General features: G+C 58.0%; 51 protein-coding genes and 2 pseudogenes (2 of these 53 running past the window's edge). 34 read left to right on the top strand and 19 right to left on the bottom strand.

What is annotated here, in order from left to right; all coding sequences use genetic code 11:
• From dusA to HU730_RS04865, 4 genes and pseudogenes are all read right to left on the bottom strand, one after another.
• Positions 1-871: the 5' portion of a tRNA dihydrouridine(20/20a) synthase DusA gene (gene dusA / locus HU730_RS04880; protein WP_186526620.1), read on the bottom strand. The gene continues 116 nt to the left of window position 1, outside the view; 871 of the gene's 987 nt are visible here — the first part of the coding sequence; the start codon lies at positions 869-871; the stop codon falls past the left edge of the window.
• An 88-nt stretch (positions 872-959) separates the two neighbouring features.
• Positions 960-1,226: pseudogene (locus tag HU730_RS04875) on the bottom strand (type II toxin-antitoxin system RelE/ParE family toxin); the annotation flags it as partial.
• Entirely contained in the window at positions 1,216-1,458 is a 243-nt protein-coding gene (locus HU730_RS04870) for a CopG family transcriptional regulator (protein WP_186526621.1), read from the bottom strand. The gene HU730_RS04870 and the pseudogene HU730_RS04875, both read right to left, overlap by 11 nt.
• A gap of 180 nt (positions 1,459-1,638) precedes the next feature.
• Positions 1,639-3,480, bottom strand: coding sequence for a hypothetical protein (locus tag HU730_RS04865; RefSeq protein WP_186526622.1), 1,842 nt, complete (start codon positions 3,478-3,480; stop codon positions 1,639-1,641).
• A 192-nt stretch (positions 3,481-3,672) separates the two neighbouring features.
• Here HU730_RS04865 and HU730_RS04860 point away from each other — a divergent pair, with 192 nt between their 5' ends.
• Together HU730_RS04860 and HU730_RS04855 are read left to right on the top strand one after the other, a co-directional pair.
• Positions 3,673-4,038 (top strand): DUF6124 family protein, encoded by a 366-nt coding sequence (locus HU730_RS04860; RefSeq protein WP_186526623.1) that lies wholly within the window; start codon positions 3,673-3,675, stop codon positions 4,036-4,038.
• A 146-nt stretch (positions 4,039-4,184) separates the two neighbouring features.
• Positions 4,185-4,406 carry a hypothetical protein gene (locus HU730_RS04855; RefSeq protein WP_186526624.1) on the top strand — a complete coding sequence of 74 codons (222 nt, stop codon included), beginning with the start codon at positions 4,185-4,187 and terminating at the stop codon, positions 4,404-4,406.
• 657 nt (positions 4,407-5,063) lie between these two features.
• Here HU730_RS04855 and HU730_RS04850 read toward each other — a convergent pair.
• Positions 5,064-6,251 carry an MFS transporter gene (locus HU730_RS04850; protein ID WP_186526625.1) on the bottom strand — a complete coding sequence of 396 codons (1,188 nt, stop codon included), beginning with the start codon at positions 6,249-6,251 and terminating at the stop codon, positions 5,064-5,066.
• A gap of 481 nt (positions 6,252-6,732) precedes the next feature.
• On the opposite strand from HU730_RS04850, the gene mqo reads away from it, so the two are divergent.
• Entirely contained in the window at positions 6,733-8,379 is a 1,647-nt protein-coding gene (gene mqo, locus HU730_RS04845; RefSeq protein ID WP_054898632.1) for a malate dehydrogenase (quinone), read from the top strand.
• A gap of 64 nt (positions 8,380-8,443) precedes the next feature.
• Here mqo and HU730_RS04840 read toward each other — a convergent pair whose 3' ends face one another.
• The gene (locus tag HU730_RS04840) at positions 8,444-9,148 is read right to left on the bottom strand and encodes an NADPH-dependent F420 reductase (RefSeq protein WP_254914269.1); all 705 of its coding nucleotides are present in this window, start codon (positions 9,146-9,148) and stop codon (positions 8,444-8,446) included.
• A 66-nt stretch (positions 9,149-9,214) separates the two neighbouring features.
• Between HU730_RS04840 and HU730_RS04835 the strand changes: the two genes are divergently transcribed.
• On the top strand, positions 9,215-10,111 hold the full coding sequence (locus HU730_RS04835) for a LysR family transcriptional regulator (protein WP_034126668.1): 897 nt from the start codon (positions 9,215-9,217) through the stop codon (positions 10,109-10,111).
• A 192-nt stretch (positions 10,112-10,303) separates the two neighbouring features.
• Positions 10,304-10,633: a YXWGXW repeat-containing protein gene (locus HU730_RS04830; protein WP_034127032.1), complete on the top strand. Its 330-nt coding sequence runs from the start codon at positions 10,304-10,306 to the stop codon at positions 10,631-10,633.
• A gap of 128 nt (positions 10,634-10,761) precedes the next feature.
• On the opposite strand, the gene HU730_RS04825 is transcribed toward HU730_RS04830, so the two are convergent.
• The 4 genes from HU730_RS04825 to HU730_RS04810 all read right to left on the bottom strand — a co-directional run bounded on the left by HU730_RS04825 (position 10,762) and on the right by HU730_RS04810 (position 13,930).
• On the bottom strand, positions 10,762-11,157 hold the full coding sequence (locus tag HU730_RS04825) for a type II toxin-antitoxin system VapC family toxin (RefSeq protein ID WP_054898630.1): 396 nt from the start codon (positions 11,155-11,157) through the stop codon (positions 10,762-10,764).
• Entirely contained in the window at positions 11,154-11,411 is a 258-nt protein-coding gene (locus tag HU730_RS04820; protein ID WP_186526626.1) for an AbrB/MazE/SpoVT family DNA-binding domain-containing protein, read from the bottom strand. The genes HU730_RS04825 and HU730_RS04820 overlap by 4 nt, the downstream gene beginning before the upstream one ends.
• A 172-nt stretch (positions 11,412-11,583) precedes the next feature.
• Entirely contained in the window at positions 11,584-12,957 is a 1,374-nt protein-coding gene (ppnN, locus tag HU730_RS04815) for a nucleotide 5'-monophosphate nucleosidase PpnN (protein ID WP_032892811.1), read from the bottom strand.
• Between the two features lie 148 nt (positions 12,958-13,105).
• A complete protein-coding gene (locus HU730_RS04810) occupies positions 13,106-13,930 on the bottom strand; it encodes an aspartyl/asparaginyl beta-hydroxylase domain-containing protein (protein ID WP_032900476.1) in 825 nt (274 codons plus the stop codon).
• 276 nt (positions 13,931-14,206) lie between these two features.
• Here HU730_RS04810 and fabV point away from each other — a divergent pair, with 276 nt between their 5' ends.
• Entirely contained in the window at positions 14,207-15,400 is a 1,194-nt protein-coding gene (gene fabV / locus HU730_RS04805) for an enoyl-ACP reductase FabV (RefSeq protein ID WP_032902674.1), read from the top strand.
• Between the two features lie 305 nt (positions 15,401-15,705).
• Positions 15,706-16,329: an HAD family phosphatase gene (locus tag HU730_RS04800; RefSeq protein ID WP_186526627.1), complete on the top strand. Its 624-nt coding sequence runs from the start codon at positions 15,706-15,708 to the stop codon at positions 16,327-16,329.
• Here the strand turns inward: HU730_RS04800 and HU730_RS04795 are convergent.
• Complete coding sequence (locus tag HU730_RS04795) at positions 16,326-17,231, bottom strand: LysR family transcriptional regulator (protein WP_186526628.1); 906 nt, start codon at positions 17,229-17,231, stop codon at positions 16,326-16,328. The genes HU730_RS04800 and HU730_RS04795 overlap by 4 nt on opposite strands.
• A 102-nt stretch (positions 17,232-17,333) precedes the next feature.
• Here HU730_RS04795 and HU730_RS04790 point away from each other — a divergent pair, with 102 nt between their 5' ends.
• Together HU730_RS04790 and HU730_RS26580 are read left to right on the top strand one after the other, a co-directional pair.
• Entirely contained in the window at positions 17,334-18,503 is a 1,170-nt protein-coding gene (locus HU730_RS04790) for an acetylornithine transaminase (RefSeq protein WP_186526629.1), read from the top strand.
• Positions 18,504-18,643: 140 nt separating this feature from the next.
• Positions 18,644-18,815: pseudogene (locus HU730_RS26580) on the top strand (aspartate aminotransferase family protein); the annotation flags it as partial.
• Between the two features lie 136 nt (positions 18,816-18,951).
• Here the strand turns inward: HU730_RS26580 and punR are convergent.
• Positions 18,952-19,866 (bottom strand): DNA-binding transcriptional activator PunR, encoded by a 915-nt coding sequence (gene punR / locus HU730_RS04785; protein WP_096144382.1) that lies wholly within the window; start codon positions 19,864-19,866, stop codon positions 18,952-18,954.
• Between the two features lie 122 nt (positions 19,867-19,988).
• On the opposite strand from punR, the gene punC reads away from it, so the two are divergent.
• Positions 19,989-21,173 (top strand): purine nucleoside transporter PunC, encoded by a 1,185-nt coding sequence (gene punC / locus HU730_RS04780; protein ID WP_034126674.1) that lies wholly within the window; start codon positions 19,989-19,991, stop codon positions 21,171-21,173.
• Positions 21,174-21,311: 138 nt separating this feature from the next.
• Here the strand turns inward: punC and HU730_RS04775 are convergent, their stop codons facing one another.
• Positions 21,312-22,145: a nucleoside-binding protein gene (locus HU730_RS04775; RefSeq protein ID WP_106117836.1), complete on the bottom strand. Its 834-nt coding sequence runs from the start codon at positions 22,143-22,145 to the stop codon at positions 21,312-21,314.
• A gap of 157 nt (positions 22,146-22,302) precedes the next feature.
• On the opposite strand from HU730_RS04775, the gene HU730_RS04770 reads away from it, so the two are divergent.
• Positions 22,303-23,805, top strand: coding sequence for a nucleobase:cation symporter-2 family protein (locus tag HU730_RS04770; protein WP_032892803.1), 1,503 nt, complete (start codon positions 22,303-22,305; stop codon positions 23,803-23,805).
• 114 nt (positions 23,806-23,919) lie between these two features.
• On the opposite strand, the gene HU730_RS04765 is transcribed toward HU730_RS04770, so the two are convergent.
• A complete protein-coding gene (locus HU730_RS04765) occupies positions 23,920-24,852 on the bottom strand; it encodes a proline iminopeptidase-family hydrolase (RefSeq protein WP_034126676.1) in 933 nt (310 codons plus the stop codon).
• 94 nt (positions 24,853-24,946) lie between these two features.
• Positions 24,947-25,711 (bottom strand): LuxR family transcriptional regulator, encoded by a 765-nt coding sequence (locus HU730_RS04760; RefSeq protein WP_054919787.1) that lies wholly within the window; start codon positions 25,709-25,711, stop codon positions 24,947-24,949.
• Positions 25,712-25,894: 183 nt separating this feature from the next.
• Here HU730_RS04760 and HU730_RS04755 point away from each other — a divergent pair, with 183 nt between their 5' ends.
• Genes HU730_RS04755 through HU730_RS04730 form a run of 6 tightly spaced genes read left to right on the top strand, consistent with a single transcriptional unit; the run spans position 25,895 to position 32,055 of the window.
• Positions 25,895-26,782: a proline iminopeptidase-family hydrolase gene (locus HU730_RS04755; protein ID WP_034126678.1), complete on the top strand. Its 888-nt coding sequence runs from the start codon at positions 25,895-25,897 to the stop codon at positions 26,780-26,782.
• Positions 26,783-26,785: 3 nt separating this feature from the next.
• A complete protein-coding gene (locus tag HU730_RS04750; RefSeq protein ID WP_034126679.1) occupies positions 26,786-27,733 on the top strand; it encodes an ABC transporter permease in 948 nt (315 codons plus the stop codon).
• Positions 27,730-28,587 (top strand): ABC transporter permease, encoded by an 858-nt coding sequence (locus HU730_RS04745; protein WP_186526630.1) that lies wholly within the window; start codon positions 27,730-27,732, stop codon positions 28,585-28,587. The genes HU730_RS04750 and HU730_RS04745 overlap by 4 nt, the downstream gene beginning before the upstream one ends.
• Positions 28,584-29,540 carry an ABC transporter ATP-binding protein gene (locus tag HU730_RS04740; RefSeq protein ID WP_096144385.1) on the top strand — a complete coding sequence of 319 codons (957 nt, stop codon included), beginning with the start codon at positions 28,584-28,586 and terminating at the stop codon, positions 29,538-29,540. The genes HU730_RS04745 and HU730_RS04740 overlap by 4 nt, the downstream gene beginning before the upstream one ends.
• The gene (locus HU730_RS04735; protein ID WP_060764557.1) at positions 29,537-30,508 is read left to right on the top strand and encodes an ABC transporter ATP-binding protein; all 972 of its coding nucleotides are present in this window, start codon (positions 29,537-29,539) and stop codon (positions 30,506-30,508) included. The genes HU730_RS04740 and HU730_RS04735 overlap by 4 nt, the downstream gene beginning before the upstream one ends.
• Positions 30,509-30,540: 32 nt before the next feature.
• A complete protein-coding gene (locus tag HU730_RS04730) occupies positions 30,541-32,055 on the top strand; it encodes an ABC transporter substrate-binding protein (protein WP_054898619.1) in 1,515 nt (504 codons plus the stop codon).
• Between the two features lie 134 nt (positions 32,056-32,189).
• On the opposite strand, the gene HU730_RS04725 is transcribed toward HU730_RS04730, so the two are convergent.
• The 4 genes from HU730_RS04725 to HU730_RS04710 form a co-directional block, all read right to left on the bottom strand.
• Positions 32,190-32,930 (bottom strand): YciK family oxidoreductase, encoded by a 741-nt coding sequence (locus HU730_RS04725; RefSeq protein ID WP_014717613.1) that lies wholly within the window; start codon positions 32,928-32,930, stop codon positions 32,190-32,192.
• A 177-nt stretch (positions 32,931-33,107) separates the two neighbouring features.
• Positions 33,108-33,779, bottom strand: coding sequence for an N-acetylmuramic acid 6-phosphate phosphatase MupP (mupP, locus tag HU730_RS04720; RefSeq protein ID WP_034135125.1), 672 nt, complete (start codon positions 33,777-33,779; stop codon positions 33,108-33,110).
• A 4-nt stretch (positions 33,780-33,783) separates the two neighbouring features.
• The gene (gene ubiG, locus HU730_RS04715) at positions 33,784-34,482 is read right to left on the bottom strand and encodes a bifunctional 2-polyprenyl-6-hydroxyphenol methylase/3-demethylubiquinol 3-O-methyltransferase UbiG (protein ID WP_003189760.1); all 699 of its coding nucleotides are present in this window, start codon (positions 34,480-34,482) and stop codon (positions 33,784-33,786) included.
• A gap of 64 nt (positions 34,483-34,546) precedes the next feature.
• A complete protein-coding gene (locus HU730_RS04710; protein ID WP_034126684.1) occupies positions 34,547-35,878 on the bottom strand; it encodes a TRZ/ATZ family hydrolase in 1,332 nt (443 codons plus the stop codon).
• A gap of 109 nt (positions 35,879-35,987) precedes the next feature.
• Here HU730_RS04710 and mtnA point away from each other — a divergent pair, with 109 nt between their 5' ends.
• The 17 genes from mtnA to HU730_RS04625 all read left to right on the top strand — a co-directional run.
• Positions 35,988-37,058 carry an S-methyl-5-thioribose-1-phosphate isomerase gene (gene mtnA / locus HU730_RS04705; RefSeq protein WP_186526631.1) on the top strand — a complete coding sequence of 357 codons (1,071 nt, stop codon included), beginning with the start codon at positions 35,988-35,990 and terminating at the stop codon, positions 37,056-37,058.
• A gap of 424 nt (positions 37,059-37,482) precedes the next feature.
• On the top strand, positions 37,483-40,137 hold the full coding sequence (gyrA, locus tag HU730_RS04700; protein WP_186526632.1) for a DNA gyrase subunit A: 2,655 nt from the start codon (positions 37,483-37,485) through the stop codon (positions 40,135-40,137).
• 242 nt (positions 40,138-40,379) lie between these two features.
• Positions 40,380-41,465, top strand: a complete 1,086-nt coding sequence (gene serC / locus HU730_RS04695) for a 3-phosphoserine/phosphohydroxythreonine transaminase (RefSeq protein ID WP_034126687.1) — start codon at positions 40,380-40,382, stop codon at positions 41,463-41,465.
• Positions 41,465-42,559: a prephenate dehydratase gene (gene pheA / locus HU730_RS04690; RefSeq protein ID WP_032902668.1), complete on the top strand. Its 1,095-nt coding sequence runs from the start codon at positions 41,465-41,467 to the stop codon at positions 42,557-42,559. Before serC ends, pheA begins: the two co-directional genes overlap by 1 nt.
• Before the next feature lie 9 nt (positions 42,560-42,568).
• Positions 42,569-43,681, top strand: coding sequence for a histidinol-phosphate transaminase (gene hisC / locus HU730_RS04685; RefSeq protein ID WP_186526633.1), 1,113 nt, complete (start codon positions 42,569-42,571; stop codon positions 43,679-43,681).
• 28 nt (positions 43,682-43,709) lie between these two features.
• Entirely contained in the window at positions 43,710-45,920 is a 2,211-nt protein-coding gene (locus tag HU730_RS04680) for a bifunctional prephenate dehydrogenase/3-phosphoshikimate 1-carboxyvinyltransferase (protein WP_249342337.1), read from the top strand.
• The gene (gene cmk / locus HU730_RS04675) at positions 45,917-46,606 is read left to right on the top strand and encodes a (d)CMP kinase (RefSeq protein WP_003189772.1); all 690 of its coding nucleotides are present in this window, start codon (positions 45,917-45,919) and stop codon (positions 46,604-46,606) included. Before HU730_RS04680 ends, cmk begins: the two co-directional genes overlap by 4 nt.
• 120 nt (positions 46,607-46,726) lie before the next feature.
• Positions 46,727-48,412: a 30S ribosomal protein S1 gene (gene rpsA / locus HU730_RS04670; protein ID WP_003189774.1), complete on the top strand. Its 1,686-nt coding sequence runs from the start codon at positions 46,727-46,729 to the stop codon at positions 48,410-48,412.
• A gap of 160 nt (positions 48,413-48,572) precedes the next feature.
• Positions 48,573-48,857 carry a lipoprotein gene (locus tag HU730_RS04665; RefSeq protein WP_034126690.1) on the top strand — a complete coding sequence of 95 codons (285 nt, stop codon included), beginning with the start codon at positions 48,573-48,575 and terminating at the stop codon, positions 48,855-48,857.
• Positions 48,858-48,987: 130 nt separating this feature from the next.
• Positions 48,988-49,284 (top strand): integration host factor subunit beta, encoded by a 297-nt coding sequence (ihfB, locus tag HU730_RS04660; protein ID WP_003189779.1) that lies wholly within the window; start codon positions 48,988-48,990, stop codon positions 49,282-49,284.
• 24 nt (positions 49,285-49,308) lie between these two features.
• Positions 49,309-49,539: a lipopolysaccharide assembly protein LapA domain-containing protein gene (locus HU730_RS04655; RefSeq protein ID WP_034126691.1), complete on the top strand. Its 231-nt coding sequence runs from the start codon at positions 49,309-49,311 to the stop codon at positions 49,537-49,539.
• Between the two features lie 337 nt (positions 49,540-49,876).
• On the top strand, positions 49,877-51,259 hold the full coding sequence (locus tag HU730_RS04650; RefSeq protein WP_080757700.1) for a Wzz/FepE/Etk N-terminal domain-containing protein: 1,383 nt from the start codon (positions 49,877-49,879) through the stop codon (positions 51,257-51,259).
• 502 nt (positions 51,260-51,761) lie between these two features.
• Positions 51,762-52,898, top strand: a complete 1,137-nt coding sequence (gene wecB / locus HU730_RS04645; protein ID WP_186526635.1) for a UDP-N-acetylglucosamine 2-epimerase (non-hydrolyzing) — start codon at positions 51,762-51,764, stop codon at positions 52,896-52,898.
• A gap of 2 nt (positions 52,899-52,900) precedes the next feature.
• Complete coding sequence (gene wecC, locus HU730_RS04640; protein WP_034126693.1) at positions 52,901-54,166, top strand: UDP-N-acetyl-D-mannosamine dehydrogenase; 1,266 nt, start codon at positions 52,901-52,903, stop codon at positions 54,164-54,166.
• Positions 54,163-55,611 (top strand): mannose-1-phosphate guanylyltransferase/mannose-6-phosphate isomerase, encoded by a 1,449-nt coding sequence (locus tag HU730_RS04635; protein WP_034126694.1) that lies wholly within the window; start codon positions 54,163-54,165, stop codon positions 55,609-55,611. Before wecC ends, HU730_RS04635 begins: the two co-directional genes overlap by 4 nt.
• A 26-nt stretch (positions 55,612-55,637) precedes the next feature.
• Complete coding sequence (gmd, locus tag HU730_RS04630; protein ID WP_034126695.1) at positions 55,638-56,675, top strand: GDP-mannose 4,6-dehydratase; 1,038 nt, start codon at positions 55,638-55,640, stop codon at positions 56,673-56,675.
• A protein-coding gene (locus HU730_RS04625; RefSeq protein WP_034126696.1) for a GDP-mannose 4,6-dehydratase crosses the window boundary here: on the top strand, positions 56,659-57,386 show its 5' portion. 187 nt of this gene lie beyond the right edge of the window; only the first 728 of its 915 coding nucleotides appear in the window; the start codon lies at positions 56,659-56,661; the stop codon falls past the right edge of the window. The genes gmd and HU730_RS04625 overlap by 17 nt, the downstream gene beginning before the upstream one ends.

The raw sequence follows: 57,386 nt of genomic DNA, 5'->3' as shown, positions 1-57,386 counted from the left end.
CCAACCCCAACACATGCCGAGTAATGTGATGCATCGTCCCACCACTGGCCAAATGCTCAGCAATATAAGGCCGCAACTGCGCCAACGCCTCCGCCCGGCTAATCACCGGCGCCTCACTGCCAAACAACCGCTGGTCCACCTCCGCCAACAGATACGGATTGTGATAAGCCTCCCGCCCCAGCATCACCCCATCAAACGTCTGCAAATGCTCCTGGCACTGCTCCAGCGTCTTGATCCCACCATTGAGATTAATCTCCAACTCCGGAAAATCCCGCTTCAACTGCGCCGCCACGTCATAACGCAACGGCGGAATGTCCCGGTTCTCCTTGGGCGACAACCCCTCCAGAATCGCAATCCGCGCATGCACGGTAAAACTGGTGCAACCGGCGTTCTTCACCGTCCCGACGAAGTCACACAACTCGGCATAACTGTCCCGACCATTGATGCCGATACGGTGCTTCACCGTCACCGGAATCGACACCGCATCGCGCATGGCCTTCACACAGTCCGCCACAAGGGCAGGGTGCGCCATCAGGATCGCGCCGATCATATTGTTCTGCACCCGGTCGCTGGGGCAGCCGACGTTCAGGTTCACTTCGTCGTAACCCGCGGCCTCGGCCATACGGGCGCAGGCGGCCAGATCGGCCGGGACACTGCCGCCCAACTGGAGCGCCAGCGGGTGCTCGGCTTCGTTGTGGCGCAGGAAGCGGTCGTGATCGCCATGGAGGATAGCGCCGGTGGTGACCATCTCGGTGTAGAGCAGGGCGTGTTTGGAGAGCAGGCGCAGGAAGTACCGGCAGTGGCGGTCAGTCCAGTCCATCATGGGGGCGACGGAGAAGCGGCGGGAGAGTGGGGCGGTTTGTAGGGACATGGGGGATCTGAGTCAGCGAGGCGAATGGGGCGCAGTTTATCAGGAACGGCTCTTGGGTGCCGGAGAGGCAAGTTTTGCGCGCATTACCACGTTGCCGCGTGTGGAATACGCCAAGGATCTGCAGTCGATCACCCCGCACTCTATACGGGATCAGATAGGACCAGTTGGGAACTGCCCATTCGCGGGTATGTTTCACCCGACCTTCTCGCCCCATGGAAGGAAACTGAGCCAGCCTGTCGACACTGGAGAAAATGGCATCCGAGAAGTCGTCGGCGGCTTTTGGATTTTCGAGAGCGATATAGTTCGCTTCGTCTTCCAGATTTTTGAGTTTTTTTGCAAGCCACTCAACCCGCATTCCTGCTCCAGCGCCTAGCGCGCATGGCCGCCACTTGGTCATCATTGGCGAATTTGCCTTCGTCGGCGTCTTTTACCGCCAGCTTGATCTGAGCGGTCAGCGTTTTTTCGTGCTCGATGTAGTCTCGAAGAACATCCATTGCCAGGTAGCTCGCTATCTGGCCGTTGGTTTTGGCCAGGTTGGCGAGAGAGTTGGAGAGGTCTTCCGGCAGGTTTAGGGATATCCCTGTCATGGCGGCCTCGATGGTGGACGGTTGTGGGGCATCTTACACCGTGGAGCGTCGGGTTGAAGCAGCGGGCCGTCGCGAGGTGTGTCTGGCAGCGAGTCGTTTGCTTTTCCTTTGCCAACTCAAAACCTTATATCGTGGCGAATAAATAAATCTGCCCCTTTTGTGTTCATCCCGCCTGCGTGGCTATTGGCTCCTCCGTAATTTTGCGACTCTATTGACTTTTGATAGGATGGAGATATTTTTTTTGGATGGGCTATTTTTTAAAGTTTTTGAGCTTATTTGTTCAATGACTTTTTCTATGGCAGGTATTTTTTTTAGTATTTCGTCTTTTGCTAGGCCTCCTAGTTTTAAAATTGTTGATAGAAATGGTATTGCACAACCTGCGGTGTCAATGCCTAAGTCTAAGGCATGTTTTATCTTGTTTTTTCTTGAGAAAAAAGCTTCCAATTCTGAGTTGTATTGATTGATTCTGAGTGCTCTATTTTCAGTGTTTAGGTGCGCTAGCTCTGAAAATAGAGAGTTCATCCCTTTTCGAATTCCAGCGTGGGATATTTCTTTTTCGTACTCTTCGATAGAGATGTAGTCGTTAGTTTGGAATATTGATATTAAATCGAGTGTTGGGTTTCCTTGGGACTTGAGTATTGTAATATCATTAAAGTCTTTCAAAGTTTCGTAAGTGCTATTCTTGTATAGGTTTAGCGTGTTTCCCATAAGAAGGGAATAAGGGTGGTCTGTGTAGCTGTTGTCTTCGAGGTAAAAGGGGAAGTAGGTGGCATCAAGCGCATGTGCTACATGAATTTTGTCACTGTGCACAAGGAATTCAAACTCTAATTTCTCCTTCAAACTACTAGGGAGTTGATGAGTTATGGTTTTGTTTACGCCATATCGTGCTATGCCCATTGGGCCTGCTTCATTTAACTCTGAAAAGCTAGCTCGTAAAGCATATTTGGGCCAAAGTAAATAGTCAGCAATTAGTTTTGGATTTTGCCCTGTCGCTGTGGAAAGCTCTGTTATGAGAGGGTGTAAATCACCTAGGGCGGGGTCGCTTAATATGTACGAGTTGTTGATGGAGACAATATCAATCGCACATAAAGCAGCTAATGCCCGTCTACTTATAACGGCATTCCGCTTTTCCTGATAGGCTTCGTTTAAAAAGCCGTAGTCCAGTCGATGTTCAGGTTGGATGTTTAGGATTTTTATTCTGTCTTGAGAGACTAAAAATAAAATTTCATTTTTTGTGATTTTTTGATCTCTTAAAAACGCACTCATATTTTCTTTTAATGGAAGTACGCAGTACACAATGTCATAGAGTAATATTAAGCTTCTCAGGTTGCAGTTTTTGAAAAGTGTATAGTTCACTAGGCATGAGGTTTTTTTGCTGTCAGTGAAATATAAGTCATCTTTTGTGAAGGAGCCGCTGTAGATGTTTTCAATGTTTTCAAACCACAGTTTTTCATCCCTTTCCAGAAATTCGCAGTTTATTCCCGCAGCTGCCGATGAGGGGCCGATAATGAAAACCTCGTCTGCATAACCCCGCTTTGATTCATTGGTTCCACCAGTTTTTATTTCATACTGCATTACGGTTTTTAAAAGATTAAGTTTGTTTTTGAATTGTGTTATCTGTTCTTCTTGTGGGTTGCCCATTAATGTGATTGTTATTTTGTTTTTAGGGAAGTCTGTCTCGAAGGAACTGATTTTTAGTTTTGGGAATGTGCATAGGAGATGGTTATGGAATTGATCTGTTGTGAACGGTAATCCTTCAAAATTTGACGGGATTGTTTTGTCATCAATCGGGGCGAGCTTTTTTTCAAAGTATTCTGGAGTTTCCCAAATTAGTTTTACTGGGGTGGTGATAAAACGAATCTTGTTCTCGAAATTTTCCTCAATTTCTTCTTTGTTTTCAATGTGTTGATGGATTTCTATTAGGAAGCTATTTGTTTTTATCTTGTATATGGAAGTTGTGAGCGTGGGGTGCATTGTTCTTAGGTTGAGATCTATTCTTCTGCACCATCCTTCATAGTCCATATGCATATTTTCCTTTAATTGACATCATTGAGATGAAAGCAAGCTTCTCTGAATAGTCCTACATGCTATCGGCATTGCGTTGCTTCATCCACCCCGCTAATCTCCTCAAGTCGCTGCTAACCCAGCGGCCGGAGGTGGAAGTCCGTATTGCTAAGGCGTTTTTAACTCCCGAAAATCTTTTGAGCTTCGCCCATGCACAACAACACGCGCAGTTCTTCACTTGATCAAAGCGTGTCGCCCGTCGACCCCAAGCTTCAAGCCGCAGCCCTGCGCGCAATCAATCATCACTTGCCCCCATCCGACGACGCTGCGCCCGTTGAACGCCCAAGCAACAACCTATTCCTCGTAAACCCGACCATCGACCCCGAAACCCTCCTGGCCAATGCCGCCGAAAACCTCGCATCCGCCAACGAAATGGCCGCCACTTTGGCGTTCGACCTCGACGATTCCCAGCGCGCCATCGCCCTAGGCATTCAGCAGTTAATCGAGTTGAGCTCGCTGCTCGTTGGCCGAGCCCAGGAGCAAGTTGCGCCTGTGACCGCCTCGGTCAAAGCCTGACAACTAACCCTGCCGCCTTACCCAAGGCGGCAACCTGAACTCATGCTGTCCCACAGCAAAGTTTCATAATTCCCTGCACCGTTGAGGTCTACGATCCCCTACTGAGAGAGGACCCCAGCGCCTCCAGCCCATAGGGAGCTGAAACCATGATCTCGAACCTCGTCAAAGTTGTGATGATCACCGGCACGTTGATGTTGAGTGCTTGTTCATCTTCATCGAGCGTGACCAACAGCGACCCGTGCTTTTCAGGCGGTTGCCAGGCATTTGGCGACCATAGTCCCAACAAAGCCGCGAAGATGAATTTCGGTGGCAGTGGGCTGGGGAGTAGTTATGGGGAGTATGGTTCGGGGTTGTTGCATGATGATTGATGGGATGGTGGGGCGAGAGTGTTTTGCTTGCTTTGCCGCTTTGCAAAGTGAGCAGCCGTTGGGGTGGAACGCTAAGTAGCCGTTGCCTGAATACGGATAGGTGTGCGGTCTGATCCTGCATCCTCGTCGACTGTAAGGCCGCCTTCGCGAGCAAGCCCGCTCCCACAGTTGGAGCGTGGGGAGTCAGGTAGATAAGCGCCGGCTGGCAGGTCGTCGCGGGAGCAAGCTCCCTCGCCACAGGTGCAGCGTCGTGCCGAAGATGTGTAGATATTGATGCTGCAATGTCGGTGGATCAGTTAACTCATCTGTCACTGATACACCGCTATCGCAGGCAAGCCAGCTCCCACATTGGCCATGTATCGCTCGCAGAATCAGCGCCCGGCTCGGATCCCTGTGGGAGAGGGCTTGCTCGCGATGGCGATGGGTCAGTTAATTCATCTGTCACTGATACATCGCTATCGCAGGCAAGCCAGCTCCCACAGTGGCCATGTAGCGCCCACAAAATCAGCGCCCGGCCCAGATCCCTGTGGGAGCGGGCTTGCTCGCGAAGGCGGCGTGTCAGTCACTGAATCTATAACTGAACCACTGCTTTCCCAGGCAAGCCAGCTCCACACATTGGTATTGTGTTCGCTTAGCTGATCGCTATTAGGCGAGCCGTTAATGGCCGCCTTTCATCCGCCGGGCAATCAGGTAGAGGCCCAGCCCCACCAGCGCTGTAGCAGCACCGATGTAGCCGGTACTGGTCCAACCCAACCCTGCCGTAATCGCCATCCCCCCAAACCACGGTCCCAGCGCATTCGCCAGGTTAAATGCCGCATGGTTCGATGCTGCCGCCAAGCTCGGCGCTTCATGGGCAATGTCCATCAACCGAATCTGCAACGGTGCCGCCAACGCGACCATGGTGCCCACCAGCCCCATGCTCACCAGTACGCCCCACAGCGACGCCGCGGCGAAGGGGAAGAACAACAACACCGCCATCGACCACACCAATATCAAGCCCACCGCCCGGAACTGCATACGATCAAACAGCTTGCCACCGGCGATGTTGCCGATGATGCCGCCCACGCCAAAGGCCGCGAGGCCGAAGGGGATCCACTGCGGCGAGACCTTGGTCACTTCGAGCATGGTTGGCGCCAGGTAGCTGAATACGCAGAACATGCCGGCAAAGCCAATTGCGCCGATGGACAGGGCCATCCACACCTGGGGTTTGGTGAAGGCGCGCAGTTCTTTGCGCGGGTCGCTGCGTTGTTCGTCGTGGCGGTGGGGCACGAATTGCCAGACCAGGGCGATGGTGAGCAGGGCGATCACGCTGACCAGGGCGAAGGCCGAGCGCCAGCCCAGGTGTTGGCCGAGGAAGGTGGCAATGGGGTTGCCGAGCAGCATGGCCAGGGTCAGGCCCATCATTACGCGGGCCACGGCGCCGGCGCGTTTGTCGGTGGGTACCATGCTGGAGGCGACCACGGCGGCGATGCCGAAGTAGGCGCCGTGGGGCAGGCCGCTGATAAAGCGGAAGGCCACCAGCGAGCCGAAGGTCGGGGTGAAGGCGGTGGCGAAGTTGCCCAGGGCGTACAGGCCCATCAGCAACAGCAGCATGTGTTTGCGCAGCAGCTTGGCGCCGAGGATGGCCAGCAGTGGGGCGCCGACCATGACGCCCAGGGCGTAGGCGCTGATGGCGTGGCCCACCTGGGGTTCGCTCAGGCCCAGGTTCTGGGCGATGTCGGGCATCAGGCCCATGATGGCGAATTCGCCGGTGCCGATCGCGAAGGCGCCCACGGCCATGGCCGCTTCCATTTTGGCGGCGCTGCGCGCGGGCAGTACCTGCCCGGGTGTTTGCTGGATAGTCATGGGTAACTCTGTGTGAAAAGTGTGCACGAAGGACAGTCGTCGATGCTACGCAAGCCGCGACGAAGGTGTCTAGAACCGCCATTTTCGGCAGAGTTCCACGCCTGTGACCGCAGGTCGCGGCTGCCAGGCTTGACAGGGGCGCATTAAAAGCCGCGATTTAGGCCTGTCAATTGGCCAAACGGCGCATAAACGCTGTTTAGCGTGATATTCTGCGCGCCGTCTTGGGCTAGTCTTTCCCTGGTGCGTACACCCGTATACGTCCCAGCGGTTGGCTGTCGCCCAGGTAGCTGAAGCCAATAATGATAAGAAGTCAGCGCAGAAGGGACATAACAGTGAGGTCGATCCATCGGCCTTGTGTGCCCACCCTGCAGCCTTTATGTGACTGTGCAGACCCCGCGTACGTTGCCTGACGTAGCGTGAACGAGGGTTACTCATGATCAGGGGCGGTAGGGCGGATGGCGTTTTATCATAGGTGCTACTGATGTTTAAAAAAGTAAACACTGCCCTGCTGGGGCTGGCTTTGTCGATGGGGATCACGTCCGTTCACGCGGAAGAGGCAAAGAAAGTCGATGTGCTGCTGATCGGCGGCGGCATCATGAGTGCGACCCTGGGTGTCTGGCTCAATGAGCTGGAGCCGGGCTGGTCGATGGAGATGGTCGAGCGCCTCGATGGCGTGGCCGAAGAAAGCTCCAACGGCTGGAACAACGCCGGTACCGGTCACTCGGCCCTGGCTGAGCTGAACTACACCCCGGAAGACAAGAACGGCAACGTTGAGATCCCGAAAGCGGTCGAGATCAACGAAGCGTTCCAGATCTCCCGTCAGTTCTGGTCCTGGCAGGTTCAGCAGGGCGTGTTGAAGAACCCGCGTTCGTTCATCAACTCCACTCCGCACATGAGCTTTGTGTGGGGCGATGACAACATCAAGTTCCTGAAAAAACGCTACGAAGCCCTGAAGGCCAGCCCGCTGTTCGCCGGCATGCAGTACTCCGAAGACCCGGCGCAGATCGCCAAGTGGGTTCCGTTGATGATGGAAGGGCGTGACCCGAGCCAGAAAATCGCGGCCACCTGGAGCCCGATCGGCACCGACGTAAACTTCGGCGAGATCACCCGCCAGTTCGTCGCTCACCTGCAAACCACGCCGAAGTTTGACTTGAAGCTGTCGAGCGAAGTGCAGGACATCACTAAGAACGCCGACGGTTCGTGGCGCGTGAGCTACAAAAACCTCAAAGACGGCACCAAGACTGAAACCGACGCCAAGTTCGTGTTCATCGGCGCCGGCGGCGGTGCCCTGCACTTGCTGCAGAAGTCGGGCATTCCTGAAGGCAAGGAATACGCAGGCTTCCCAGTCGGTGGTTCGTTCCTGGTGACCGAGAACCCGACCATCGCCGAGCAGCACCTGGCCAAGGCCTACGGTAAGGCTTCGGTAGGTTCGCCACCGATGTCGGTTCCGCACCTGGACACCCGCGTGCTGGATGGCAAGCGTGTGATTCTGTTTGGCCCATTCGCCACCTTCTCGACCAAGTTCCTGAAAGAAGGCTCGTACCTGGACCTGCTGACCAGCACCACCACCCACAACATCTGGCCTATGACCAAAGTCGGTATTCGTGAATACCCACTGGTCGAGTACCTCGCCGGCCAACTGATGCTGTCCGATGACGACCGCTTCAAGGCGCTGCAAGAGTACTTCCCGAACGCCAAGCAATCGGACTGGCGCCTGTGGCAAGCCGGCCAGCGCGTGCAGATCATCAAGCGTGACGAAGAGCAAGGCGGCGTGCTGAAGCTCGGTACCGAAGTGGTCAGCTCTGCCGACAACACCATCGCCGGCCTGTTGGGTGCATCGCCAGGCGCGTCCACCGCGGCTCCGATCATGCTGACCGTGCTGCAAAAAGTGTTCAAGGACAAGGTAGCAAGCCCGGCCTGGCAGGAAAAACTGCACCAGATCGTGCCAAGCTACGGCACCAAGCTGAACGACAGCCCTGAAGCGGTTGCCAAGGAATGGGCCTACACTGCCGGTGTGCTGCAACTGACACCACCGCCAGCGATCCCGCAATTGGCCGCTCCACAGGCTACCGAGGCTGCCAAGCCTGCGGCTGAGCCAAGCAAGCCGGTTTCTGACCTGGCGCTGTAAGCCTCACCCACGAAAAAGCCCGCTGAACCGGTGACGGTCAGCGGGCTTTTTTGTGGGGAAATGTTCAGGAGAGCGGCGGGTGTCGCTCCACCGGGGGCAGCTCAACCGCACGCTCGGCCGCCGCCAGCGCAGCCTTCAAGCCAGCCTGGTCCAGGCGCACGCAGTACGCCGGTTTGGCCCGCTCGAATCGCCAGCTTTCATCCAGCTCACCAGCGTCGACGGCATCGAACCCCAACTCATCGAGCAGCTGGGTCACGACGGCCTTCGCGGTGGCGTCATCCGCCGCGACGGGCAGCGCCCGCCGATCAGGTGCACCGTGAGGGCGGGCATCTTGCGTCAGGTCGGGGGCGAAGATCGCGTTAAACACTTTCACCACGTGTGAATGTGTCAAATGGTCGGCCAGCAAGCGGCTGGTAGTCGTTTCAAAGCGGTCCAGCTCTGGGATATGCCCATCGCGGTCGGGGTAGTAATTGTTGGCATCCATCACCGTTTTACCCTCCAGCCATTGCGCGGGCACGCTGCGGTAGTGTTGAAAGGGAATCGCCACTAGCACCACATCGCCGAACCGTGCGGCATCGTCTGCGCTGCCAACTTGCACACCGAGTATGCCGCTTACCACGCTGCTCATGGTGTGCGGGCCGCGGGAATTGCTCAGCATCACCTCATGCCCGGCGGCCAAGGCCAGTTGTGCCACAGCACGCCCAATGAAACCTGCTCCAATTACGCCAATCTTCATGTGCTTGCTCCGATGGAAGTACGAAGTGGCTATGATGATTGGCAACCATTTGGTGATAAATCGCAGTTGTGGCGCGGCTGTTGTTACTAGGGGTAGGGAATGATGGATCGTTTATCAAGCATGAATGCCTTTGTGATGGCTGCTGAGCTCGGTTCCTACGTGCGTGCCGCTGAGCGCTTGAATATGTCACCGCAAATGGTTGCCAAGCATGTCACCGCCTTGGAACAACGCTTGGGCGCGCGCTTGCTTAACCGTACTACGCGAAGGCAAAGCCTTACGGAGTTGGGGAGCGCTTACTACGAACGTTGCAAGCACATCCTGACGGAGACTGAGGCGGCGGATTCCCTTGCGCAAATCATGAACGACACCCCGCGTGGCAAGCTGAAAATCACCGCCCCGGTGACGTTCGGCTCCTACAGCCTGATGCCGTTGATCACCGGATTCTTGCGTGACAACCCGGATGTGCAAATCGATCTGCACCTTACGGATCGTTTCGTCGACCTGGTGGAGGAGGGCTATGAGGCGGCCTTTCGTATCGGCCCCTTGGGGACCACCGGCCTGACCGCCCGGCCGCTGGCGCCGTATCGCCTGGTTGTCTGTGCGGCACCGGCCTATTTGCAGGCGCGGGGCACACCGATGACGCCGGCAGACCTTGAGCATCACGAATGCCTGGGCTATGCCTTCTGGTCACGCCCGGCAGATCGTGAATGGGTGTTTTACCAAGGTGCGGTCCCGCACAGGGTGCAGGTAAGCAGCCGTTTGCAGATCAACGAAAGCAGGGCGCTGATGTCGGCGGCGCTGGATGGTTTCGGTATCGTGCTCGGCCCTGAAGACTTCTTGCGCAGGGCACTGGCCGAGGGCCAGTTAGTGCGGGTGCTGCCGGACTTTGACGCGCCAAGTCGATCAATGCATTTGGTCTACACCGCGAATCGGCAGCGCACGGCTAAGTTGCGGCGGTTTGTCGACGCCGTATTACAACGTTTTGGCTCGGTTTAAACGCGCGAGCTCTCTCACCTGTTCATGCAGATGCAGCGCCAGCAGTGCCCGTTCGACTTGAGGCCGGTGGGTTCAGCAATCTGACAGACATTTCCTGTTAAAAATAATCAAAGCCCATGCAGGAGCCCGGCTGGAATAAAGGCGGATTACTTTCTGATGCAGGTGCAGGGCGTTCGCGCCCGAGGGTTTTGTATGTTGTTACGTTATGCAGCATTGGCCGCCATGGTGGTGGCGGCGTCCGGGTGTGTACAAGAGCGTGTAGTACATGAACGCAGGCCGGTGCAACGTGAGTATGTTGAGGTGGTGGCGCCGCAGCCGCCTCCGGTGCAGGTGATAGAAGTCGAACCGGCGGTACGCGAGGGTTATATCTGGTCACGCGGTTACTGGCGTTGGGAAGGCGGGCGCTATGTGGCGGTGCACGGCCATTGGGAGCCGGTGCGCCAGGGCTATCGTTATGTACACCCGCATTGGGTGCAGCGTAATGATGGCTACCACTGGCAGATCGGCGGCTGGATACGCTGACCTAACCTCCTTCTCTGTAGGAGTGAGCTTGCTCGCGAAAAACGTCAACGGTTACGCGGGCATTCAGGTTGCACGCGGTGCCTGTGATTTTTTCGCGAGCAAGCTCGCTCCTACACAAACAAAGCGGGCTAGCCGAGCCGTTTCATTCCCGCTGCCTTGGCCGCGTTCAGATCAAAGGTGGCGGTGTACTCGCAGCCCGCCGCATGGCCACAGCGTTCAACCAGGCAGTCGGCAAAGTCGGCTTTGCCTGCGCTGAACTTGCGCAATGCCTGCCAGATGATATCGGCGTGTTCGACGGTCAGTTCCCGCGTGTGCAACAAGGTTTCCAACACCATCACCACCTCGCTTTTGGCCGACTGGTAGCAGGACTGCAACACCCACACCAGCTCCGTAAGTGTCACCAGACTGACAAAGCCTGGCGAGGTGGCGGTGAGCGATTCGATGAGCTGGGACGCCTTGGCTGATTGAACCGGGTCGTCCTGGGTCACGTAACGCACCAGCACGTTGGTATCCAGGCCGATCATCCAGCTGTTGCTCCCTGGGCCGCGACGGCGCGGTTCATGTCTTCGATAGACACGGCATGGGCAGGCTTGCGGATCAAACCCTTGAGGTCCTTGACGGTTTTGCTCGCGGCAATCATGGAAAACTTGCCGTCTTCCATTTCGACGAATTCCACCCGGTCGCCTGTTTCCAGGCCCAGGGCTGTCCTGACCTGGACTGGGATGGTGATTTGCCCTTTTGAAGTGAGTGTGGCGGTGGCCATAGTGAAGATCTCCATCGTGATATTCCTTACCTTAAGGTAAGGAATGACGGAGGACAATATCCGTTGGTCCATAGGTCGCTCGCTGAGGTGAATGAGTCAGAATAGTAAAACCCTAGTCCGAACTCTCGTTCCTCACACGCGTTGCTATGTCCCAAACGAATACAAACTATGACCGACCGCCGCTGGCTTATTGCACCACGCGATAGCACGGCACATACGCCGCTCCGCCCGGCAGTTTCATGCGGTGCTGGGCCACGAACGCCTTCAATAATTCATCCAACGGTTTCATGATCGCCGGGTCGCCGTGGATCTCATACGGGCCGTTCTCCTCGATCAGGCGAATACCCTTGTCTTTGACGTTACCCGCCACGATCCCCGAGAACGCCCGGCGCAGGTTGGCCGCCAGTTCATGGGCCGGCAGCGCGTGGTTGAGTTGCAGGCTGGCCATGTTTTCGTGGGTGGGGTCGAACGGGCGCTGGAAGCCTTCGTCGATCTTCAGCAGCCAGTTGAAGTGGAACGCGTCGTTACGCTCGCGGCGGAATTGCTTCACCGCCTTGAGGCCGGTGGTCATCTGGCGGGCCACTTCAGCCGGGTCGTCGATGATGATCTGGTAATGCTTCTGCGCCGCTTCGCCCAAGGTGGCGCCGACGAACGCGTGCAATTGTTCCAGGTAAGGCGCGGCATGTTTCGGCCCGGTGAGCACCACCGGGAACGGCAGGTCGCGGTTGTCCGGGTGCATGAGGATGCCGAGCAGGTACAGGAACTCCTCGGCCGTGCCGGCGCCGCCGGGGAAGATGATGATGCCGTGGCCCACACGCACGAAGGCTTCCAGGCGCTTTTCGATGTCCGGCAAAATCACCAGCTCGTTGACGATGGGGTTCGGCGCTTCGGCAGCGATGATGCCTGGTTCGGTCAAGCCCAGGTAACGGCCATTGGTGATGCGCTGCTTGGCGTGGGAAATGGTTGCGCCCTTCATCGGGCCTTTCATCACGCCGGGGCCGCAACCGGTGCACACGTCGAGGCTGCGCAGGCCCAGTTCGTGCCCGACTTTCTTGGTGTATTTGTATTCTTCGGTGTTGATCGAATGGCCGCCCCAGCACACCACGATCTTCGGCTCGACACCCGGGCGCAGCGTACGGGCGTTACGCAGCAGGTGGAACACGTAATCGGTGATGCCTTGGGAGTTGCTCAGGTCGATACGCTGGCTATCCAGCTCGTTCTCGGTGTAGACGATGTCGCGCAGGGCGCTGAACAGCATTTCGCGGGTGCTGGCAATCATTTCGCCATCGACGAAGGCATCGGCGGGGGCGTTGAGCAGTTCCAGACGTACGCCGCGGTCCTGCTGGTGAATACGCACTTCAAAGTCTTTGTAGGCGTCGAGGATGGTCTTGGCGTTGTCGATATGCGCGCCGGTATTGAGAATCGCCAGGGCGCATTGGCGGAACAGGGTGTAGATGCTGCCGGTACCGGCTTCGCTCAGTTGCTGCACTTCACGTTGGGACAGGGTTTCGAGGCTGCCCTTGGGGCTGACGGAGGCGTTGATGACTTGACGTTGGGGCATTCTGATTCCTTGAAAGCATAGCCACCGCGCCCGCTAGGGGGCGATGGCTTGAGAATGGTGAGCGCCAATTAAGGTCGCACGAGACGGTTATTTACCTCAGGCGCAAGGCCCAGCGCAAATGCCGTCCAACACCATCATGCCGCAGAACTTACTGAATCAGCTTCCAGTTTTTGTAGAAAACCCGACGCAGGGTAAAGACCAGGCCGGCAAACCCTGCGATCACGGCGTTGAGCACCGAGGGCAGCAGGGTCGGGCGCACAATATCAATGAACAGGCAGTAGCGTTTGGCGTCGTTTTTGTTGAAGGAGGCGTGCATCAGCGTGTCATCGAAGATAAACAGCGGGTCGTCGTGCCAGTAGTGCTTGTGCTTGCCCACCTGGATGTACACACCTTCATGGTGCGGTGCCGGCGCCATGTTGTAGAGCACACGGAACATCATGCGCAGGGGGCCGAAGTGGAACGACGTCGAGCGGTTCTCGTTGAACACCGAGACGCCGATGGTTTTCACGAACGGCAGTTTCTTGCGCAGCTGCGGGATATCCAGGGTGGTTTCGATCGGGCGACCGTACCACTGGAAGAACAACATGCCGCGTTTCTTCTCGGCCATGCGCTCGTCCAGGTAGCTGATGATTTCATCCTTGCGGGCCATGGCGTCGTCGATCACCTGTTGCAGGTCTTCGCGCCAGGCCGGTGGCAGGTCGTTCATGGTGTAGACATGCCGGTTGCGGCTGCTGAGCAGGTCGAGCAGGGTGTTGAACGGTGCCAGCACCCAGGTATTACGACCGTTGCCGATAAAATACTTCTTGATGGTGTCGCGGTCGTACAGGCCGTTACGCAGGAAGTCATAAACGCCGCAGCACACCACCAACAGCAGAAACACCAGGCAACTGCGCGGGAAACAATAGATCAATAGCAGAACGCCGAGTACCCACGCCAGGGATACCAGCTTCTTGCCGACAGCATTTTTGCTCATGAAACGAGGCTCCAAAGCCGAAACATATTGAAACAATCTCGTCATCATAGGGGTTTATGGGGCGGGCAGGCGTTTTTAAATAGGGTGAAATTGTGAAGCTGCTGCACAATTTGTAACCGTTGCCGTGCAGGCTCCGACGTTTTGTGGATTGAATTTTGAGAACAGAAGATTTGCGACTATCGTGACGCTTCGGTTTTTCAGGCGTCATAGACCGGTACGATTGAAGTTGAATGGCCACTATTGGCCTTCGGCACCTTGGAAGAGGCAGAAATTTTTATGATCATCAAACCGCGGGTTCGTGGCTTTATCTGTGTGACCGCTCACCCTGTTGGCTGTGAAGCGAACGTCAAAGAGCAGATCGACTACGTAACCAAAAACGGCGTCATCGAGGGCGGCCCTAAAAAGGTACTGGTCCTCGGTGCCTCCACCGGCTACGGCCTGGCCGCGCGCATCAGTGCTGCGTTTGGCTGCGGCGCCGACACCCTGGGCGTGTTTTTTGAGAAAGAAGGCGAAGAAGGCAAGTTGAGCTCCGCCGGCTGGTACAACAGCGCGGCGTTCGAGAAGTTTGCCGTGGAAAAAGGTCTGTACGCCAAGAGCATCAACGGCGACGCGTTCTCCGACGAGATCAAGCGCCTGACCATCGAGACCATCAAGAAAGACCTGGGCAAGATCGACCTGGTGGTCTACAGCCTGGCCGCGCCACGCCGTACCGACCCGCAAGGCGTGGTGCACAACTCCACCCTCAAGCCAATCGGCAAGGCCGTGACCCTGCGCGGGATCAACACCGACAAGGGCGTGGTGGTCGACACCACGCTTGAGCCTGCGACCCAGGAAGAAATCGACGGTACCGTGAAGGTCATGGGCGGCGAAGACTGGCAGCTGTGGATCGACGCCCTGCGTGACGCCGATGTATTGGCCGAAGGCGCCAAGACCACCGCGTTCACCTACCTCGGTGAGAAGCTGACCCAGGACATCTACTGGAACGGCTCCATCGGCGAAGCCAAGAAAGACCTGGACAAGAAAGTGTTGACCCTGCGCGAAAACCTCGCTGCGCTCAAGGGCGACGCCCGTGTGTCGGTGCTCAAGGCCGTGGTCACCCAGGCCAGCTCGGCGATCCCGATCATGCCGCTGTACCTGTCGCTGCTGTTCAAGGTGATGAAAGAGCAGGGCACCCATGAAGGCTGCATCGAGCAGGTCTACGGCCTGTTCAAGGACAGCCTGTACGGCAGCGAGCCGAAACTCGACGCCGATGGCCGCCTGCGTGCCGACCTGGCCGAGCTGGAACCGAAGGTCCAGGATGCCGTGGCCGCGCTGTGGAACCAGGTGACCGACGACAACGTCAACGAGATCAGCGATTTTGCCGGTTACAAGGCCGAGTTCCTGCGCTTGTTTGGCTTTGAGGTCGACGGCGTGGATTACGACGCGGATGTGAACCCGACCGTCAAAATCAACGGCCTGATCCAGGCTTAAAACGCGGTCAATAAGGTGGGAACTGGCTTGCCCTGATGCCAGTCAGTTAACGCAAATCCCCTGTGGGAGCGGGCTTGCCCGCGAAGGCGGTGTGTCAGTCGCAGCATCTGAGGCTGTACGACCGCTTTCGCAGGCAAGCCAGCTCCCACATTTGATCTTCGTTGTTTTGAGCATTGCGTTCGCTCAATGAGGCCATGCCTCCTCCCACCTGTCTTTTCAGACACTTCTTACACCTCGGCGCGCGCCTCCCTCTTGTAGATCTGTCAGACTCCAGCAGCTATCAAGCCATGCTAACGGAGGATCTGATGACGATTCGTGCAGTAGTTTTTGATTTCGGCGGTGTCCTGTTCGACTGGAGCCCGCAGCACCTGTACCGCAAGCTGATTGCCAACGACGTCGAGCGCCAGTGGTTCCTCGACACCATCTGTACCCAGGACTGGAACACCGAGCAAGATGCCGGGCGCTCCCTGGCTGAAGCCACCCGCACCCTGGTTGCCCAATACCCCGAACACGAGACCCTGATCCAGGCTTATTACGAGCGCTGGCCCGAAATGCTGCGGGCTGAATTAACCGAGGGCGTGGCGATTCTCGAAGCGTTGCACCAGGTTGAGATGCCGCTGTTCGGGCTTACCAACTGGTCGGCTGAAACCTTCCCTTACGCCCGGGCCAACTATCCATTCCTGACGCGTTTTCGCGACATTCTGGTGTCCGGCGAGGTGAAGTTGATCAAGCCTGACCCGGCGATCTACCACGCCAGCCTCACCCAGGTGCGTGCGCACCTGCCGGATGTCCAGGCCAGTGAAGTGGTGTTTATCGACGACGTCGCCGGCAATATCGAGGCCGCTATCGCGTTGGGCTGGCAGGGCATTCACCACGTATCGGCCGAGCGCACCGCCGCGCGTTTGCGTGAGTTGGGCGTGGCGTTCTAGCGCGTCCATTTCTCCATCACAAAGTCGACGAACGCCCGCAGCTTGGGCAGGCGATAGCGGTCCTGGCGATACATCAGGTGCATGGGGCGGCTGGGCAGTTTATAGGTGGTCAGCAAGGCCACCAGCTTGCCGCTCTCCAGGTCCGGTTGCACCAGGGCATCGGCCAACATGCTGATGCCCATGCCGTTGATGGCGGCCTGGCGCAAGCCTTGGGAGCTGTTGATGGTCAATGAGCCAGACACCGGCACCTCCACTTCACCTTCATCGCCGGTCATGCGCCAGAGTTTATCGGTATCGCGCCAGTTGTCGTTCGCGGGGTAGGCGAATGCCAGGCAGTCATGCTGCTGCAGGTCATCCGGGGTTTGCGGTGTGCCGCGTCGCGCCAGGTAGGCAGGGGAGGCGCAAAGGGTAAGGGTATAGGCCTGCAGAGGCCGGGCGATCAGGCTGGAGTTTTCCAGTTCGCCGAGACGGATCGCCACGTCAAAACCGCTGTCGACCAGGTCCATGCGCTCATTGCTCATCACCACGTACAGGTCGATAAGTGGGTAGCGCTGGGAAAACTCACTCAAAGCCGGCACCAGGCGTTCGGTGCCGAACACGGGGGGCGCGGTGATGCGCAGGCTGCCTTTGGGGGTTTCGCTGTGGACCTGCTCGGCCAGCAGCTCGGAGTCGGCCACCAGCCCCAGCACTTCCAGGCAGCGCTGATAATACTGCCCGCCAAATTCGGTGAGGTTTTGTTTGCGCGTGGTGCGTTTGAGCAAGCTGACGCCAAGCCGTTGTTCCAGCGCTCGCAGATGGTTGCCCACCATGGTGGTCGAAATCCCGCATTCCTGCGCGGCGGCGGTCATGCTGCCGGCCTCGACGACTTTCACGTACACCGACATTGCCTGGAACAGATCCATTATCAAGCCCTGGTTTAAAGTTATTGCAGCAATTCTGCGTTTATCCAGCGAGGGTGGTTAACCATACTTGATCCACCCCAACGATGCACTGGAGCCGCCACCATGACCGCCGCCTGCCTGATGAGCACTTATCAACCCCTGGCCCTGAGCTTCACCCGCGGCCTGGGCACGCGCCTGTGGGACCAACAGGGCCGCGAATACCTGGACGCCGTGGCCGGCGTGGCGGTGACCAATGTTGGCCATTCCCACCCCAGGTTAGTGGCCGCCATCAGCGAACAGGCCGGCTTGCTGCTGCACACCTCCAACCTCTACAGCATCGACTGGCAACAACAATTGGCCCGGCGCCTGGCCCAACTGTCCGGGCTGGACCGCGTGTTCTTCAACAATTCCGGCGCGGAGGCCAACGAGACGGCGCTGAAGTTGGCGCGTTTGCATGGCTGGAAAAAAGGCATCGAACAGCCGTTGGTGGTCGTGATGGAGAACGCCTTCCACGGCCGCACGCTAGGCACCATGGCTGCCAGCGACGGGCCTTCGGTGCGCCTGGGGTTCCAGCGATTGCCCGGCGATTTCATCAAGATTGGGTTTGGCGACATGGCGGCTCTGGAGGCGGTCACCGCGCAGTTCGGTACACGCATCGCGGCGGTACTGCTTGAACCGATCCAGGGTGAAAGTGGCGTGTTGGTGGCGCCACCAGGCTACCTGAAAGCCATGCGCGATCACTGCACGCGCCACGGCTGGCTGATGATGCTCGACGAAATCCAGACCGGCATCGGGCGCACCGGCACCTGGTTTGCCTTCCAGCACGAAGGCATCGTGCCGGACGTGATGACCCTGGCCAAAGGCCTGGGCAATGGCGTGCCCATCGGCGCCTGCCTGGCCCGCGCTGCTGTCGCTGAGCTGTTCACCCCAGGCAGCCATGGCAGCACCTTTGGCGGCAACCCGCTGGCGTGTCGCGTCGGGTGTACGGTGCTGGAGATTATCCAGGAGCAAGGCTTGCTCGAGAACGCTGCGCGCCAGGGAGAACACTTACTGGCCCGGTTGCGGATGGAGTTGGAGGAACATCCGCAGGTGCGGGCGATTCGTGGCAAGGGCTTGATGATCGGCATTGAACTGGCCAGCCCTTACCGCGACCTGGCCCAACGGGCAGCGCAGGAGCATGGGCTGTTGATCAACGTCACGCGGGGCAAGGTCATTCGCCTGTTGCCACCACTGACGCTGGAGCGCAAGGAAGTGGAGATGATCGTGCGAGCCATCACCCGCCTACTGGACTGAAAGACGATGCTCGTTCCCACGCTATGCGTGGGAACGCCTCCTGTGACGCTCCGCGTCACGCGTTAAGAGCGGACGCGGAGCGTCCAGGGCAGCATTCCCACGCAGAGCGTGGGAACGATCAGCAGCGTGGGAGCGATCAGAAACACTTACTGGCGCGGTTGCGGATGGAGTTGGAGGAACATCCGCGCGCAGGAGCATGGGCTGTTGATCAACGTCACGCGGGGCAAGGTCATTCGCCTGTTGCCGCCACTGACGCTGGAGCGCAAGGAAGTGGAGATGATCGTGCGAGCCATCACCCGCCTACTGGACTGAAAGACGATGCTCGTTCCCACGCTCTGCGTGGGAACGCCTCCTGTGACGCTCTGCGTCACGCGTTAAGAGCGGACGCGGAGCGTCCAGGGCAGCATTCCCACGCAGAGCGTGGGAACGATCAGCAGCGTGGGAGTGATCAGAAAGAGGGGCCATTCAGCCATTCCTGGTTCATCGTTTCGGTGTCCCCCAAGTACTCCAACAACCACGCCATGGCCGGCGACAGTTTGTTCTGCGCCCACGCCACACACGACGGGCTGGCCGGAAATGGCCGGCTCAATTGCAGCGCCACCAATTCCCCGCGCTCGATCCATGGCAACACCTGATGGGCCGGCGCCATCCCTACACACAGGCCATCGCGCAGGCAATCCAGGGCCGACGCCCAGTTGGGCACCACCAGGCGGCGCTGGTTATCCAGGGTCCAGGTGTCGCGCTTGGGCAGGTTGCGGGAGGTGTCGGTCATGCACAGCGAGGCAAAGGGGCGCAGTTGGTCATCACTGAGCAAACCTTCCACCGCAGCCAGCGGGTGCCGGGCGCTGACCACGCACAGCCAGTTCAACAGGCCCATGTCGCGGAAGCTGAAGTGGCTGGCCACCGGCACCGCGCTGGTGGCGCCGATCACGATGTCGGTGCGTTCATCGGCCAACGCATCCCACACGCCGTTGTACACCTCGTATTCGAGCAGCAATTCCACTTCGGGAAACTGCCGATAGAAGTCGAGCACCAATTGCCGGCAGCGCTGGGGTTTGACGATGGAGTCCACGGCCACCTTCAATTGGCCGCTCCAACCATTGGCCACCTGTTGGCACAGGCGCCGGGTGCCGAGCATTTTTTTCATCACGCCGCGGGATTCGTCGATAAACAGGCGGCCGGCAGGGGTCAGTTCCACGTCGCGATGCCGGCGCACAAACAGCGGCACGGCCAACCATTCTTCGAGCTGACGCACGGTGTAGCTGATGGCCGACGGTACGCGGTGCAGTTCCTGGGCGGCGGCGCTGAAGCTGCCGTGACGGGCGACGGCGTCCACCACATCCAGGGAATATTCCGACCACATAGGTACTGCCTTCAAAATTATTGATAAGAGTATCCAATTATTATCGCTTCACACAGATATTGTCAGCTTCATAATGGGCGCCAGTCAGCAAATAGTTTGATGGCAGTATCTACAAGGCTTCGATGAAAAATTCTTTTGGTTTTACCTGGTATCTGGCGGGGCTGAGCATGCTCGGTTATCTCGCCATGGACATGTACTTGCCGGCGTTTGGCGCCATGGGCGAGCAGTTGAACATTGGTGCTGGCGCGGTGGGCGCCAGCTTGAGCATTTTTCTTGCCGGCTTTGCGCTGGGGCAGTTGCTGTGGGGGCCGCTCTCGGACCGCCTGGGGCGCAAGCCCATCCTGCTCGCCGGCCTGAGCCTGTTTGTGCTCGGTTGCCTGGGCATGTTCTGGGTTCAGAGCGCGCCGCAACTGCTGGCCCTGCGCTTTATGCAGGCGATTGGCGTGTGTGCCGCCGCCGTCAGTTGGCAGGCCTTGGTGATTGATCGCTACCCGGCCGACAAGGCTCACCGCGTCTTCGCCAGCATCATGCCGTTGATGTCGCTATCGCCGGCCCTGGCACCGCTGTTGGGCGCCATGGTGCTGAATCACTTTGGCTGGCAAGCGATCTTCGGCGTGTTGCTGGTGGTGTCGTTGTTGCTGTTGTTGCCGACCTTGTTCCTGCGCAATGTGCCCAAGCGTTCGGAGCACAAGGGCAGCCCGGTGCGCCTGGGGTATGGGCAATTGCTCACTTCTCGGGTGTTTACCGGCAATGTGATGATCTTCGCCGCCTGTTCGGCCAGCTTCTTCGCTTGGCTGACCGCCTCGCCGTTCATCCTCGGTGGCATGGGTTACAGCCCGAATGACATTGGCCTCAGCTACGTGCTGCCGACCCTGGCGTTTCTCGTTGGCGGCTACAGTTGCCGCAGCGCCTTGCAGCGCCTGCCGGGTAAAACCCTGCTGCCGTGGTTGCTGGTCGCCTATTGCTTGAGCATGGTGGCGTTGTACCTGGTGGCCACCTTGAGTGTGCCGACCCTGACCACCTTGTTGATCCCGTTCTGTCTGATGGCGCTGTGCAACGGCGCCAGCTACCCGATTGTGGTGGCGAATGCGCTGATGCCCTTTGCGGAAAATTCCGGCAAGGCGGCGGCCCTGCAAAATACCCTGCAATTGGGCTTGTGCTTCCTGGCCAGCCTGTTGGTGTCGTCGATGATCGAGCAGCCGCTGTTGATCACGGTGATTGTGATGCTGGCGACGGCACCACTGGCGGTGTTGGGCTATTGGCTGGCACGGCCGAAGGGCAACTCTTCCGAACTGGCCAACGCCTGAGCTGACAATACGATCAAACTGGTAGGAGCGAGCTTGCTCGCGAAAAACGTCAACGATAACGCGGGCTTTCTGAATGAACGCGGCGTCGGTGAGTTTTTCGCGAGCAAGCTCGCTCCAACAAAAAGCCTGCTTCTTCAGTCAGAACGTCACTTCCATGTTCAGCGTCGGTGTTGAGGTGCGGCTGCCACGTCCGCCGTCCACCCCGAACTTGTTATGCCAGTACTCATACCCCACCCCCAGATACAGGTTCGGCTTCACGCTTTTACCTGGTCGCACCGCCACCATCAGCGCTGTACGCATCAAGGCCTCCGCTGCCGTATCGCGGCCATGGTAGTCCTCGCCTTTTTCCCCGACGTAGTTAATGAACCCCTGGAATTTCGCCGCATGGTTGCCCACCTCGAACGGTCGCATCCAGGTCAGGTTGAGCATGTAGGTAGCGTCGAAGGTGTGGTTCGACTCTTGCGCGCCGGGAATGCCGGTGTGGTTCTTTTCCTTGTAGTACATCAGGCTCAGGTCCAGCACGCCGACAGTGTTGAACTTCAACGTAGGGCCAATCACCAAGGCGCGCTTCTTGGCGGATGCGAAGTTGTTGTTGCGGTTGGCGTCGAAGCCCAGGGTCAGCGTGTAATCCTTGATCAGCCCCGTGCCCGGCGGCAAGTCGAACACGCGTGAGGCATACAGCTGATGCCGGTACACGGCGTACACCTCGCTGCCACCGTGGTCGGTGCCTTTGCGCGGGTCGCTGCTGTCGGACAGGAATACGTCGAGGTTGAGGAAATTGCTGCCGTAACGGTAGCCGCTGGCGTGGGTAAAACTGTAGATGCGCTTGCTGAAGTCGTCGGGGTTGTTCGGGTTGGTGAAGTGCTGCCCGTAGCGGAACCCGACGCTGTTGTTCATCCATTCCACCGCAACAGCCTCCCCGCCGCCGAGAAGGGTCAATGCGAGGGTGGCGCCCTGTAGTGCCTTTTTCATTATTTTTGTCCTTTGGCGTTCTGGCTCGTGACGGCCGGATTGTTTTTGTAACGCCGTTGGAGGGTATCTTGTTCGATTGATTGTATACAACTCTATGGACATACAGTCTGAACATTGCATACAGTGAGCGCACAACAAAAACAGAGAACCCCTCACCATGACTATCCCGAAGGCGTCACCGCAGCGGCCCGAAGATGAAAATCTGGGCGTCGCCGCCAACATGGCTTACGGCCTGCAGCATGTGCTCACCATGTATGGCGGCATCGTCGCCGTGCCGTTGATCGTCGGCCAGGCAGCCGGGTTGTCGCCGGCGGATATCGGTCTGCTGATCGCTGCATCGCTGTTTGCCGGTGGCCTGGCCACGCTTTTGCAAACCCTGGGCCTGCCGTTCTTCGGCTGTCAGTTGCCGCTGGTGCAGGGCGTGTCGTTCGCGGGTGTGGCGACCATGGTGGCGATTGTCGGCAGCGACGGTGCCGGTGGTGTGCCAGCGATTCTCGGGGCGGTGATGGCCGCGTCCTTTATCGGTTTGTTGATTACCCCGGTGTTTTCAAGGATCACCAAGTTTTTTCCGCCGCTGGTGACGGGCATTGTGATTACCACCATCGGCCTGACCCTGATGCCTGTAGCGGCGCGCTGGGCCATGGGCGGCAACAGCCGGGCGGCAGATTTTGGCAGCATGTCCAACATCGGCCTGGCCGCGCTGACCCTGGTGCTGGTGCTGCTGCTGAGCAAGATCGGCAGCGCAACCATCTCTCGCTTGTCGATCCTGCTGGCCATGGTGATCGGCACCGTGATCGCGGTGCTGCTCGGCATGGCGGACTTCTCTGGCGTCATGCAGGGGCCGATGTTCGGTTTCCCCACACCCTTTCACTTCGGCATGCCCACCTTCCATGTGGCGGCGATCATTTCCATGTGCATCGTGGTGATGGTGACGCTGGTGGAAACGTCGGCGGACATCCTGGCGGTGGGTGAGATCATCGACACCAAGGTGGACTCCAAGCGCCTGGGCAACGGCCTGCGTGCCGACATGTTGTCGAGCATGTTTGCGCCGATCTTCGGTTCGTTTACCCAGAGCGCATTCGCCCAGAACGTCGGCCTGGTGGCGGTGACAGGGGTCAAGAGTCGGTTTGTGGTGGCCACTGGCGGGGTGTTCCTGGTGGTGCTCGGCCTGTTGCCGTTCATGGGGCGGGTGATCGCGGCCGTGCCCACCTCCGTGTTGGGCGGCGCCGGGATTGTATTGTTCGGCACGGTGGCGGCCAGCGGGATTCGCACGCTGTCGAAGGTGGATTACCGCAACAACATGAACCTGATCATTGTCGCCACGTCTATCGGCTTCGGCATGATCCCCATCGCCGCGCCGAGCTTCTACGATCAGTTTCCAAGCTGGTTCGCGACCATCTTCCACTCGGGCATCAGCTCGTCGGCAATCATGGCGATATTGCTGAACCTGGCGTTCAACCACTTCACCGCCGGCAACTCGGACCAGCAGTCAGTGTTTGTGGCGGGGACTGAGCGCAGCTTGTGCTTTCGCGACGTGGCTGCGTTGCGCGATGGGGATTACTACCGGGGTGGGAAGTTGTTTGATGCCGAGGGCAAGGAAATTCCCCTGGTAGCAGATACCTCAAAGAAAGCCGCAAAACCCGAAACCACTGAGGTTTAAACAGGTAGGAGCGAGCTTGCTCGCGAAAAACGTCAACGATGACGCGTGCTTCCTGAATAAACACGGCGTCTGATAGTTTTTCGCGAGCAAGCTCGCTCCTACAGAGGGCGGATTTCAGCCGGCCTTGAGGGCTTTGTGCGGCAACGAACACGCCTCATCCAGAAACTTCACCACCGTCCCCATGCACGCCTGGCGCTCTTCCACATGCGGCATATGGCTGGAGTCTTCAAACAGTGCCCAGCGCACGTCCGATATCTCATCCAGGAATGGCTTGACCACCAACGGTGTGGCTTCGTCATGTCGACCGGAAATCACCAGGGTTGGCACCTTGATGGCTGACAGGCGGCCGATCACATTCCAGTCCTTCAAGCTGCCAATCACGTGGAATTCGGTCGGGCCGCTCATGGCGTGGTACACCGTCGGGTCGGCATCCACCTGGGCGAAGGTGCGTGCCACTTCTTCGGGCCACGGGTTGACCCGGCACACATGCTGGTCATAGAAAATCCGTGAGGCCGCCAGGTATTGCGGGTCTTGGTAGGTGCCGGCCTGCTCGTGCTTTAGCAGGGTTTCATGCACGCCTTCAGGCAACAGCTTGCGCAGGCGGTTGGCTTCGCTGACCCAGGTGCGCATGCAGGTGGGGGAGTTGGCAGGGATAAACGCGCGCAGGCCCTTGGGTTGCAAGATTGCGTGTTCGCTGCCCAGCATGCCGCCCCAGGATTGACCGAGGATCGCGTAGTTCTCACTGATTTGCAGGTGGTCCAGCAGGTTGTTCAACTCGTCGAGGAACAGGCCGATGGTCCAGAACGACGGGTCTTTTTCCGGTAAGTGCGTGGAGCGGCCGTTGCCCAACTGGTCGTAGTGGATGACCGCGTGGCCGCTGGCGGCGACGTCCTTGAAGGCGTCGACGTAATCGTGGGTGCAGCCCGGGCCGCCATGGATGATCACCAAGGGCGTGCGGCCTGTGGTCAGGTCGCCGGTGACGCGATACCAGGTCTGATAGGCGCCAAAGGGCGCGTAGCCTTCGCGAACTTTTTCGATGAATTCCATTTCGTACCCTGCTCTGAAAAAAAGGATCAGGGTTACGATAGTCTGAACAAAAAGTTTAGGTAACTAGCAAAACAGATAGGTTTTTGCCGAAAGCTCAACCTTCCAGCAAGCGGTAATGGGTGGCGCGAACCACGGCCTGAACACGGTTCTTGGCGCCCAGTTTGTGCATGGCTGAGGCCAGGTGCAGGGTGACCACCGCCAGGGAGCGGCTCAATTGCGTGGCGATTTCGGCGGCGGTCAGGCCTTCAGCCGCCCATTTCAGGCATTCGCGCTCGCGCTTGGTCAGGCGTATGTGCGGATAAGCCCGCACCTCCTTGCTGAACAGCGGGTAAGCCGCTTCCTGGAGGGCATGGGTAATCAGGCTGAAATCGGCCAGCGTATGTTGGGCGTCCTTCAATACCGTGCGCGCCTTGCCGGTGCGCAACCCGGTTAGCGAGGCGAAGCCGCCCCGGGGCAGATGAATCGGCACGCTGACGCCGCAGGTCAGCTGACGCTCATGCAGATAAGAAGAAACGGGGGCGTGGCAGGGGTCGATGATCTTTTGCAGGGCCGTCTCAGTCTTGGCCTCATAGGACCAGACAAACGGCGACACTGTGCTCAGCGCCAGGTGTTGCACCGGGTCGATCTGGTAAAACCCTTCGCTGCACCATAAGGCGTGCCAATCGCTCGGTGTGTTGCGCAGTTGCAACAGCGAGGGCGTGATCAGTGCGCCGTTGAGGTCGATGGGCACTGGGGTGTAGTCATACACCAGGGCATCGAAGCCCAGTTGTTGGGCAAGGATAAACGTATTGTCCATCTGTTCATCCAGGCTCCTGCCCGGTATGAGGCGATTATTGAAGGCGGTCAGCTTGGCCAGCATCCGTTCTGCTCCCGAATTCATTTGAATCTCGACTTGCTGCAAGTAGAATGCCACGCCCCGGCGAAGGACTGCCAGGCCAAACCTATAAGAAATACTAGGTTATGGACGCACGGCATCCTCGGTAGTGTTGACCTGATAAACGGCCGCTACCCGCCAGGCCGATACAACACAAGGAATGTATGCATGTGGCGTGAAATTGCCCCCGACCAGCAGTACAACGTGCAAGTCGACGGCCATAACCTCGTGGTCTACAGCTTTGGCGAAGGCGATGAGGTGCTGCTGTGTCTCAACGGCGGGCCGGGCCTGCCGTGTGACTATCTGCGCGACGCCCATGGCTGGCTCAAAGCACATAACCTGCGAGTGGTTGCATTCGACCAGCTTGGCACGGGCGCATCAGCCAGACCGACCGATGCCTCACTGTGGGAAATCCGCCGTTATGTCGAAGAAGTCGAGACCGTGCGCCAGGCGCTGGGCCTGGGCCGCGTGCATCTGCTCGGGCATTCCTGGGGCGGTTGGCTGGGGATCGAATATGCCGTGCATTATCCCGGTGCGCTCAAAAGCCTGATCCTGGAAAACACCGTCGGCGACATTCCCCACCTGTCCCAGGAACTGGAGCGTCTGCGTGGCGCCCTGGGCAGCGAAACCGTGGCCATGATGCAACGCCACGAAGCCATGGGCACCCTCGACCACCCGCAGTACCAGGCCGCCATCACCTTGCTCAACTACCGCCACGTGTGCCGGCTCGACGAATGGCCAGAGCCGGTCAAGCGCTCCCTGGGTGACTGGAACATGGGGCCGTACGAAACCATGCAAGGTCCCAACGAGTTCCTCTATATCGGTAACCTCAAGGACTGGAACCGCCTCAAGGAAATGGCCGAGTTCACGATGCCGATCCTGATCACCACCGGCCAGCATGATGAACTCACCCCCGCCTGTGCGATGCGCATGAAACTTGCAGCCCCCCACGCCGAGTTGCATGTGTTCCCCAACAGCAGTCATATGCCTTTTTACGAGGAGCCACAGGCGTACTTCCCGGTGCTGCTGGACTTTCTCGCTCGCCACCGAGGCTGACGCATGAACCTGGCGCGCTACCGTTTTGTGTTGTCCCGGCCCCTGCAATTGCTGCCGGTGCTGCTGGGCATCAGCCTGATCACCTTCGTGTTGGTGCGCTCGATTCCTGGCGACCCGGCGCGTGCCTTGCTGGGTTCGCGCAGCACGCCGGATGCGCTGCTGAAGATCCGCGCCCAGTTCGGCCTCGACCAGCCCTTGTGGCTGCAATACTTTTACTTCCTGAAAAACCTGCTCAAGGGCGACCTCGGCCAATCGCTGCTGTACAAGGTCGACGCCCTCAAACTGATCGTCACCCGCATCGAGCCGACGCTGGTGCTGGTGCTGGGCAGCGTGGTGCTCGCTTTGTTGATAGCGGTGCCACTGGCAACGATTGCGGCGCGCCAGCAAGGCCGTTGGGCGGACAAGCTGATCCGCGTGTTCACCACGGTCGGCCTGGGCATGCCGGCGTTCTGGCTGGGGTTGATGCTGATCCTGCTGCTCAGCGTGAAATGGGGCTTGTTCCCGGTGTCCGGTTACGGGCGCACTTGGCTGGATAAGGCGCACCACATGCTTTTGCCATGCCTGACCATCGCCCTGGCGCTGTCGGCGGTGCTGGTGCGCAACCTGCGGGCGAGCATGTTGATGGAGTTGCAGGCGGATCACGTCACCGCCGCACGTGCACGCGGGCTGGCGGAAGGCGCGGTGTTTCGCCGGCATGTACTGCCCAACGCTCTGGTGCCGGCGGTCAACCTGCTGGCCGTCAACATCGGTTGGCTGATCAGCGGCACGGTGGTCATCGAAAGCCTGTTCGCGATTCCAGGCATCGGCCAGTTGCTGGTGCGCGGCATTTTCACCCGTGACTACATGGTGGTGCAGGGTGTGGCGATGGTGCTGGCCTGTGCCACGGTGGTGGTCAACTTCCTGGCCGACCTGGTAACCGTGGCCCTCGACCCACGGGTGAAGATGCAATGAGCAGTCGCCCCCTGATCGCCCCGTGGCGCTTGCGCCTGCGCTTTGGTTTTCGCAATGGTCGACTGACCGCCGCGTGGGGTTTGTTGATCCTGTTCGCGTGGTTGGCCCTGGCGCTGTTTGCGCCGTGGGTCGCGCCCTATGACCCTATCGCGCAGGACACCAGCATGAGTTTGCTGGCCCCCAGCCTTGCCCATCCGTTGGGTACGGACAATTACGGCAGGGACATCCTGTCGAGGGTGATCTGGGGTGCGCGCATCGACCTGCAGTTGGCGGTTATCGGGGTGATCTTCCCGTTCATCATTGGCACCTTTATCGGTGCGGTCTCGGGTTATATCGGCGGGCGTTTCGACAGTGTCTGCATGCGTGTGATCGACGTGGTGCTGGCGTTCCCGTTCCTGGTGCTGATGCTGGCGATCATGGCCATCCTCGGGCCGGGCTTGCAGAGTTTTTACATCGCCATGGCGCTGGTGGGCTGGGTGTCGTATGCGCGCCTGATTCGCTCGCAGATCCTGGTGCTCAAGGAAAGCGAGTTCGCCCTGGCCACCAAGAGCCTGGGCTTTGGCCATGGGCGCATTCTGTTCCGGCATTTGCTGCCTAATGCGCTGTTTGGCTCCATTGTGTTTTCCATGTCCGACGCGGTGCTGGTGCTGCTCAACGGCGCCGCCGTCAGTTACCTGGGCCTGGGGGTGCAACCACCGACCGCCGAATGGGGGACGATGGTGGCCGAGGGGCAAGCCTTTATCACCACCGCCTGGTGGATCTGCACCTTTCCGGGCCTGGCCATCGTGACCTTGGCCATGGGCTTCAGCCTGTTGGCCGATGGTGTTGCGCAGGTATTGGGAGAGCGCTCATGAGCCTGTTGCAGGTGCGCGACCTCAGTGTGATCGCCAACAACGCCGGGCGTGAGGTCACCTTGGTGGATCGGGTGTCCTTCGACCTGGCCGAAGGTGAAATCCTTGGCCTGGTGGGCGAGAGCGGTTCGGGCAAGACCATGGCCTGTCGCGGCCTGATGCGTCTGTTGCCATCGCCCAATCTGCGCGTGCAGGGCGGCGCTGTGCAGTTGGCCGGCCAGGACCTGTTGGCACTGGATGATGCCGGCATGCGTGCCGTGCGCGGCGGGCAGTTGGGCATGGTCTTCCAGAACCCCAGCAGCCACCTGGACCCGTTGATGCGCATCGGTGAGCAGATCGCCGAGGGCATCCGCCTGCACCAAGGCGCGTCGAAAAAAGACGCGCGCTTGCAGGCGATCGAGGTATTGCGTCAGGTCGGGATTCCCGACCCCCAGGCGCGAGTCGACAATTACCCCCATGAGTTTTCCGGAGGCATGCGCCAGCGCGCCATGATCGCCGTGGCCCTGGGCTGCAACCCGAAGGTGTTGATCGCCGACGAACCGACCACGGCCCTGGATGTGACGGTGCAGGCGCAAATCCTGCGGCTGTTGCTCGACCTGCGCGACCAGCGTGGCCTGTCGATCATCATGATCACCCATGACCTGGGCGTGGTGGCGCAAACCTGCGATGCCATCGCCGTGATGTATGCCGGGCGCCTGTGCGAGCACGGCAGCAAATACGAACTGCTGGCCCAACCGCAACATCCGTATACCGCAGGCCTGATCGACTGCCAGCCGGCCCACAGCAGCGGGCATGCGTTGTTGCGCACCATTGCTGGTCAGCCGCCGTTACTCGACGCACTGCCCGACGGCTGCCGCTTCCACCCGCGCTGCCCGAAGGCGGACGCCTTGTGCACCGAGTTGCTGCCCCAGGGCGCACGGGTGGCCTGTCACTACCCGTTGGGAGCGCGCCCATGAGCTTGTTACAGGTCAAGGATCTGGAAGTACGCTTTGCCGCGTCCGGCAGCGGCCTGTTTGGCCTCAACCGCCAGTGGGTGAGGGCGGTGAACGGGGTGTCGCTGAGCCTCGCCGCCGGTGAAACCCTGGGTTTGGTGGGCGAGTCCGGCAGTGGCAAGAGCACCCTGGGCCGGGCAATTCTGCACCTCAACCCGATCAGCGCCGGGCAGGTGTTGTTCGACGGTATCGACATGGCCCATGGCAGTGCCATCGACATCGCCCGGCTGCGGCATGAGACCGCGATGATTTTCCAGGACCCCTACGCCGCGCTCAATCCACGGCACAGCATTGGCGAAACCATCGCCGAGGTACTGCGTGTGCAGCGTAAGGTGGCGGCGCAGCAGATTCCTGATCGTGTGAATGAGTTGCTCGAACTGGTCGGCTTGCGTCCTGAGCTGGCTTCACGCAAGCCCGGCTCGCTCAGTGGTGGCCAGTGCCAGCGCGTGGGTATCGCCCGGGCGCTGGCAGTGGAGCCGCGCCTGATCATTGCCGATGAATGTGTGGCCGCGCTGGATGTGTCTATCCAGGGCCAGATCATCAACCTGCTGCTGGAACTGCAACAGCGTATGAACCTGGCGATCCTGTTTATCGCCCATGACCTGGCCATCGTAAGGCGCCTATGCGACCGCGTGGCGGTGATGTACCTGGGCAAGATCGTCGAAGAAGGCCCGGTGGAAGCGGTGTTCACCGCGCCCCGTCACCCGTACACGGCGGCGCTGATCCAGGCCATCCCGGAGATCGATCCGCACCGGCCATTGCCTGCGCAGCCATTGCCCGGCGAACCGCCGAGCCCGCTGAATCTGCCGACAGGCTGTGCCTTTCACCCGCGTTGCCGGTATGCGCAAGCCATGTGTTCCTCGGTATTGCCCCCCACCCATTTCCAGCACGAGCATCGGTACAGTTGCGTGCTTGAAGACCCTTTGCTTTGACCCTCTGCCATTCATTAACAAGGAGTTGTGATATGCACTCGCGCCACTTGAAATTGCTCGCCGCCGCTACCCTCACGGCCTGGTCGCTGACCGCCGGCCTGGCCCATGCCGCCGGTGTGCTCACCATCGGCTGCCGTGAAGACAGCACCACTTTCGACCCGATCAAAAGCGCGCAAAACCGCGACACCTGGGTATTCGCCAACGTCTACGACACCCTGGTGCGCGTGGATAACCTGGGCACCAAGATGGAACCGGGCCTCGCCGAAAGCTGGGACATTTCCAAGGATGGCCTGACCTACACCTTCAAGCTGCGCGAGGCGAAGTTCTCTGACGGCTCGCCGATCACTGCCGCCGACGCCGCGTTCAGCCTGCTGCGCATCCGCGACAACAAGGCCTCGTTGTGGAGCGACCCGTTCAGCCTGATCAACACCGCCACGGCCAGCGATGCCAAGACCCTGGTGGTCACCCTGAAAACCCCGGCTGTGGCCTTCCTCTCGCAACTGGCGTCGCCGACGGTGTCGATCCTGTCGGAAAAAGCCATGACCAAGATGGGCGAAGACGCCTACTCGGAAAACCCGGTGACGTCCGGCGCGTTTACCGTGGACGAGTGGCGCAAGGGCGACCGCGTGATCCTGAAGAAAAACCCGAATTTCTGGCAGGCCGGCAGCGTGAGCCTGGACGGCGTGGAATGGGTGTCGGTGACCGATGACAACACGCGCATGCGCATGGTGCAGAACAACGAACTCGACACGGCGATCTTTGTACCGTTCTCCCGCGTGGAAGAGCTGAAGAAAGACCAGAACGTGGTGATCCACGCCGACCCGTCCACCCGTGAAGATCACCTGTTGATCAACCACGAGCACGGCTTGTTGGCGAAGCCGCAAGTGCGCCAGGCCCTGGACATGGCCATCGACAAGCAATCGTTGGTCAAAGCCGTCACTTACGGTCAAGGCACCGTGGCTTATTCCTACATTCCAAAGGGCTCGCTGTACCACTACGCCAACAACCTGCAACGCCCGTACGACCCGGCCGAAGCCAAGAAGCTGCTGGCCGCTGCGGGTGCCCAGGACTTGAAGCTCAACTACGTGGTCAACGCCGGCAACGAGGCCGACGAGCAGATCGCGGTGATCATCAAGGACCAGCTAGCCAAGGTCGGCGTGACCGCCAACCTGCAGAAAGTCGACCCCACCCAAAGCTGGCAGATGCTGGTGGACGGTGAATACGATATTTCGGTGATGTACTGGACCAACGACATCCTCGACCCTGACCAGAAAACCACCTTCGTACTGGGCCACGACACCAACCAGAACTACATGACCCGCTACAAGAACGACCAGGTCAAGGCGTTGGTGGCGGCCGCGCGGATCGAGGCAGACCCGGCCAAGCGTGAGCAAATGTATGTGGAGTTGCAGAAACTGGCCAAGCAGGATGTGAACTGGATTGACCTGTACTACAGCCCGTACATCAACATCTCACGCAAGAACATAAGCAACTTCCTGCAGAACCCGTTGGGACGTTTCACCTTGGAGGAAGTGGTCAAAAACTGAGTTTTTAACTACACCACAAAGCAATGTGGGAGCTGGCTTGCCTGCGATGCAGACACCTCGGTGCTTCAGTTGCACCGCGGTGATGCTATCGCAGGCAAGCCAGCTCCCACCTTTGTTTTGCGGTGTGTCAGGGCTTATTGCGCATCGAAGGCCTGGCCATTGATGCCGGCACTGTCGGGCCCCATCAGGTACAGGTACACCGGCATGATCTCTTCCGGCGCCGGCCTTTCCATCGGGTTTTCCCCTGGGTACGCCTGGGCGCGCATGCTGGTGCGGGTGCCGCCCGGGTTGATGCTGTTGGCGCGCACTGCGGCCACATCTTCCAGCTCATCGGCCAGGGTTTGCATCAGCCCCTCGGTGGCGAACTTGGACACGCCATAGGCACCCCAATAAGCACGGCCCTTGCGCCCGACACTGCTGGAGGTGAACACCACCGACGCGTCCTGGGACAGCTTGAGCAGCGGCAGCAAAGTGCTGGTCAGCATGAACATCGCGTTGACGTTGACGTGCATCACCCGCATGAAGTTCTCGCCGGACAACTGCTCGATGGGCGTGCGCGGGCCGATGATCGAGGCGTTGTGCAACAAGCCGTCGAGGTGGCCGAATGCCTTTTCGATCATCGCTGCCAGCTCATCGTATTGATGGGGCAGGGCGGTCTCCAGGTTGAACGGGATTACCACCGGCTGTGGGTGGCCCGCAGCTTCGATCTCGTCATACACCTGGGCCAGGTTGGCTTCGGTCTTGCCCAGCAACAGCACGGTGGCGCCATGGGCGGCATAGGTTTTTGCCGCTGCCGCACCAATCCCGCGCCCGGCGCCGGTTACCAGGATGATCCGGCCTTTGAGCAGTTCTGGCGGTGCAGAGTAATCAAACATAAATAGCCTCGACAAAATTCAAGGTGATACACCACTTGAAGTGGAATCCATTTCCTGTGGGAGCTGGCTTGGCTGCGATGGCGGACTAACTGCCGCCAGATGTGCTGGCTGGCAGGCCGCTATCGCAGGCAAGCCAGCTCCCACATTGATCTCAGCGTTGTTGAGATCTTCGAACAATCAGCAACTGCACAGCGCGTTATCCAGCACCTTGCGCAATTCCAGCGGGTGATCCACCACCACATCCGCGCCCCAGTGACGTGGGTTGTCATCCGGGTGGATATAGCCATAGGTGACCGCCGCCGTGCGCGTACCGGCGTCGCGGCCGGATTCGATGTCGCGCAGGTCATCGCCCACGAACAGCACGCTGGCCGGGTCCAGGTCGAGCATTTTGCACGCCAGGATCATCGGCTCCGGGTCCGGCTTGCTGTTTTTCACATGGTCCGGGCAGATCAGCACGGCCGAGCGTTCGGCCAGGCCCAGGCGCTGCATGATCGGTTCGGCAAAGCGCACCGGCTTGTTGGTGACCACGCCCCAGATCAGCTTGGCTTTCTCGATGTCTTCCAGCAGTTCGGCCATGCCGTCGAACAGTTTGCTGTGCACCGCGCAGTCCTTGAGGTAGCGCTCCAGGAATTCCTGGCGCAGCTCTTCAAAGCCTGGGGATTCAGGATCCATCGAGAAGGTCACGGCAACCATCGCTCGGGCACCGCCGGAGATTTCATCGCGGATGTGCTGCGGGTTGATCGGTTCCAGGCCTCGGTCGGCGCGCATGGCTTGGCAGATGGCGATAAAGTCCGGCGCGGTATCCAGCAGGGTACCGTCCATGTCGAAGAGAACCGCTCGCAACTTCACAGGCTTACTCCTCGCGCAGGGTCTGGATCATGTAGTTGACGTCAACATCGTTGGCCAGCTTGTAGTGCTTGGTCAGCGGGTTGTAGGTCAGGCCGATGATGTCCTTGACGGTCAGCCCGGCCTGGCGGCTCCACGCACCCAGCTCGGAAGGGCGGATGAATTTCTTGAAATCATGGGTGCCACGCGGCAGCAGCTTCATGATGTATTCGGCGCCGATGATCGCGAACAGGTAAGCCTTGGGGTTGCGATTGATGGTGGAGAAGAACACCTGGCCGCCGGGCTTGACCATACGGAAGCACGCACGGATCACCGAGGACGGGTCTGGCACGTGTTCGAGCATTTCCAGGCAGGTGACCACGTCGAACTGCTCGGGCATTTCTTCGGCCAGGGCTTCGGCGGTGATCTGGCGGTACTCCACGCTCACGCCGGATTCGAGCTGGTGCAACTGGGCCACGGCCAGCGGCGCTTCACCCATGTCGATGCCCATGACGGTGGCGCCGCGCTGGGCCATGGCTTCGCTGAGGATGCCGCCGCCGCAACCGACGTCCAGCACCTTCTTGCCGGCCAGGTTGACGCGCTCGTCAATCCAGTTGACCCGCAGTGGGTTGATATCGTGCAGGGGTTTGAATTCGCTCTCGCGGTCCCACCAGCGGTGAGCCAGGGCTTCAAACTTGGCGATTTCGGCGTGATCGACGTTGCTCATGGTGAATCCTCTGAATCTGATAAGTCGGTGTGTCGCGGCTGAACCCAAGGCTTCAGCCGCGTCGTTATTCGCTGTGCCCGCTGATGCGTTGGCCCCAGGCAATGGCCGTGGCGGTCAACTGTTGTTCATCCATGCGGGTCAATTGCCGGTCGTCGAGCAATGGCTTGCCGGCAACCCAAAGGTGTTTCACGCAATCGCGCCCGGTGGCATATATAAGCTGTGAGACCGGATCGTAGATCGGTTGTTGCGCCAGCCCGGAAAGATCAAAAGCGACGATGTCTGCCGCCTTGCCGACTTCCAGGGAGCCAATCTGGCTGTCCAGGCCCATCGCCCTGGCGCCGTTGAGTGTGGCCATGCGCAAGGCGCGGTGGGCATCCAGCGCAGTGGCCGAGCCGGCCACGGCCTTGGCCAGCATCGCCGCCGTGCGGGTTTCGCCGAGCAAATCCAAGTCATTGTTGCTGGCAGCGCCGTCGGTGCCGATGGCCACGTTGACGCCAGCCTGCCACAAGCGCTCCACCGGGCAAAAGCCGCTGGCCAGTTTCAGGTTCGATTCCGGGCAGTGAATGACGCTGGTGTTGCTTTCTACCAGTAAAGCCAGGTCGTCTTCGCTGATTTGGGTCATGTGCACGGCCTGAAAGCGCGGGCCCAGCAGGCCAAGGCGAGCCAGGCGCGCCAATGGCCGCTCGCCGGTCTGCTCGACGGCTTGCTGCACTTCAAAGGCAGTTTCGTGAACGTGCATATGGATCACGGCGTCCAGCTCTTCGGCGATCACCCGGATCTTTTCCAGGTTGGCATCGCACACGGTGTAGGGCGCGTGGGGGCCGAAGGTGATTTTGATGCGCGGGTGGTGCTTGAGGTCGCCGAACAGCTCGATACCCTGGCGAATCGCCTCGTCGGCACTGCTGGCGCCGGGGATCGGGAAGTCGAGGATCGGCAGTGCGATCTGCGCACGCATACCGCTGTTGTGCACGCAGTCACTGGCGACCTTGGGGTAGAAATACATGTCCGAGAAGCAGGTGATGCCGCCCTTGATCTGCTCGGCAATGGCCAGGTTGGTACCGTCGCGCACGAACGCTTCATCGACCCACTTGGCTTCGGCTGGCCAGATGTGCTTTTCCAGCCAGGTCATCAGTGGCAAATCGTCGGCCAGGCCGCGGAACAGGGTCATGGCTGCATGGCCGTGTGCATTGACCAGGCCGGGGCTGAGCAGCATGCCGGGCAGTTCACGCACCTCTTGCGCCGCCAGCTTCAACGCCGCGTCCCGTGGCCCGATAAAGGCAATGCAGCCATCGCGGATACCCAGGCCGTGCTCCTTGAGCACCACCCCAGCGGGCTCGACGGGTACCAGCCAGGTCGGCAGCAGCAACAAGTCGAGCGGGGCGGCAGTGGAGGTCATCGCAGGCTTCTTCCCAGGCAGCTATAAAAGAAGGGCGAAGTATACCCGAGCGTCCCGGCTGGCGGATCGCTATAATCGGCGGCTTTTGTTCATGAGTGCGGGGTAAGGGATGCGCGACCGACTGTTGGCTGCAGAGAACGTGAAGGCCATCGAATGGCGTGATGGCGCGCTGCACCTGCTCGACCAGCGTGTTTTGCCGTCCCGGGAGCACTGGGTGGCCTGCGGTACCGTTGAAGCGGTGGCTGACGCCATTCGCACCATGGTGGTGCGGGGTGCACCGGCCATCGGCATCTGCGCCGCCTATGGCTTGGTGCTCGCCGCCCGCGAGCGCATCGCCGAGGGCGGTGACTGGCAGGCCGCATGGGAAGAAGACTACGCCTTGCTGGCCCATACCCGACCGACCGCATCGAATTTGTTCTGGGCCTTGCAGCGCATGCGCGACCGCCTGGATCGCCTCAAGCAGGACGCCGACCCGCTGGTGGTGTTGGAGGCCGAAGCCGTCGCGATCCATGAGAGTGATCGGGAAGCCAATGTGGTCATGGCCCAGTTGGGTATGGAGCGGATTCGCAAGCATCAGGGCAATGCCCAGGCGATCCTTACCCATGGCAATGCCGGCGCGTTGGCTTCCGGCGGCGTTGGCACAGCCCTCGGGGTGATTCACGCGGCGTATCTGGAGGGGTTGGTCGAGCAGGTCTATGTCAATGAAACCCGTCCATGGCTGCAAGGCTCGCGTCTGACGGCGTGGGAGTTGGCGGGCCAGGGCATCCCGGTGGCGGTGAATGCCGACTCCGCGGGGGCGCATATCCTCAAGACCAAAGGCGTGACCTGGGTGGTGGTGGGTGCTGACTGTGTTGCGGCCAATGGCGATGTGGTCAGCAAGATCGGCACTTATCAACTGGCCGTCTGTGCCATGCACCATGGCGTGCGCTTTATGGTGGTGGCGTCAAGTTCGACCCTCGATTTGATGATGGCTACGGGGGAGGATGTTGCGCTGGAGCAGCGCGATATGGGTGAGTTGCTTGAGGTTGATGGGCAGCGGTTGGATATCGCGGCGCTTAACCCTGTATTTGATGTGACGCCTGCGGACCTGATTGACGTGATCGTCACCGAAAAAGGCATTGTCGAGCGGCCAGACACTGCCAAACTGGCCAAGTTGATGTGCCGTAAGCGGCTGCATTGAGTGTGTGGGTGCCTGTGGGGGCGCCATCGCAGGCAAGCCAGCTCCCACCTTTAACTGTATTCACAAATCAAAGGTGGGAGCTGGCTTGCCTGCGATCGGCCCTTGAAGTCAACAAAACGTCTGCATTCCACCCTCGCAAAAAAGCACCATCGCGCCTCTGAGCCCCTCTCGTCCCCTTCAAGCCTGTCATCCGTCAAATTACTAGCCTCCATGCGCATCAGGGGGATAGGTGCGTGGCGGCGATTGTGATAACATCCGGCGGTTTCCAGGGCTGCCCCGAGGGGTTGCCTATAACGTGCAGATCCGTGTCATAACTCGTTGATTTGTCGTAAGTCGTTGTCAGGCACCGTGCCGGCAGCGGCGAGCTTCGTTCGTCCCGAATGGATGTGACGAGGTTTCACCCGAAAAAGGAATCAGGCTTCTCATGGGCGAACTGGCCAAAGAAATCCTCCCGGTCAATATCGAAGACGAGCTGAAACAGTCCTACCTCGACTACGCGATGAGCGTAATTGTCGGTCGGGCACTGCCTGATGCGCGCGATGGCTTGAAGCCCGTGCACCGGCGTGTGCTGTTCGCGATGAGCGAGCTGGGTAACGACTGGAACAAGCCGTACAAGAAATCTGCCCGTGTTGTCGGTGACGTGATCGGTAAGTATCACCCTCACGGCGACACTGCGGTGTACGACACCATCGTTCGGATGGCGCAGCCGTTTTCCCTGCGCTACCTGCTGGTAGACGGCCAGGGCAACTTCGGTTCGGTGGACGGCGACAACGCCGCAGCCATGCGATACACCGAAGTGCGCATGACCAAGCTGGCGCACGAGCTGCTGGCCGACCTGCATAAAGAAACCGTGGACTGGGTGCCGAACTACGACGGCACCGAAATGATCCCGGCTGTCATGCCCACCAAGATTCCCAACCTGCTGGTCAACGGTTCCAGCGGTATCGCCGTGGGCATGGCCACCAACATCCCGCCGCACAACCTCGGTGAAGTCATCGACGGTTGCCTGGCCCTTATCGACAACCCTGAGCTGACCGTCGATGAGCTGATGCAATACATCCCCGGCCCGGACTTCCCGACCGCCGCGATCATCAACGGTCGCGCCGGCATCATCGAAGCCTACCGCACTGGCCGCGGGCGCATTTATATGCGTGCCCGCTCGATGATCGAAGACATCGACAAGGTCGGTGGCCGCCAGCAGATCGTCATCACCGAACTCCCTTACCAGCTGAACAAGGCACGCCTGATCGAGAAGATCGCCGAGCTGGTTAAAGAGAAGAAGCTGGAAGGCATCACTGAGCTGCGCGACGAGTCCGACAAGGACGGTATGCGCGTGGTCATCGAGCTGCGCCGCGGCGAAGTGCCCGAGGTGATCCTCAACAACCTCTACGCCCAGACCCAGCTGCAAAGCGTGTTTGGTATCAACGTGGTTGCCCTGATCGACGGCCGCCCGCGCATCCTGAACCTCAAGGACCTGCTGGAAGCCTTCGTGCGTCACCGTCGCGAAGTGGTCACCCGCCGCACCGTGTTCGAACTGCGCAAGGCCCGCGAGCGCGGCCATATCCTGGAAGGCCAGGCGGTTGCGTTGTCGAACATCGACCCGGTGATCGCCCTGATCAAGGCCTCGCCAACCCCGTCGGAAGCCAAGGAAGCGCTGATCAGCACGCCTTGGGAATCCAGCGCCGTGGTCGCAATGGTTGAGCGCGCTGGCGCCGACTCGTGCCGCCCCGAGACCCTGGACCCGCAATACGGTCTGTGTGAAGGCAAGTACTTCCTGTCGCCAGAACAGGCCCAGGCCATCCTGGAACTGCGCCTGCACCGCCTGACTGGCCTGGAGCACGAGAAGCTGCTGGCCGAGTATCAGGAGATCCTCAACCAGATCGGCGAGTTGATCCGCATCCTCAGCAGCGCCGTGCGCCTGATGGAAGTGATCCGCGAAGAACTGGAAGTGATCCGCGCCGAATACGGCGACGTGCGCCGCACCGAAATCCTCGATGCGCGCCTGGACCTGACCCTGGGTGACATGATCCCGGAAGAAGAGCGCGTGGTGACCATCTCCCACGGCGGCTATGCCAAGACCCAGCCGTTGGCGGCCTACCAGGCCCAGCGTCGTGGTGGTAAGGGTAAATCGGCTACCGGCGTGAAGGATGAAGACTACATCGCTCACCTGCTGGTCGCCAACAGCCACACCACGCTGCTGCTGTTCTCCAGCAAGGGCAAGGTGTACTGGCTCAAGACCTACGAGATCCCGGAAGCCTCCCGCGCTGCCCGTGGCCGTCCGTTGGTCAACCTGCTGCCCCTGGACAGTGATGAATACATCACCACCATGCTGCCGGTCGAGGAATACACCGAAGGCCACTTCATCTTCATGGCCACCGCCAAAGGCACCGTGAAGAAGACCCCGTTGGAATCCTTCAGCCGTCAACGCAGCGTGGGCCTGATCGCCCTGGAGCTGGATGAAGGCGACGTGCTGATTTCCGCAGCCATCACTGATGGCGAGCGCGAAGTCATGCTGTTCTCCGACGGCGGCAAGGTCACACGCTTCAAGGAATCCGACGTACGTGCCATGGGCCGTACCGCCCGCGGTGTACGCGGCATGCGCCTGCCGGAAGGGCAGAAGCTGATTTCCATGCTGATCCCGGAAGAAGGCAGCCAGATCCTCACCGCTTCCGAGCGTGGTTATGGCAAGCGTACCGCCATCAGTGAGTTCCCGGAGTACAAGCGTGGCGGCCAGGGCGTGATCGCCATGGTCAGCAACGACCGCAACGGCCGTCTGGTCGGCGCGGTGCAGGTGCTCGATGGCGAGGAGATCATGCTGATTTCCGACCAGGGCACCCTGGTGCGTACCCGTGTGGCGGAAGTGTCGAGCCTGGGCCGTAACACCCAGGGCGTGACCCTGATCAAGCTGGCCAAGGACGAAAAGCTGGTCGGCCTGGAGCGTGTGCAGGAGCCTTCGGAAGTCGAAGGTGAAGAGCTCGAAGGTGAGGAATTTGAAGGCGAGGTGATCGCAGCTGGCGATGACAACGTTGACGAGCCAACCCTCGACGCTGCCGCAGACGAAGAAGAACCGCAGGAGTAAGCGGACACACAGGGGGCGGATGAAGATTCGCCCCCTTGTTGTTTGTCCCGTATGAAATACAGCGCCCTTTGCCTGGACGCGGTCCATGTGGGAGCTGGCTTGCCTGCGATACAGGCGCCTCGGTCATTCAGTGATACCGCGGCGCTGCTATCGCAGGCAAGCCAGCTCCCACAGATGTCCGCTCCAGAACGAGGGCGTTGCTGACATGATTGCAGCCCCACCAGATCAGAGTGAGATTGGATGTGAGCAAGAGAGCCTATAACTTCTGTGCCGGTCCCGCGGCGCTTCCTGAAGCAGTCCTGCAGCGTGCGCAGGGTGAACTCCTCGACTGGCATGGAAAAGGCCTCTCCGTGATGGAAATGAGCCATCGCAGCGATGAGTTTGTGTCCATCGCCACCAAGGCCGAGCAGGATCTGCGCGACTTGCTGGACATCCCCTCCGACTACAAAGTGTTGTTCCTGCAAGGCGGCGCGAGCCAGCAGTTCGCCCAGTTACCGCTGAACCTGCTGCCAGAAGGCGGGACTGCCGACTATATCGACACCGGTATCTGGGGTCAGAAGGCTATCGAAGAAGCCTCGCGCTACGGGCATGTCAATGTGGCAGGCACCGCCAAGCCCTACGACTACTTCGCCATTCCCGGTCAGAACGAGTGGAAGCTGACCAAGGACGCGGCCTACGTTCACTACGTCGCGAACGAAACCATCGGTGGCCTGGAATTTGATTGGGTGCCGCAAGTCGGTGACGTTCCGCTGGTGTGCGACATGTCCTCGGACATCCTCTCGCGCCCGATCGACGTGTCCAAGTACGGCATGATCTACGCCGGCGCGCAGAAGAACATCGGCCCGAGCGGCATCCTGGTCAATATCATCCGCGAAGACCTGCTGGGCCGCGCCCGCTCGGTGTGCCCGACCATGCTCAACTACAAGGTCGCGGCCGATAACGGCTCGATGTACAACACCCCGCCGGCGTTTGCCTGGTACCTGTCGGGCCTGGTGTTCGAATGGCTCAAGGAGCAGGGCGGCGTGGCGGCCATGGGCAAGCTCAACGAAGAGAAGAAGCGCGTCCTGTACGACTTTATCGACGCCAGCGGCCTGTACAGCAACCCGATCAACCTCAGCGACCGCTCGTGGATGAACGTGCCGTTCCGCCTGGCCGACGACCGCCTGGACAAGCCGTTCCTGGCCGGCGCCGACGCGCGCGGCCTGCTGAACCTCAAGGGCCACCGCTCGGTGGGTGGCATGCGCGCCTCCATTTATAACGCCGTTGACATCCACGCCATCAATGCGCTGGTTGCCTACATGGCAGAGTTCGAGAAGGAACACGGCTAATGTCTGAGCAAGAACTCAAGGCCCTGCGCGTACGCATTGACAGTCTGGACGAGAAGGTCCTGGAACTGATCAGTGAGCGCGCGCGCTGCGCCCAGGAAGTGGCCCGGGTGAAAATGGCGTCCCTGGCGGAAGGCGAAGTGCCGGTGTTCTACCGGCCCGAGCGTGAAGCCCAGGTGCTCAAGCGTGTGATGGAGCGCAACAAGGGCCCGTTGGGCAACGAAGAGATGGCGCGGTTGTTCCGTGAAATCATGTCCTCGTGCCTGGCGCTGGAGCAGCCGCTGAAAGTGGCTTACCTCGGCCCTGAAGGCACCTTCACCCAGGCGGCAGCCATGAAGCACTTCGGCCATGCGGTGATCAGCAAGCCGATGGCGGCCATCGACGAAGTCTTCCGTGAAGTCGCGGCCGGTGCGGTGAATTTTGGCGTGGTGCCGGTGGAAAACTCCACCGAAGGCGCGGTCAACCACACGCTGGACAGCTTCCTTGAGCACGACATGGTCATCTGCGGTGAGGTGGAGCTGCGTATCCACCACCACCTGCTGGTGGGTGAAAACACCAAGACCGACAGCATCAGCCGTATCTATTCCCACGCCCAGTCCCTGGCCCAGTGCCGCAAGTGGTTGGACGCCCATTACCCGAATGTAGAGCGCGTTGCGGTGTCCAGTAACGCCGAGGCGGCCAAGCGGGTCAAGGGTGAGTGGAACTCGGCGGCGATTGCCGGCGATATGGCTGCCGGCCTGTACGGCCTGACGCGCCTGGCCGAAAAGATCGAAGATCGCCCGGATAACTCCACGCGCTTTTTGATGATCGGCAGCCAGGAAGTGCCGCCCACCGGCGACGACAAGACCTCGATCATCGTCTCCATGAGCAACAAGCCCGGCGCGCTGCATGAGCTGCTGGTGCCGTTCCACGACAACGGGATTGACCTGACGCGCATCGAGACTCGTCCTTCGCGCAGCGGTAAGTGGACCTACGTATTCTTTATCGACTTCATGGGCCATCACCGCGACCCGCTGGTCAAGGGCGTGCTGGAGAAAATCAGTCAGGAAGCCGTGGCACTCAAGGTGCTGGGCTCTTACCCGAAAGCGGTTTTGTGAGGCTTTGACATGAGTGGCAACTTCCTCGCCCTGGCGCAGCCGGGCGTGCAACAACTCTCGCCTTACGTTCCAGGCAAGCCTGTGGACGAACTGGCCCGCGAGTTGAATCTGGACCCGTCCAAAATCGTCAAGCTGGCGAGTAACGAAAACCCGCTGGGCCCGAGCCCAAAAGTGTTGGCGGCGATTCGTGAAGAGCTGGCCGAACTGACCCGTTATCCCGATGGCAACGGTTTTGCGCTTAAGTCTTTGCTGGCGGACAAGTGCCGGGTCGAGCTCAGCCAGGTGACCCTGGGCAATGGCTCCAACGACATCCTTGAGCTGGTCGCCCGTGCTTACCTGGCGCCAGGCTTGAATGCGGTGTTCAGCGAGCACGCGTTTGCGGTCTACCCGATCGTGACTCAGGCGGTGGGGGCGGATGCTCGCGTGATTCCTGCCAAGGACTGGGGCCATGACTTGCCGGCGATGCTGGCGGCCATCGATGCCCAGACTCGCGTGGTGTTTATCGCCAACCCGAACAACCCGACCGGCACCTGGTTTGACGAGCAGGCACTGAACGAATTCCTGCAGGACGTGCCGGGGCATGTGCTGGTCGTGCTGGACGAAGCCTACATCGAGTACGCCGAAGGCAGCGACCTGCCCGATGGCCTGGATTTCCTCGCGGCCTACCCGAACCTGCTGGTGTCGCGTACGTTCTCCAAGGCTTATGGCCTGGCGTCGTTGCGGGTCGGTTATGGCTTGTCCACCCCCGTGGTCGCCGATGTGCTGAATCGCGTGCGCCAACCGTTCAACGTCAACGGCCTGGCCCTGGCGGCCGCCTGTGCGGCGGTGCAGGATACCGAATACCTGGAAGAAGGCCGTCGCCTCAACGAAAGCGGCATGCTGCAATTGCAGGAAGGTTTTCGTGAGCTGGGCCTGGGCTGGATTCCGTCCAAGGGCAACTTCATCTGCGTCGACCTCGGCCAGGTGGCTGCGCCGGTGTTCCAGGGCTTGCTGCGCGAGGGCGTGATCGTGCGCCCGGTGGCCAACTATGGCATGCCGAACCATCTGCGTATCACCATCGGTTTGCCGGCTGAGAACAGCCGCTTCCTTGAGGCGTTGGCCAAGGTTCTGGCCCGTGGTTGATGTCACTGCATTGCAACCTGCTGTGCCTATGATCGGTCGCCTGGTGGTGGTCGGCCTGGGGTTGATCGGTGGCTCCTTCGCCAAGGGCCTGCGTGAAAGCGGGCTGTGTGGCGAAGTGGTGGGCGTGGACCTCGACCCGCAGTCGCGCAAGTTGGCGGTGGAGTTGGGCGTGGTGGACCGCTGTGAAGCGGACCTGGCCGTTGCGTGCCAGGGCGCGGATGTGATCCAGCTCGCCGTGCCGATCCTTGCCATGGAGAAATTGCTGGCGGTACTGGCTGGTATGGACCTCGGGCAAGCGATTCTTACCGATGTGGGCAGCGCCAAAGGCAACGTGGTGCGTGCTGCACGATTGGCGTTTGGTGGGATGCCGCCGCGCTTTGTGCCGGGCCATCCAATCGCTGGGTCCGAGCAGAGCGGGGTGGAGGCATCCAATGCGCAGCTGTTCCGTCGGCATAAGGTCATCCTGACGCCGCTTGCGCAAACCGATCCCACGGCGTTGGCAGTGGTGGATCGTCTCTGGCGCGAGCTGGGCGCGGATGTGGAGCATATGCAGGTCGAGCGTCACGACGAAGTGTTGGCAGCGACCAGCCACTTGCCGCATCTGTTGGCATTTGGCCTGGTGGATTCGCTGGCCAAGCGCAACGAGAACCTCGAGATTTTCCGCTACGCCGCCGGCGGCTTCCGCGATTTCACGCGGATTGCCGGCAGCGATCCGGTGATGTGGCACGACATCTTCCTCGCCAATCGCGAAGCGGTGTTGCGCACTCTGGACACCTTCCGCAGTGACCTCGACGCCTTGCGCGACGCGGTGGATGCGGGAGACGGCCATCAACTGCTGGGCGTGTTCACCCGTGCGCGGGTGGCGCGTGAACATTTCAGCAAGATCCTCGCGCGCCGGGCCTACATGGAAACCGCAGTGAGCACCGATGATTTGACCTTCATCGCCAGCCCGGGTGGCCGCTTGAGCGGGCGCATCCGCGTGCCGGGTGACAAGTCGATCTCTCATCGCTCGATCATGCTGGGGTCGTTGGCCGAAGGTGTGACCGAGGTGGAGGGCTTCCTTGAGGGTGAAGATGCCCTGGCGACCTTGCAGGCCTTTCGCGACATGGGCGTGGTGATCGAGGGCCCGCACCATGGGCGCGTGACCATTCACGGTGTCGGCCTGCATGGCCTGAAGGCTGCGCCGGGGCCGATCTATGTGGGTAATTCCGGCACATCGATGCGCCTGTTGGCCGGTGTATTGGCGGCGCAGAGCTTTGACAGCGTGCTGACCGGCGATGCCTCGCTGTCCAAGCGCCCGATGAACCGTGTAGCCAAGCCGCTGCGGGAAATGGGCGCGATCATCGAAACCGGGCCGGACGGGCGTCCGCCACTGAGCATTCGTGGTGGGCAGTCGCTCAAAGGCTTGAACTATGTACTGCCCATGGCCAGTGCCCAGGTGAAATCCTGCCTGTTGTTGGCGGGGTTGTACGCTGAGGGTAAAACCTCGGTGACCGAGCCAGCACCGACCCGCGACCATACCGAGCGCATGCTGCGCGGCTTTGGTTACCCGGTGGCGGTGCAGGGCGCGACGGCGTCGCTGGCGTCGGGGCATGGGTTGACCGCTACGCGTATTGAAGTGCCGGGGGATATTTCGTCTTCGGCGTTTTTCCTGGTGGCGGCCTCGATTGCCGAGGGCTCCGAGCTGCTGCTGGAGCATGTCGGTATCAACCCGACCCGCACCGGGGTAATCGATATCCTGCGGCTGATGGGGGCTGATATCGCCCTCGAAAATCAGCGCGAGGTGGGCGGCGAGCCGGTTGCGGATTTACGTGTGCGTGCCGCCGCGCTCAAGGGCATCGAAATTCCAGAGGCCCTGGTGCCGTTGGCGATTGATGAGTTCCCTGTGCTGTTTATTGCCGCAGCCTGCGCTCAAGGCCGCACCGTTTTGCGCGGTGCCGAGGAGCTGCGGCTCAAGGAGTCCGACCGTATCCAGGTGATGGCCGACGGTCTGTTGGCCCTGGGCGTGAAGTGTGAACCCACGCCTGATGGGATTATCATTGACGGTGGCCCGATGGGCGGCGGTGAAGTGCATGCCCATGGCGATCACCGGATTGCCATGGCGTTCAGTGTGGCTTCCCAGCGGGCGATGGCGCCTATTCGTATCCTTGACTGCGCCAATGTTGCTACGTCTTTTCCGAACTTTCTGACACTGTGTGCCCAAGTCGGCATCCGTGTTGCCCAAGAGGCTCAATTGTGAATATCAAAGCACCGGTGATTACCATCGACGGGCCTAGTGGCTCGGGCAAAGGCACAATCGCTGGCATTCTGGCCAAGCGCCTGGGTTGGTGCCTGCTGGATTCTGGCGCGCTGTACCGCCTGCTGGCGTTTGCTGCGCACAACCATGGTGTTGACCTGACCAACGAAGAATTGCTGACGAAGCTTGCCGCCCATCTGGATGTGCAGTTCATTGCGGCGACCGAGGGTCAGTTGCAGCGCATCATTCTGGAAGGTGATGAAGTCAGCGATGTGATTCGCACCGAGAGTATCGGCGCGGGCGCCTCCCAAGTGGCTGCGCTGCCCGCCGTGCGCGAGGCGCTGCTGCAGCGCCAGCGAGCATTCCAGGAGGCGCCGGGCCTGGTGGCCGATGGCCGCGACATGGGCACGGTGGTGTTTCCCGAGGCGCCGCTGAAGATTTTCCTGACCGCCAGCGCCGAGGAGCGGGCACGCCGCCGTTACTTGCAGTTGAAGGGCAAAGTCGATGGTGTTAGTCTGTCGAGTCTGCTAGATGAGATCCGTGCACGCGATGAGCGTGATACCCAGCGTGCGGTAGCCCCGCTCAAACCGGCGGCTGACGCCATACAGCTGGATTCCACGGAGCTGTCCATCGAGCAGGTGCTGGAACGCATCATGAGTGAAATCGCCATTCGCGATATCGCCGGGTGATCAAGAAGGCCGCAGGGGACCAGTCATAGTCCTGCGGTGGCTTCTTTTAACTGAAACTGACCCACACCGTCTGGGGTGTGGAGATGGGCGTATTCTTCGCCCTTATCAACAGGAATTAAAATGAGCGAAAGCTTTGCGGAACTCTTTGAAGAAAGCCTAAAAACCCTGAACCTTCAGGCAGGCTCCATCATCACCGGTGTTATCGTTGATATCGATTACCAAGCTCGCTGGGTAACCGTTCACGCTGGTCTGAAGTCTGAAGCTCTGATCCCGCTGGAACAGTTCTACAACGATGCTGGTGACCTGACTATCAATGTCGGTGACGAAGTTCACGTTGCTCTGGACTCGGTTGAAGACGGTTTCGGTGAAACCAAGCTGTCCCGTGAAAAAGCCAAGCGCGCTGAATGCTGGATTGTTCTCGAAGCAGCCTTCGCAGCTGAAGAAGTGGTCAAGGGCGTTATCAACGGTAAGGTTAAAGGCGGCTTCACTGTCGACGTTAACGGCATCCGTGCGTTCCTGCCAGGTTCTTTGGTCGACGTTCGTCCAGTGCGCGACACCACGCACCTGGAAGGCAAAGAACTCGAATTCAAAGTCATCAAGCTCGACCAGAAGCGCAACAACGTTGTCGTTTCCCGTCGCAGCGTGCTGGAAGCAGAGAACTCCGCCGAGCGTGAAGCTCTGCTGGAATCCCTGCAGGAAGGCCAACAAGTCAAAGGTATCGTCAAGAACCTCACCGATTACGGCGCATTCGTCGATCTGGGTGGCGTCGATGGCCTGCTGCACATTACCGACATGGCTTGGAAGCGTATCAAGCATCCTTCCGAAATCGTCAACGTTGGCGACGAGATCGATGTCAAGGTTCTGAAGTACGATCGTGAGCGTAACCGCGTTTCCCTGGGCTTGAAGCAGCTGGGCGAAGATCCATGGGTTGCTATCAAGGCTCGTTACCCAGAAAGCACTCGCGTAACCGCGCGTGTCACCAACCTGACCGACTACGGCTGCTTCGCAGAGCTGGAAGAAGGCGTGGAAGGCCTGGTACACGTTTCCGAAATGGACTGGACCAACAAGAACATCCACCCTTCGAAAGTCGTACAAGTCGGCGACGAAGTGGAAGTTATGGTTCTGGACATCGACGAAGAGCGTCGTCGTATCTCCCTGGGCATCAAGCAGTGCAAATCTAACCCATGGGAAGATTTCTCTGGCCAGTTCAACAAGGGCGATAAAATCTCCGGCACCATCAAGTCGATCACCGATTTCGGTATCTTCATTGGTCTGGACGGCGGCATCGACGGCCTGGTTCACCTGTCCGACATCTCCTGGAACGAAGTTGGCGAAGAAGCTGTTCGTCGTTTCAAGAAGGGCGACGAGCTGGACACCGTTATCCTGTCGGTTGACCCAGAGCGCGAGCGCATTTCCCTGGGTATCAAGCAACTGGAAAGCGATCCGTTCTCCGAGTACGTTCAAGAGAACGACAAAGGCGCCATCGTTAAAGGCACTGTGAAAGAAGTTGACGCCAAAGGCGCCATCATCGTTCTGGCCGACGATATCGAAGCGACTCTGAAAGCCTCCGAAATCAGCCGTGACCGCGTTGAAGACGCGCGCAACGTTCTGAAAGAAGGCCAGGAAGTAGAAGCCAAGATCATCAGCGTTGACCGCAAGAGCCGCGTGATTCAGCTCTCCATCAAGTCGAAAGACGAAGTGGAAGAGAAAGAAGCTATCCAGAGCCTGAAAGAAGCTGCTCCGGAAGCTGCTGCTGACACCACCATGGCGGCACTGCTGCGCCAGGCAATGGCTAAGCAGAACTAAGTTCTGTAAAGCTGTAGAAAAAGGGCGACCTCGGTCGCCCTTTTTTGTGCCTGAAATTTGATGAAGCAACTGCACCGAACGAAGGTGTTCAGCCCAATGTCAGAACTGACTATAGTTTTAAAAACGGCTATTTCGCGTTGCTGACTCAATAAGGGTTTGAATGAACAGAATTATCGTAGTATTCGCTTTGCTGGCGCTTGCAGGCTGCTCCTCTACCAGTGCCAAGACCCACGCCAAGCGTGGCGTCAGCGGCATCGAGATCGACTGCTCTGGCCTGGGTAACAAGTGGGAAAAATGCGAAAAACGCGCCGCCCGTGAGTGCAAGATGCAGGGCTATAAGGTCATTACCCGCTCCAGTGATGCGGAGGACGAAGAGGGCGACTACCTGTTCGGCTGGAACCCTGCTGGCGCGGTGACGCGGACCATGTTGGTGATCTGTAAGTAAGGGGTTGACCGCTCGCTGAGCGTGTTTATTCAGCCCCACATAAGTTGACACATGGGCTGTTCAAATTCATCAACTCATGCTAAAACCTTCGGAGCGCTTTTCCTAGCTGCTTGAAAAAGAAGGGAAAAATATGACGAAGTCGGAGTTGATCGAACGAATTGTCACCCATCAAGGGCTGCTCTCATCCAAGGATGTGGAGCTGGCTATCAAGACCATGCTTGAGCAAATGTCCCAATGCCTGGCCACCGGAGATCGCATCGAAATCCGCGGCTTCGGCAGCTTCTCCCTGCACTACCGCGCACCGCGCGTAGGCCGCAACCCAAAAACCGGCCAATCCGTCAGCCTTGACGGCAAATTCGTTCCCCACTTCAAACCGGGCAAGGAATTGCGCGATCGGGTGAACGAAGAAGAGGAAGAAGGCGTCTGAGTGTTTTTGGGGAAGGAGAAGGGTATGCGTGGGGTTAAGCGCGTTGTTGCGGTATTGATTGCAGTGCTTGCGGCTTTGGTGGTTCTGGCGTTTGTGCTGGAGAACCAGCAGGGTGTGGCGCTGTCGTTCCTGGGGTGGAGTACTGCGCAGATGCCGGTGGCGGTGTTTGTGGTGGTGGCTTTGATTTTGGGGATGTTGATTGGGCCGGTGTTGGGGGTGGTTGTGCGTAGGCGTCGGGGTAAGGCGGTGGCTTAAGGTTTAAGTCTTGGTTGGCAGTTGTGATGGGGATCAGCGGTGTTGGTGACCGTTTGTCAGAAACCTTATCATGTCGAGCGCTTTGAGCTGCGTAGCGACCTATCCCCCGTTGGTTGCGACAGTTCTCTTGTGAAATTCAGAATCGCCCTACATACATGTCAAGACTTGTAATATGTCGAAGAGATGGCAGAATGGAATCTGTTCTCGATAACAGGCATTTTGTGCGCTCAAAATTTGGCAGAGACGCTGGGTTTTGGCGGTCACCCAATTAGAATAAAAAACGCAATTTTGTCTGCATAACGAGCCCGCAGTTTCTCTTTGAAGGCAGGTTTTTGTTGTGAGTAGTAGCCTCCGTATTCCCCCAGCACCTATATCCGACGGGATCGACCTTGTCGCGATGTTTCAATCTGTTTGGCAGCAAAAAAAGCTGCTGGCTCTGGTGACCTTAAGCTGTGTGCTAATAGCAGCTTCTTATGCTTTCCTCGCGACTCCTGAATATAAAGTCAGTTCTGTGCTGCGGCCGGCTGCCATCAATGAGTTGGATGCGCTCAATCGCTCTGAGATTTATCAGTTGCCACCCTCCGAAGCTCTACTCCGGGTCGGCGCAGCGCTGGATTCTTACGATGCTCGATTGGCTTTCTTTAGGGCCAACCCCAAGTTGTTCGAAAAATTTGTGCGTCCGGGTCAAACGCTTGAGCAAAGTTTTGAAGATTTCAACCGAAACTCTATTCGGTTGATTCTTCCCGAGCCTGAAAAGAAGAATTTGCTGAGCGCTTATGTAAAACTTGAAATGACCTATCCTAAAGGCGTTGATGGGGTCGCTATTCTTAATGGTTTTGTCGATTATGCCATCGCCAGTGAGCGTAAAAAAGTTGCTGCCGACTTGGAGGTAATTGTCAATAACCGTCTTAGCGAGTTGAAGGGTAAGCTTGAAGCCGCTCGCTCGGGTTATGATATTGAAAAAACTGCCAAAATAGCCTCGTTGCAGGAGGCTGACTCATTGAGACTTGCGCAGCTTCAGGATGAGTTAAGGGCGCTTCGTGCCCAGTTGAAAACGCTTCGTAATGATCGAATCGCTCAGTTGAATGAGGCAATTGGTATAGCCAAATCCTTAGGCATCCAAAAACCTACTACACCCTCTTCATTGGGTGAGTCGGGGAGTGCTGTAGCCGGTAGCGTAATGCGAACAGAGATCAATAACCAGCAAACGCCTCTATATTTTATGGGGGTGGATGCGCTAAAGGCAGAGCTCGCTCAGTTAAGAAGTCGGGTGTCGGATGAATTTACTGAGCCGCGTATCGCTCAGATTGCCAAAGAAATTCAGCTATTGGCATCCAATCGAGAAGTTGAGGTGCTGAAAGCTCGGAAAAATGAAGAAATTTTTCTTGCTGGGGTTCAGCCGCTGCGAGCTGAGATGTCTCGACTAAGCAGTCTAAATATTGACATGACCAAGCTGAAGTTGGTGAGTGTCGATCAGCAGGCACTTGAGCCGTTGGCGCCAGCGAGCCCGAATCGGCCGCTGGTGCTTCTGCTTGGCTTGCTCCTGGGCGGGGTGCTTGCGATATGTATTGCGCTCGCCAGGCAGGCAATACAGGGAGGCAAAATTATCGCGCATAACGGAAAGGTTGATTCTATCTCTATTGCTAGTTCTGACCCTCGTGCAGAAGGGGATTTATCCGGTCGGCGTTCACGGAGCGGTAATAGTTTGCTGGCGAAATGATCCGCTATTCGTGAGGCGTTTGGCCTCACTTTTTTATGTGTTAGGGAGCGCTGGCTAGCTGATCACGTCGGACTGAGAGGCGTTGGTTGGGGCTCGGGGTAATGTGTGTGTTCTCTACGTGGGTTTGGGCCTGGCTGGAGGGCACTATCGCTAATAGGCGAATGATCTCATGGGGGTAACCGAGGTCGTTATGGTGTGGGTCAGAGGCTTGGTTGCTCACAGAAAGCCCTTGCGGCGATCGATATAACTGGTTGAGCGCGGGTTTGTCTGAGCTTTGAGGGTAAGGCGGCGGCCAGTTTCCGATGGCTGGAATTGCGAGGGCGTGCGAAATGGGCTTGCTCGAAGAGAGACGTTATGTCGTCAGTACGCTTGTTAATGTTATGCTGCCGAGCAGAAGCGGCCATGGCCTGAACAGTATAACCGGTAGGTTTGGCAGGAACATGCTCAGATCGCCAGTTTCGAGCTTATTCTCTGACTAAATTATGATATGGAATCATCGGTAATGACTTTAAAGATTTTGAGTGTTTTCGGTACGCGACCGGAAGCTATAAAAATGGCTCCCTTAGCTCTGGCGTTGCGCGCAGATGAGCGTTTTGACGCTAAGATCTGCGTCACGGGGCAGCACCGTGAAATGCTGGATCAAGTGTTAGAGTTGTTTAAACTCGAACCTGATTTTGATCTCGCTATTATGAAGAGTGGTCAGGATCTTACTGATGTGACGACTTGCATTCTTCAAGGGATGAAGGAAGTATTTCATAATTATAAGCCTGATATTGTACTGGTGCATGGTGATACTGCAACCACATTTGCAACTACTTTGGCAGCTTACTATAAGCAGATTCCTGTGGGTCATATTGAGGCCGGTCTGCGGACAGGTAATCTTTATTCTCCTTGGCCAGAAGAAGCCAACCGAAAGCTGACGGGAGCCCTGGCATGTCTCCATTTTGCTCCGACCGAAAGATCGCAGCAGAATCTCATCCGTGAAGGGATAGCATCTAGTTCCGTGTACGTGACAGGCAATACCGTTATTGATGCACTACTTGAGGTCGTGCAGAAGCTGGAATCTGATGATCAGCTTAAACAGAAATTTTCAGAGCAATTTTCATTTTTGCGCGACCAGCGCCGCATTATTCTTGTTACTGGCCATCGCCGTGAAAGTTTTGGTGATGGGTTCGAAAGAATATGCAGTTCGCTTGCTTCGATTGCGCATGAATTTGATGATGTTGAAATCGTATATCCTGTTCATCTGAATCCAAACGTTCGTGAGCCTGTCAATCGTTTATTGGCCGGTATCGATAATGTTCACCTTATAGAGCCGTTAGATTACCTTCCGTTCGTCTATCTTATGAATCGTTCGTACTTGATTTTGACGGATTCTGGTGGCGTGCAAGAGGAAGCGCCATCCTTGGGTAAGCCTGTCTTGGTCATGCGCGATACGACTGAGCGACCCGAGGCAGTTGAAGCGGGCACAGTCAGGTTGGTTGGGACCAATAGAGAGGAAATAACTCATCATCTGCGTGAACTTCTCTTGAATAAAAACGCCTATCAGGAAATGAGTTTTGCTCATAATCCTTATGGTGATGGTAACGCTTGCGCGCGTATTATCACGGCTCTTGCCAATTTTGATATTAAGGTTTAAATATGGGTTTTTCCACAGTTTCTGTCATCGGTTTGGGTTATATTGGTCTGCCAACCGCCGCCGTTTTTGCTGCGCGTAAGGTGAAAGTTGTTGGTGTTGATGTTAATCAGAAGGCTGTCGATACTATTAATGACGGAAAAATCCATATTGTTGAACCTGATTTAGATATAGTTGTACATGCCGCCGTGACTGAAGGTTATCTCCGCGCTAGTACTAGCCCTGAGCCGGCCGATGCTTTTTTAATAGCTGTGCCTACTCCTTTCAAGGATGATCACGCTCCGGATCTTTCCTATATTGAATCCGCAAGTAAGTCTATTGCACCTGTTCTTAAAAGCGGGGACTTGGTCATTCTCGAGTCCACTTCGCCTGTCGGTGCAACTGAAAAGATGGCTTTATGGTTGGCGGAAGCTCGTCCCGACTTGACGTTTCCTCAAACTCATGGCGAAGCATCCGATATTCGTATCGCGCACTGTCCGGAGCGGGTGCTTCCTGGTCATGTGTTACGTGAGTTGGTACAAAATGATCGTGTCATTGGTGGGATGACTCCCAAGTGCTCTGATGCCGCAGCACGATTGTATAAGTTGTTCGTGGAGGGCGAATGTATCATAACAAACGCTCGAACTGCAGAGATGTGCAAGTTGACTGAGAATAGCTTTCGCGACGTTAATATCGCGTTTGCCAATGAATTGTCTATGATATGCGATAAGTTTGATGTTGATGTATGGGAGCTTATAAAGCTTGCCAATCGACATCCTCGTGTCAATATCTTGCAGCCGGGGCCTGGTGTCGGTGGGCACTGTATCGCTGTTGATCCTTGGTTCATTGTAAGTCAGGCAGAAGGCCAGGCCAGGTTGATCAAGACTGCGCGGGAGGTTAATGATTCGAAACCTCAGTGGGTTATGAACAAGGTCGACGCTGCGGTGGCTGATCATCTTTCGCTTCATTCAGAGAAGTCTGAGAAAGACGTCGTCATTGCTTGCTTCGGTCTCGCATTCAAGCCCGATATTGATGATCTGCGCGAAAGCCCGGCTCTGGAAATTACTCGCAATATTTCAAGTCGTCACGCGGGGAAAATTTTAGTCGTGGAGCCTAATATTCTTTCTTTACCTGGCTCGCTCAAAAATGCTGAACTCTGCACAGCAGAAGAAGCGATTTCTCGTGCTGATGTTCTATTGTTACTAGTAGATCACAAACCATTTAAATCTATTCCCGCATCGGCTCTTCAAGGCCGCCAGATTGTTGATACACGTGGAATTTGGCTGGTATGAAGATACTACCCGTTATTATGTCAGGGGGGGCGGGAACCCGACTTTGGCCTCTTAGTCGAACTCTCTACCCAAAGCAGTTTTTGGCTATTTCAGGTCGGGAAACTTTGTTTCAGCAGGCTGTTGATCGAGTTTTGAAGGTAGGTGGGCAAGGTGTCGAGGTGCTGCAGCCTTGCATCGTTGCGAATGATGAGCACCGCTTCCTTTGCCTAGATCAGATCCGGGAAATGAATGTTTCTAAAGCTGTTGTCATTCTTGAGCCGGTAGGACGCAATACAGCCCCTGCGCTTACGTTGGCGGCGCTCTATGCACGCGATGAAGTTGGGATGGAGGTTGACCCCGTCCTGGTTGTGGTCCCGGCCGACCAAATGATTCTTGATATTCAAGCCTTTACTGATACGGTCAGTAAAGCTGTAGACGTTGCAAAAGACGGCAGCATTGTAATCTTGGGCATCAAGCCTGATCGCCCTGAAACGGGTTATGGTTATATCCATTCTGCAGACCCCTCTGCCGTCAAGAGGGTGGATTCGTTTGTTGAAAAGCCTGGGCGGTCAACTGCAGAAAAATACTTGGAAGATGGAAGCTATTTCTGGAATAGCGGTATTTTCGTGCTGCGTGCGTCAATCTGGTTGAAAGCACTGAGCGCGTTCAGAAGAGACATCTTCGATGCCACTGAAGCCGCCTGGAAGGGCCGGGCCCAGGATAACGGGTTTATACGACCACAACTGGACGCGTTTTCCCTGATACCGCCAGAGTCGATTGACTATGCTGTGATCGAGCATTGTGCGAAAACGCCGTCAGCCGGCCTGACGTTGAAAATGCTGACGATGGACGCCGGTTGGTCCGACCTGGGGGCATGGGATGCTGTTTGGCGTTCGAGTGAGAAGGACGAAAAACAGAACGCTACCCATGGGGATGTAATATTAGATTCCAGTTCTAATACATTGGTTTACGCCTCTCACCGTTTAGTAACGGCCGTGGGGCTTGAAAATATCGTTATCGTCGAAACGCCTGATGCTGTGTTAGTCGCGGATAAAGACCGCAGTCAGGGCGTGAAGGCCATTGTCGAAGCGTTGAATGTCAAGGTCAGGCCAGAGTCAAAGCTCCATCGCCGCGTTCATCGACCCTGGGGCTGGTACGACAGCATAGATTCCGGCTCGCGCTTTCAGGTGAAGCGTATATTGGTGAAGCCGAAAGCAACGCTAAGTTTGCAGAAGCATTACCATCGGGCGGAGCATTGGATTGTTGTGTCTGGCACCGCAGAGGTGACCTGTGAAGATCGTGTTTTTCAGTTGAATGAAAATCAGAGTACTTATATCCCTATTGGCCATGTTCATCGCCTTTCCAATCCCGGCACTATTCCTCTTGAGATCATAGAAGTGCAGTCAGGAACGTATTTGGGCGAAGATGATATCGTTCGATTTGACGATACTTATGGACGTGTTTAGGGTTTAAATTTTTAGGAGTTGTATCGATGCAGAAGCACGCGCTGGTTACGGGTGTTACAGGTCAAGACGGGGCGTACCTTGTCGAACTACTGTTGTCCAAGGGTTATAAAGTCTACGGCGCTTATCGCCGGACAAGTTCTGTAAGTTTCTGGCGGTTAGAGGAGCTGGGAGTTCTTGAGCATGACGATCTCCACCTCGTAGAATTTGATTTGACTGATCTGTCCGGGGCTATTCGTTTAATTCAGAATTGCGCACCGGACGAGGTTTATAATCTCGCGGCTCAAAGTTTTGTAGGTGTTTCGTTCGATCAGCCAATCACAACGGCACAGATTACTGGTGTCGGTGCGCTCAATTTGCTCGAAGCAATCCGTATAGTAAATCCCAAGATTCGCTTCTATCAAGCTTCGACATCCGAGATGTTTGGATTGGTCCAGGCGGTTCCTCAATCTGAGAGTACACCCTTCTATCCGCGTAGTCCTTACGGTGTTGCGAAGCTGTTTGCGCATTGGACAACGATTAACTATCGTGAGTCGTACGATATCTTTGCTACCAGCGGCATTCTATTCAATCACGAGTCTCCTCTGCGGGGGAAAGAGTTTGTTACTCGCAAGATTACTGATGCTGTTGCCAGTATCGAAATTGGCAAGCAGCAAGTCCTGGAACTTGGAAATATGGATGCCAAGCGGGATTGGGGGTTCGCTAAAGAGTATGTAGATGGCATGCATCGAATGTTGCAAGTCGACACGCCGGAAACTTTTGTACTCGCTACCAATCGCACTGAAACCGTTCGTGATTTTGTTTCGATGAGTTTTAAAGCTGTGGGTGTTGATATCGAGTGGTCTGGAAGCGCTGAGAACGAGTTTGGTGTTGACCGTCGAACCGGTATCACTAGGGTAAAAGTCAACCCGCGCTTCTATCGACCTGCAGAAGTAGAATTGTTGATTGGCGATGCGTCATTTGCAAAAGAGCGATTGGGTTGGAAACCAGAAACCACACTAGAGCAACTGTGCCAGTTGATGGTTGACGCTGATCTAAGAAGGGTTCGCAATGGCACTTCAAAGTAAAGAGCGGACGGTGCTGATTACGGGGCTTTCGGGTTTCACTGGAAAGCACTTGGCGGAAAATCTCACCAAGGCCGGCTGGCGCGTTGCTGGCCTGGGAGGAGTGCGGCTCGCCTGTGAGTTTGATCACCTAGACGCGGATCTTAATGATACGAAGCGACTAAGTGATTGGATGAAGCAGGTTCAACCTACTCATATTATTCATTTAGCCGCGTTGGCCCATGTTACTGGCAGCGATGCCTTATCATACTATCGCGTCAATGTATTGGGTACGGAAAGCCTTCTTAATGCGATTAAGGAGGCGGAGATAGTTGTAGAAAAAATTATAATTGCGAGCAGTGCAAATATTTACGGAAATGCAATCTCGTCGCCTGTTTCTGAAAGCAGTGAGCCGCAGCCTGTTAATCACTATGCGTTGAGCAAATTAACGATGGAGGCGCTTGTTCGCAAGTGGTTTTCTCGTATGCCCATACTGGTAGTGCGGCCTTTCAACTACACTGGCCCCGGCCAATCGGAGTCGTTCGTTTTCTCCAAGATCGTGGGCGCGTTTGCTCGAGGGGAAAAAGAGCTCAGATTAGGTAACCTGGATGTTTCTCGCGATCTATCTGATGTGGGTTTCGTGGTTGAGGCATATACAAGATTGTTGACGACTAATCAGCGCAGCGAGTTTATAAATATATGCTCGGGTCGTAGCATTTCCTTGTTAAGCGTGAT

It is taken from the genome of Pseudomonas sp. SWRI22 (assembly GCF_014268395.2).
GTDB classification, from domain to species: Bacteria; Pseudomonadota; Gammaproteobacteria; order Pseudomonadales; family Pseudomonadaceae; genus Aquipseudomonas; species Aquipseudomonas paracarnis.
This window is presented reverse-complemented; position numbering and strand designations above follow the sequence as displayed.

Bases quoted from the DNA above. Each gene is read 5' to 3' on its own strand.
- HU730_RS04870 (WP_186526621.1), bottom strand. From the start codon at position 1,458: ATGACAGGGATATCCCTAAACCTGCCGGAAGACCTCTCCAACTCTCTC.
- HU730_RS04865 (WP_186526622.1), bottom strand. From the start codon at position 3,480: ATGGACTATGAAGGATGGTGCAGAAGAATAGATCTCAACCTAAGAACA.
- HU730_RS04860 (WP_186526623.1), top strand. From the start codon at position 3,673: ATGCACAACAACACGCGCAGTTCTTCACTTGATCAAAGCGTGTCGCCC.
- HU730_RS04855 (WP_186526624.1), top strand. From the start codon at position 4,185: ATGATCTCGAACCTCGTCAAAGTTGTGATGATCACCGGCACGTTGATG.
- HU730_RS04850 (WP_186526625.1), bottom strand. From the start codon at position 6,251: ATGACTATCCAGCAAACACCCGGGCAGGTACTGCCCGCGCGCAGCGCC.
- mqo (WP_054898632.1), top strand. From the start codon at position 6,733: ATGTTTAAAAAAGTAAACACTGCCCTGCTGGGGCTGGCTTTGTCGATG.
- HU730_RS04835 (WP_034126668.1), top strand. From the start codon at position 9,215: ATGATGGATCGTTTATCAAGCATGAATGCCTTTGTGATGGCTGCTGAG.
- HU730_RS04830 (WP_034127032.1), top strand. From the start codon at position 10,304: ATGTTGTTACGTTATGCAGCATTGGCCGCCATGGTGGTGGCGGCGTCC.
- HU730_RS04825 (WP_054898630.1), bottom strand. From the start codon at position 11,157: ATGATCGGCCTGGATACCAACGTGCTGGTGCGTTACGTGACCCAGGAC.
- HU730_RS04820 (WP_186526626.1), bottom strand. From the start codon at position 11,411: ATGGAGATCTTCACTATGGCCACCGCCACACTCACTTCAAAAGGGCAA.
- ppnN (WP_032892811.1), bottom strand. From the start codon at position 12,957: ATGCCCCAACGTCAAGTCATCAACGCCTCCGTCAGCCCCAAGGGCAGC.
- HU730_RS04810 (WP_032900476.1), bottom strand. From the start codon at position 13,930: ATGAGCAAAAATGCTGTCGGCAAGAAGCTGGTATCCCTGGCGTGGGTA.
- fabV (WP_032902674.1), top strand. From the start codon at position 14,207: ATGATCATCAAACCGCGGGTTCGTGGCTTTATCTGTGTGACCGCTCAC.
- HU730_RS04800 (WP_186526627.1), top strand. From the start codon at position 15,706: ATGACGATTCGTGCAGTAGTTTTTGATTTCGGCGGTGTCCTGTTCGAC.
- HU730_RS04795 (WP_186526628.1), bottom strand. From the start codon at position 17,231: ATGGATCTGTTCCAGGCAATGTCGGTGTACGTGAAAGTCGTCGAGGCC.
- HU730_RS04790 (WP_186526629.1), top strand. From the start codon at position 17,334: ATGACCGCCGCCTGCCTGATGAGCACTTATCAACCCCTGGCCCTGAGC.
- punR (WP_096144382.1), bottom strand. From the start codon at position 19,866: ATGTGGTCGGAATATTCCCTGGATGTGGTGGACGCCGTCGCCCGTCAC.
- punC (WP_034126674.1), top strand. From the start codon at position 19,989: ATGAAAAATTCTTTTGGTTTTACCTGGTATCTGGCGGGGCTGAGCATG.
- HU730_RS04775 (WP_106117836.1), bottom strand. From the start codon at position 22,145: ATGAAAAAGGCACTACAGGGCGCCACCCTCGCATTGACCCTTCTCGGC.
- HU730_RS04770 (WP_032892803.1), top strand. From the start codon at position 22,303: ATGACTATCCCGAAGGCGTCACCGCAGCGGCCCGAAGATGAAAATCTG.
- HU730_RS04765 (WP_034126676.1), bottom strand. From the start codon at position 24,852: ATGGAATTCATCGAAAAAGTTCGCGAAGGCTACGCGCCCTTTGGCGCC.
- HU730_RS04760 (WP_054919787.1), bottom strand. From the start codon at position 25,711: ATGCTGGCCAAGCTGACCGCCTTCAATAATCGCCTCATACCGGGCAGG.
- HU730_RS04755 (WP_034126678.1), top strand. From the start codon at position 25,895: ATGTGGCGTGAAATTGCCCCCGACCAGCAGTACAACGTGCAAGTCGAC.
- HU730_RS04750 (WP_034126679.1), top strand. From the start codon at position 26,786: ATGAACCTGGCGCGCTACCGTTTTGTGTTGTCCCGGCCCCTGCAATTG.
- HU730_RS04745 (WP_186526630.1), top strand. From the start codon at position 27,730: ATGAGCAGTCGCCCCCTGATCGCCCCGTGGCGCTTGCGCCTGCGCTTT.
- HU730_RS04740 (WP_096144385.1), top strand. From the start codon at position 28,584: ATGAGCCTGTTGCAGGTGCGCGACCTCAGTGTGATCGCCAACAACGCC.
- HU730_RS04735 (WP_060764557.1), top strand. From the start codon at position 29,537: ATGAGCTTGTTACAGGTCAAGGATCTGGAAGTACGCTTTGCCGCGTCC.
- HU730_RS04730 (WP_054898619.1), top strand. From the start codon at position 30,541: ATGCACTCGCGCCACTTGAAATTGCTCGCCGCCGCTACCCTCACGGCC.
- HU730_RS04725 (WP_014717613.1), bottom strand. From the start codon at position 32,930: ATGTTTGATTACTCTGCACCGCCAGAACTGCTCAAAGGCCGGATCATC.
- ubiG (WP_003189760.1), bottom strand. From the start codon at position 34,482: ATGAGCAACGTCGATCACGCCGAAATCGCCAAGTTTGAAGCCCTGGCT.
- HU730_RS04710 (WP_034126684.1), bottom strand. From the start codon at position 35,878: ATGACCTCCACTGCCGCCCCGCTCGACTTGTTGCTGCTGCCGACCTGG.
- mtnA (WP_186526631.1), top strand. From the start codon at position 35,988: ATGCGCGACCGACTGTTGGCTGCAGAGAACGTGAAGGCCATCGAATGG.
- gyrA (WP_186526632.1), top strand. From the start codon at position 37,483: ATGGGCGAACTGGCCAAAGAAATCCTCCCGGTCAATATCGAAGACGAG.
- pheA (WP_032902668.1), top strand. From the start codon at position 41,465: ATGTCTGAGCAAGAACTCAAGGCCCTGCGCGTACGCATTGACAGTCTG.
- hisC (WP_186526633.1), top strand. From the start codon at position 42,569: ATGAGTGGCAACTTCCTCGCCCTGGCGCAGCCGGGCGTGCAACAACTC.
- HU730_RS04680 (WP_249342337.1), top strand. From the start codon at position 43,710: ATGATCGGTCGCCTGGTGGTGGTCGGCCTGGGGTTGATCGGTGGCTCC.
- rpsA (WP_003189774.1), top strand. From the start codon at position 46,727: ATGAGCGAAAGCTTTGCGGAACTCTTTGAAGAAAGCCTAAAAACCCTG.
- HU730_RS04665 (WP_034126690.1), top strand. From the start codon at position 48,573: ATGAACAGAATTATCGTAGTATTCGCTTTGCTGGCGCTTGCAGGCTGC.
- ihfB (WP_003189779.1), top strand. From the start codon at position 48,988: ATGACGAAGTCGGAGTTGATCGAACGAATTGTCACCCATCAAGGGCTG.
- HU730_RS04655 (WP_034126691.1), top strand. From the start codon at position 49,309: ATGCGTGGGGTTAAGCGCGTTGTTGCGGTATTGATTGCAGTGCTTGCG.
- wecB (WP_186526635.1), top strand. From the start codon at position 51,762: ATGACTTTAAAGATTTTGAGTGTTTTCGGTACGCGACCGGAAGCTATA.
- wecC (WP_034126693.1), top strand. From the start codon at position 52,901: ATGGGTTTTTCCACAGTTTCTGTCATCGGTTTGGGTTATATTGGTCTG.
- HU730_RS04635 (WP_034126694.1), top strand. From the start codon at position 54,163: ATGAAGATACTACCCGTTATTATGTCAGGGGGGGCGGGAACCCGACTT.
- gmd (WP_034126695.1), top strand. From the start codon at position 55,638: ATGCAGAAGCACGCGCTGGTTACGGGTGTTACAGGTCAAGACGGGGCG.